49 protein-coding genes (2 of these 49 only partly in view) are annotated in these 56,789 nt (G+C 74.8%); 21 read left to right on the top strand and 28 right to left on the bottom strand.

Annotated elements, in window-relative coordinates; all coding sequences use genetic code 11:
* Nucleotides 1-704, top strand: partial view of an Rv2231c family pyridoxal phosphate-dependent protein CobC gene (gene cobC, locus ACFVVL_RS21350; protein WP_387677459.1) — the 3' portion only. The gene continues 355 nt to the left of window position 1, outside the view; only the last 704 of its 1,059 coding nucleotides appear in the window; its start codon lies beyond the left edge, outside the window; the stop codon is at nt 702-704.
* Nucleotides 705-768: 64 nt separating this feature from the next.
* Here the strand turns inward: cobC and ACFVVL_RS21345 are convergent, their stop codons facing one another.
* The 3 genes from ACFVVL_RS21345 to ACFVVL_RS21335 form a co-directional block, all read right to left on the bottom strand.
* Nucleotides 769-1,350, bottom strand: a complete 582-nt coding sequence (locus ACFVVL_RS21345) for a hypothetical protein (RefSeq protein WP_387677456.1) — start codon at nt 1,348-1,350, stop codon at nt 769-771.
* Between the two features lie 83 nt (nt 1,351-1,433).
* Nucleotides 1,434-2,243: an MOSC domain-containing protein gene (locus tag ACFVVL_RS21340; protein WP_387677454.1), complete on the bottom strand. Its 810-nt coding sequence runs from the start codon at nt 2,241-2,243 to the stop codon at nt 1,434-1,436.
* Nucleotides 2,240-2,419, bottom strand: coding sequence for a hypothetical protein (locus ACFVVL_RS21335; protein WP_387677451.1), 180 nt, complete (start codon nt 2,417-2,419; stop codon nt 2,240-2,242). The genes ACFVVL_RS21340 and ACFVVL_RS21335 overlap by 4 nt, the downstream gene beginning before the upstream one ends.
* A gap of 164 nt (nt 2,420-2,583) precedes the next feature.
* On the opposite strand from ACFVVL_RS21335, the gene ACFVVL_RS21330 reads away from it, so the two are divergent.
* Together ACFVVL_RS21330 and ACFVVL_RS21325 are read left to right on the top strand one after the other, a co-directional pair.
* A complete protein-coding gene (locus ACFVVL_RS21330) occupies nt 2,584-3,201 on the top strand; it encodes a hypothetical protein (protein ID WP_387677448.1) in 618 nt (205 codons plus the stop codon).
* A 44-nt stretch (nt 3,202-3,245) separates the two neighbouring features.
* Nucleotides 3,246-3,683, top strand: a complete 438-nt coding sequence (locus ACFVVL_RS21325) for a GNAT family N-acetyltransferase (RefSeq protein ID WP_387677445.1) — start codon at nt 3,246-3,248, stop codon at nt 3,681-3,683.
* A gap of 79 nt (nt 3,684-3,762) precedes the next feature.
* On the opposite strand, the gene ACFVVL_RS21320 is transcribed toward ACFVVL_RS21325, so the two are convergent.
* Nucleotides 3,763-4,863: an LLM class flavin-dependent oxidoreductase gene (locus ACFVVL_RS21320; protein ID WP_380292796.1), complete on the bottom strand. Its 1,101-nt coding sequence runs from the start codon at nt 4,861-4,863 to the stop codon at nt 3,763-3,765.
* Nucleotides 4,864-5,183: 320 nt separating this feature from the next.
* Here ACFVVL_RS21320 and ACFVVL_RS21315 point away from each other — a divergent pair, with 320 nt between their 5' ends.
* Together ACFVVL_RS21315 and ACFVVL_RS21310 are read left to right on the top strand one after the other, a co-directional pair.
* A complete protein-coding gene (locus ACFVVL_RS21315) occupies nt 5,184-6,608 on the top strand; it encodes an esterase/lipase family protein (RefSeq protein ID WP_387677442.1) in 1,425 nt (474 codons plus the stop codon).
* Nucleotides 6,605-11,947 (top strand): hypothetical protein, encoded by a 5,343-nt coding sequence (locus tag ACFVVL_RS21310; protein ID WP_387677439.1) that lies wholly within the window; start codon nt 6,605-6,607, stop codon nt 11,945-11,947. The genes ACFVVL_RS21315 and ACFVVL_RS21310 overlap by 4 nt, the downstream gene beginning before the upstream one ends.
* 84 nt (nt 11,948-12,031) lie before the next feature.
* Here the strand turns inward: ACFVVL_RS21310 and glnII are convergent, their stop codons facing one another.
* From glnII to ACFVVL_RS21290, 4 genes are all read right to left on the bottom strand, one after another.
* Complete coding sequence (glnII, locus tag ACFVVL_RS21305) at nt 12,032-13,054, bottom strand: glutamine synthetase (RefSeq protein WP_387677436.1); 1,023 nt, start codon at nt 13,052-13,054, stop codon at nt 12,032-12,034.
* Nucleotides 13,055-13,221: 167 nt separating this feature from the next.
* On the bottom strand, nt 13,222-14,325 hold the full coding sequence (locus tag ACFVVL_RS21300; RefSeq protein WP_387677433.1) for an SCO1860 family LAETG-anchored protein: 1,104 nt from the start codon (nt 14,323-14,325) through the stop codon (nt 13,222-13,224).
* Nucleotides 14,326-14,478: 153 nt separating this feature from the next.
* Entirely contained in the window at nt 14,479-15,156 is a 678-nt protein-coding gene (locus ACFVVL_RS21295) for a uracil-DNA glycosylase (RefSeq protein ID WP_380292786.1), read from the bottom strand.
* A 73-nt stretch (nt 15,157-15,229) separates the two neighbouring features.
* Nucleotides 15,230-16,333 (bottom strand): amidohydrolase family protein, encoded by a 1,104-nt coding sequence (locus ACFVVL_RS21290; RefSeq protein ID WP_387677429.1) that lies wholly within the window; start codon nt 16,331-16,333, stop codon nt 15,230-15,232.
* A gap of 111 nt (nt 16,334-16,444) precedes the next feature.
* Between ACFVVL_RS21290 and ACFVVL_RS21285 the strand changes: the two genes are divergently transcribed.
* Nucleotides 16,445-17,533: a pyridoxal-phosphate-dependent aminotransferase family protein gene (locus ACFVVL_RS21285; protein WP_387677426.1), complete on the top strand. Its 1,089-nt coding sequence runs from the start codon at nt 16,445-16,447 to the stop codon at nt 17,531-17,533.
* 19 nt (nt 17,534-17,552) lie between these two features.
* Here ACFVVL_RS21285 and ACFVVL_RS21280 read toward each other — a convergent pair whose 3' ends face one another.
* The gene (locus ACFVVL_RS21280; protein WP_387677423.1) at nt 17,553-19,784 is read right to left on the bottom strand and encodes a hypothetical protein; all 2,232 of its coding nucleotides are present in this window, start codon (nt 19,782-19,784) and stop codon (nt 17,553-17,555) included.
* A 139-nt stretch (nt 19,785-19,923) separates the two neighbouring features.
* Nucleotides 19,924-20,571: a DUF3800 domain-containing protein gene (locus ACFVVL_RS21275; RefSeq protein ID WP_387677420.1), complete on the bottom strand. Its 648-nt coding sequence runs from the start codon at nt 20,569-20,571 to the stop codon at nt 19,924-19,926.
* 590 nt (nt 20,572-21,161) lie between these two features.
* Here ACFVVL_RS21275 and ACFVVL_RS21270 point away from each other — a divergent pair.
* Nucleotides 21,162-22,745, top strand: a complete 1,584-nt coding sequence (locus ACFVVL_RS21270; protein ID WP_387677417.1) for a phosphonate degradation HD-domain oxygenase — start codon at nt 21,162-21,164, stop codon at nt 22,743-22,745.
* Between the two features lie 115 nt (nt 22,746-22,860).
* On the opposite strand, the gene ACFVVL_RS21265 is transcribed toward ACFVVL_RS21270, so the two are convergent.
* Nucleotides 22,861-23,679: a GntR family transcriptional regulator gene (locus ACFVVL_RS21265; protein WP_380295515.1), complete on the bottom strand. Its 819-nt coding sequence runs from the start codon at nt 23,677-23,679 to the stop codon at nt 22,861-22,863.
* A gap of 343 nt (nt 23,680-24,022) precedes the next feature.
* Between ACFVVL_RS21265 and ACFVVL_RS21260 the strand changes: the two genes are divergently transcribed.
* The 6 genes from ACFVVL_RS21260 to ACFVVL_RS21235 are packed head-to-tail and all read left to right on the top strand — an operon-like array spanning nt 24,023 to nt 29,202.
* Entirely contained in the window at nt 24,023-25,192 is a 1,170-nt protein-coding gene (locus ACFVVL_RS21260) for an ABC transporter substrate-binding protein (RefSeq protein WP_380295483.1), read from the top strand.
* Nucleotides 25,193-25,235: 43 nt separating this feature from the next.
* Nucleotides 25,236-26,213 (top strand): ABC transporter permease, encoded by a 978-nt coding sequence (locus ACFVVL_RS21255; protein ID WP_387677414.1) that lies wholly within the window; start codon nt 25,236-25,238, stop codon nt 26,211-26,213.
* Nucleotides 26,201-27,052 (top strand): ABC transporter permease, encoded by an 852-nt coding sequence (locus tag ACFVVL_RS21250; protein WP_387677411.1) that lies wholly within the window; start codon nt 26,201-26,203, stop codon nt 27,050-27,052. Before ACFVVL_RS21255 ends, ACFVVL_RS21250 begins: the two co-directional genes overlap by 13 nt.
* Before the next feature lie 20 nt (nt 27,053-27,072).
* Entirely contained in the window at nt 27,073-28,158 is a 1,086-nt protein-coding gene (locus ACFVVL_RS21245) for an ABC transporter ATP-binding protein (protein WP_387677408.1), read from the top strand.
* A gap of 42 nt (nt 28,159-28,200) precedes the next feature.
* Nucleotides 28,201-28,875, top strand: coding sequence for an HAD family hydrolase (locus tag ACFVVL_RS21240; protein WP_387677406.1), 675 nt, complete (start codon nt 28,201-28,203; stop codon nt 28,873-28,875).
* A 6-nt stretch (nt 28,876-28,881) separates the two neighbouring features.
* Nucleotides 28,882-29,202: a DMT family transporter gene (locus tag ACFVVL_RS21235; RefSeq protein WP_380295493.1), complete on the top strand. Its 321-nt coding sequence runs from the start codon at nt 28,882-28,884 to the stop codon at nt 29,200-29,202.
* A gap of 80 nt (nt 29,203-29,282) precedes the next feature.
* On the opposite strand, the gene ACFVVL_RS21230 is transcribed toward ACFVVL_RS21235, so the two are convergent.
* Nucleotides 29,283-30,032 carry an SDR family oxidoreductase gene (locus ACFVVL_RS21230; protein WP_380295494.1) on the bottom strand — a complete coding sequence of 250 codons (750 nt, stop codon included), beginning with the start codon at nt 30,030-30,032 and terminating at the stop codon, nt 29,283-29,285.
* A gap of 50 nt (nt 30,033-30,082) precedes the next feature.
* Between ACFVVL_RS21230 and ACFVVL_RS21225 the strand changes: the two genes are divergently transcribed.
* A complete protein-coding gene (locus ACFVVL_RS21225) occupies nt 30,083-30,667 on the top strand; it encodes a TetR/AcrR family transcriptional regulator (RefSeq protein WP_387677403.1) in 585 nt (194 codons plus the stop codon).
* Between the two features lie 135 nt (nt 30,668-30,802).
* Here ACFVVL_RS21225 and ACFVVL_RS21220 read toward each other — a convergent pair whose 3' ends face one another.
* From ACFVVL_RS21220 to ACFVVL_RS21175, 10 genes are all read right to left on the bottom strand, one after another.
* Nucleotides 30,803-31,801 carry a HEAT repeat domain-containing protein gene (locus tag ACFVVL_RS21220; RefSeq protein ID WP_387677400.1) on the bottom strand — a complete coding sequence of 333 codons (999 nt, stop codon included), beginning with the start codon at nt 31,799-31,801 and terminating at the stop codon, nt 30,803-30,805.
* Nucleotides 31,802-31,804: 3 nt separating this feature from the next.
* Nucleotides 31,805-32,467 (bottom strand): HEAT repeat domain-containing protein, encoded by a 663-nt coding sequence (locus ACFVVL_RS21215; protein ID WP_387677397.1) that lies wholly within the window; start codon nt 32,465-32,467, stop codon nt 31,805-31,807.
* A gap of 48 nt (nt 32,468-32,515) precedes the next feature.
* Nucleotides 32,516-33,478, bottom strand: coding sequence for a formylglycine-generating enzyme family protein (locus ACFVVL_RS21210; protein ID WP_387677394.1), 963 nt, complete (start codon nt 33,476-33,478; stop codon nt 32,516-32,518).
* 70 nt (nt 33,479-33,548) lie between these two features.
* Entirely contained in the window at nt 33,549-34,976 is a 1,428-nt protein-coding gene (locus tag ACFVVL_RS21205; protein WP_387677391.1) for a sulfatase, read from the bottom strand.
* Nucleotides 34,977-35,477: 501 nt separating this feature from the next.
* Nucleotides 35,478-36,260 (bottom strand): alpha/beta fold hydrolase, encoded by a 783-nt coding sequence (locus ACFVVL_RS21200; protein ID WP_387677388.1) that lies wholly within the window; start codon nt 36,258-36,260, stop codon nt 35,478-35,480.
* Between the two features lie 402 nt (nt 36,261-36,662).
* Entirely contained in the window at nt 36,663-37,349 is a 687-nt protein-coding gene (locus tag ACFVVL_RS21195) for a phosphonatase-like hydrolase (protein WP_387677541.1), read from the bottom strand.
* 40 nt (nt 37,350-37,389) lie between these two features.
* Nucleotides 37,390-38,511 (bottom strand): TIGR03364 family FAD-dependent oxidoreductase, encoded by a 1,122-nt coding sequence (locus tag ACFVVL_RS21190; RefSeq protein WP_387677385.1) that lies wholly within the window; start codon nt 38,509-38,511, stop codon nt 37,390-37,392.
* Nucleotides 38,512-38,661: 150 nt separating this feature from the next.
* Nucleotides 38,662-39,174, bottom strand: coding sequence for a pyridoxamine 5'-phosphate oxidase family protein (locus tag ACFVVL_RS21185; protein WP_376088525.1), 513 nt, complete (start codon nt 39,172-39,174; stop codon nt 38,662-38,664).
* A gap of 167 nt (nt 39,175-39,341) precedes the next feature.
* Nucleotides 39,342-40,016 carry a phosphatase PAP2 family protein gene (locus tag ACFVVL_RS21180; RefSeq protein ID WP_380295509.1) on the bottom strand — a complete coding sequence of 225 codons (675 nt, stop codon included), beginning with the start codon at nt 40,014-40,016 and terminating at the stop codon, nt 39,342-39,344.
* Nucleotides 40,013-40,708 (bottom strand): DedA family protein, encoded by a 696-nt coding sequence (locus ACFVVL_RS21175; protein ID WP_380295510.1) that lies wholly within the window; start codon nt 40,706-40,708, stop codon nt 40,013-40,015. Before ACFVVL_RS21175 ends, ACFVVL_RS21180 begins: the two co-directional genes overlap by 4 nt.
* 112 nt (nt 40,709-40,820) lie before the next feature.
* On the opposite strand from ACFVVL_RS21175, the gene ACFVVL_RS21170 reads away from it, so the two are divergent.
* The 3 genes from ACFVVL_RS21170 (at nt 40,821) to ACFVVL_RS21160 (ending at nt 44,000) form a co-directional block, all read left to right on the top strand.
* Complete coding sequence (locus ACFVVL_RS21170; protein ID WP_387677381.1) at nt 40,821-41,201, top strand: BlaI/MecI/CopY family transcriptional regulator; 381 nt, start codon at nt 40,821-40,823, stop codon at nt 41,199-41,201.
* Nucleotides 41,198-42,340, top strand: coding sequence for a M48 family metalloprotease (locus ACFVVL_RS21165; RefSeq protein ID WP_387677378.1), 1,143 nt, complete (start codon nt 41,198-41,200; stop codon nt 42,338-42,340). The genes ACFVVL_RS21170 and ACFVVL_RS21165 overlap by 4 nt, the downstream gene beginning before the upstream one ends.
* A gap of 154 nt (nt 42,341-42,494) precedes the next feature.
* Entirely contained in the window at nt 42,495-44,000 is a 1,506-nt protein-coding gene (locus ACFVVL_RS21160) for a GAF domain-containing protein (protein WP_387677375.1), read from the top strand.
* Nucleotides 44,001-44,043: 43 nt separating this feature from the next.
* Here ACFVVL_RS21160 and ACFVVL_RS21155 read toward each other — a convergent pair whose 3' ends face one another.
* The gene (locus ACFVVL_RS21155) at nt 44,044-44,580 is read right to left on the bottom strand and encodes an SsgA family sporulation/cell division regulator (protein WP_380298361.1); all 537 of its coding nucleotides are present in this window, start codon (nt 44,578-44,580) and stop codon (nt 44,044-44,046) included.
* A 504-nt stretch (nt 44,581-45,084) separates the two neighbouring features.
* Here ACFVVL_RS21155 and ACFVVL_RS21150 point away from each other — a divergent pair.
* Together ACFVVL_RS21150 and ACFVVL_RS21145 are read left to right on the top strand one after the other, a co-directional pair.
* Complete coding sequence (locus tag ACFVVL_RS21150; protein WP_387677372.1) at nt 45,085-46,494, top strand: hypothetical protein; 1,410 nt, start codon at nt 45,085-45,087, stop codon at nt 46,492-46,494.
* 147 nt (nt 46,495-46,641) lie between these two features.
* Nucleotides 46,642-47,931 (top strand): TerD family protein, encoded by a 1,290-nt coding sequence (locus tag ACFVVL_RS21145; RefSeq protein ID WP_387677370.1) that lies wholly within the window; start codon nt 46,642-46,644, stop codon nt 47,929-47,931.
* A gap of 58 nt (nt 47,932-47,989) precedes the next feature.
* Here ACFVVL_RS21145 and ACFVVL_RS21140 read toward each other — a convergent pair whose 3' ends face one another.
* From ACFVVL_RS21140 to pruA, 3 genes are all read right to left on the bottom strand, one after another.
* Nucleotides 47,990-48,697: an RraA family protein gene (locus ACFVVL_RS21140; protein ID WP_387677367.1), complete on the bottom strand. Its 708-nt coding sequence runs from the start codon at nt 48,695-48,697 to the stop codon at nt 47,990-47,992.
* 152 nt (nt 48,698-48,849) lie between these two features.
* Complete coding sequence (locus ACFVVL_RS21135) at nt 48,850-49,779, bottom strand: proline dehydrogenase family protein (protein WP_387677365.1); 930 nt, start codon at nt 49,777-49,779, stop codon at nt 48,850-48,852.
* A gap of 149 nt (nt 49,780-49,928) precedes the next feature.
* Nucleotides 49,929-51,557 carry an L-glutamate gamma-semialdehyde dehydrogenase gene (gene pruA, locus ACFVVL_RS21130; RefSeq protein WP_380288473.1) on the bottom strand — a complete coding sequence of 543 codons (1,629 nt, stop codon included), beginning with the start codon at nt 51,555-51,557 and terminating at the stop codon, nt 49,929-49,931.
* 188 nt (nt 51,558-51,745) lie between these two features.
* Between pruA and ACFVVL_RS21125 the strand changes: the two genes are divergently transcribed.
* Complete coding sequence (locus ACFVVL_RS21125; protein ID WP_380288475.1) at nt 51,746-53,347, top strand: PucR family transcriptional regulator; 1,602 nt, start codon at nt 51,746-51,748, stop codon at nt 53,345-53,347.
* A 46-nt stretch (nt 53,348-53,393) separates the two neighbouring features.
* On the opposite strand, the gene ACFVVL_RS21120 is transcribed toward ACFVVL_RS21125, so the two are convergent.
* Both ACFVVL_RS21120 and ACFVVL_RS21115 read right to left on the bottom strand, forming a co-directional pair.
* A complete protein-coding gene (locus tag ACFVVL_RS21120; protein ID WP_387677361.1) occupies nt 53,394-54,875 on the bottom strand; it encodes an alkaline phosphatase PhoX in 1,482 nt (493 codons plus the stop codon).
* A 285-nt stretch (nt 54,876-55,160) separates the two neighbouring features.
* The gene (locus ACFVVL_RS21115) at nt 55,161-56,324 is read right to left on the bottom strand and encodes a hypothetical protein (protein WP_380288479.1); all 1,164 of its coding nucleotides are present in this window, start codon (nt 56,322-56,324) and stop codon (nt 55,161-55,163) included.
* 244 nt (nt 56,325-56,568) lie between these two features.
* On the opposite strand from ACFVVL_RS21115, the gene ACFVVL_RS21110 reads away from it, so the two are divergent.
* A protein-coding gene (locus ACFVVL_RS21110; RefSeq protein ID WP_380288481.1) for a VOC family protein crosses the window boundary here: on the top strand, nt 56,569-56,789 show its 5' end (the start). The gene runs 226 nt beyond the window's last position; 221 of the gene's 447 nt are visible here — the first part of the coding sequence; the start codon lies at nt 56,569-56,571; the stop codon falls past the right edge of the window.

The following is a 56,789-nucleotide window of genomic DNA, read 5'->3' as shown; positions in this document are numbered from 1 at the left end:
CGGTGCGACGGGTCCTGCTCACCCCCGGGGACGGCTTCCGGCTGGCCGCGGACGCGGTGCCCGAGGAGGCCGACCTGGTGGTGCTCGGCAATCCCACCAACCCCACCTCCGTCCTCCACCCGGCGGCCGCCGTCGCCGCCCTGGCCCGCCCCGGCCGCACCCTGGTCGTCGACGAGGCGTTCATGGACACCGTGCCCGGCGAGAGCGAATCCCTGGCCCCGGCGCGGGAGCTTCCGGGCCAGGTGGTCGTGCTGCGCAGCCTCACCAAGACCTGGGGCCTGGCCGGGCTGCGGATCGGCTACGTGCTCGGCCCGGCGCCGCTGATCGCCGCCCTGGCCGCGGCCCAGCCGCTCTGGCCGGTCTCCACCCCGGCGCTGGTCGCCGCCGAGGCCTGCTCCGGCCCGGCCGCGCTCGCCGAGGCCGAGCGGGCCGCGCACGAACTCGCCCTCCGGCGCGAGCACCTGGTGAAGGGCCTGGCGGCGTTCCCGGCCGTCCGGGTGCACGGTGAGCCGGCCGCCTCCTTCGTGCTGCTCGAACTGCCGGGCGCCGACGCCGTCCGGGCCCGGCTGCGCACCCTCGGCTTCGCCGTCCGCCGGGGCGACACCTTCCCCGGCCTCGGCCCGGACTGGCTGCGCGTGGCCGTCCGGGACGAGGCCACCACGGACGGCTTCCTGACCGCCCTGGCGCGGGCGCTGGACGCCTGACGCCCCCTTCCCGGCACCCGGCCCCGGCCCCGGACCCGGCCCGGACCCGTACGCGCTCCCGGGCCTACTCGCAGATCCCCGGCTCGGCGGCCGGTTCGAGCAGCACCGGGCCGTCCAGGTAGCCGGGGGCGTCGAAGCGCAGCCGGTCGGCGGCGGTCAGGGTCGCCCAGCCGGGCAGCACGGGCGGCGCCGAGCCGGGCCCCCACGCGCCGGGCAGACCGGGCGGCAGGACCGGCGGGCGCCCGGTCCGCCAGGAGTGCCCGGCGAAGCGCAGATGGCCGGTCTCGCAGCGGGTGTTCCAGTCGAGCGCGTAGGCGACGCCCACGGCGGCGCCCTCGCCGGGGTCCGCCGGGGTCGTGCCGGGGCTCACCTCGCGGCGCGGCGGCCGGGCGGCGGCGCCCGCCGTCTCCACCGCCGTCGTCACCGCCGCCACCGGTGCCCTCACCGGCCCCGTCGTCGTCCCCCCGACCGTGACGGGGAGCGCCCGACCGCCGTCGTCCGCCGAGGTCGCCAGCACCACGGCCGACGCCGTCGCGGCCGCCACCACCACCGCCCACCGGGCCGCGAAGGCCCAGCGGCCGGCCGCCGTCCCGCTGCCCCCGCTGCTCCCGCTGTTCCCGCTGCCGAACTCCCGATCCCCGCCCATCCCGGTCGCCTCCTCGCCGCCTCGCCGCCTCACCCTGCCGACGACGATGGGACCCGCCCCGGCGGCAACCGGTTCCCCGCAGGTCAGGACAGCAGCACCACCGGGTCGCCGACCGCCACCCGGCCCGGCGTCAGCACCCGGGCGTACACACCGGCGCAGGGCAGCGCGGGCATGCCCGGCAGCGGGACGAGCCGGTTGCGCTCCGCGAGCGTGCGCAGCGCCGCCGTCGAGCGGGGCAGGCCCGGACCGTGCGCGAGAGTGGGGACGGCACAGCGCGGCGTGGCCGTGACGATGTGCAGGCGCAGCCGCGCACCGATCACCAACTCGCCCTCCACCCAGGCGTTCTCGACGAAGCCGGTGGCGGCGCCGGAGGTGCGGACCAGCACGTTCGGCCGGTACCGCTCGGCGGCGGCGCCGTCCGCGGCGGCGAGGGCGGCCGTGGTGAGCAGATGGAGCGGGGCGAAGTCGAAGAACGTCCCGGGCGGCGCGGCGCGCCCCAACTCGTTGACGGTGAACCCGACCTCGGCGTGCGGCCCCCGCGCCAGCACCTCCTCCGGAACGGACCGCTCGACGCTCGCGCCCTGCGGCGGCGCGTCCACCAGCCGGACCTCACGGCCCAGCCGCCGCGACAGCCCGCGCTCGTCCACGACCGCGCCGTCCGGGCCGGTGATCACCACCCCGCCGCCGGGCGCGGTCACGGCCGTGAACCCGAGCACGCCCGCCCAGCGGCGCGGGTGCTTGGCGCTCACCACCAGCCCGCTGCCGACGTCCAGCAGCGCGTACGCGCGGTCGCCCTCGATGCCGCGCTCCGTCACGGACGCCGCACGGAGTTCCTCGCCGAGCATCGACTTCACGGGGTGACGCCGCAGCCGCTCGACCGTCCCGACCCTCACCCCCCGTCCCCCGTCCCCCCGCACGCCCACTCCCGCGGGCCGGTTCCGGAGTCGATCCGCAGGGTGGCCGCCGGCCCGGGGTGGTGGGCGGCGATCCACGCGGTGTCCTGCGGTTCGGCGGCGTACGGGTCGAGCGGGCCGTCGACGTCGAGGAGGAGCAACGGGGGTGCGGTCATGGGGGTGATCGTCCCTCGTGGGCGGGGTGTTGGCCATCCCTTTCCGGCGCCGCGCTCTGCGACAGGATCGGGATGTTTCCCGCACCGGACCGTGAACGATCCCGTCGTACCGTCGTGGTGCGCCGGTGAACGACACCGCCGCACCACGATCCTGGGGGAACCGCATGCGCCCGCGCCGTCTCGCTCTCACCGCCGTCGCCGTCGCGGCGCTCGCCGTCGCCGCCACCGCGTGCGGGCCGGAGAACAGCGACACCGCCGCCCCCGTGTCGAGCCCGGCCGTGACCACCGCGCCGCCGGCCACCACCGCCCCGACCGCCGCCGCCCCGGCCGTCACCACCCCGGCCGCCACCGCCACGAAGCCCTCCGCCCCCGCCCAGCCCTCCGGCGCCACCTGCGGCGCCAAGGACCTCGTGCTCACCGCCAAGGCCGAGTCCCAGGCGGGCGGCTACATCCTGATCGCCGCCAAGGCCAAGCCGGGCGTCACCTGCACCCTCCCGCCCCGGCCGCCGGTCATCGCCTTCGGCTCGCGCGGCATCGAGGCGTCCAAGGCCGAGCAGGGCGTCAGCCAGCCGATCAGGCTGAGCGGCTCGGACACCGCCTACGCGGGCGTCATGGCGAAGACCACCAAGGACAACCAGGCCGTCGAGTTCACCGACGTCATCGTGGGCATCGGCAGCCCGGACCCCGACCCGGTCAGCCTGCCGATCGGCCGGACCGGCGTCGACCGGCCGATCGTCACCAACTGGCACAACCTGCCGGAGAACGCCGTGCCCGTCCACTGAGAAAACCACTGGTCGACGGCCGGATCCGCTGCTTGGATCCGGCCATGACCAGTGACCACACCCTGCCCGACGGCTACGAGATCTCCACCGACCCCGCGCGCCTCGACGCCGCGCTGATCCACCGGTGGCTGTCCCTGGACGCCTACTGGGCGATCGGCCGCAGCCGCGAGAAGCAGGACCGGGCGATCGCGGACTCGCTCAACTTCGGCCTCTACGAGCAGGCCTCGGGCGCCCAGGTCGGCTACGCCCGGGTGGTCACCGACCACGCCACCTTCGCCTGGCTGTGCGACGTCTACATCGCCCCGGCCGCCCGCGGCCGCGGCCTCGGCACCGCCCTGGCCGCCGCCGTCCGCGACGAGCTCGCCGGGGACGGCCTGCGCCGCATCCTGCTGGCCACCGCCGACGCCCACGGCGTCTACGCCAAGGTGGGCTTCGAGCCGGTGGTCAAGCCGGAGAAGTGGATGGTCCTGGGCCAGCAGTAGCCCCCGGCCGCCCGCACCGACGCCCCGCGCCGGCGCCCCACCCCGACGCTCCGCACCGACGCCCCGCTCCGGCGCCATCCTACTCCGGCCGGCGCCAGAGCCCCCGGGCGGCCAGCACCGGCAGCACCCCCTCGCCGAACCAGTACGCCTCCTCCAGGTGCGGCATCCCGCTGAGCACGAACTCGTCGATGCCCAGCTCGTGGTACTCGGTGACGAGGTCGGCCACCTCCCGGTGACTGCCCACCAGCGCCGTCCCGGCCCCGCCGCGCAGCAGGCCGACGCCCGCCCACAGCCCCGGGTACACCTCCAGCCGCTCCGCCGAGCCGCCGTGCAGCGCCAGCATCCGGCGCTGCCCCACCGACTCGCTGCGGGCCAGCGCCCGCTGGGTCTCCCGGACCCGCTGCGGGTCCATCGCCGCCAGCAGCCGCTCCGTCTCCGCCCACGCCTGCGCCGAGGTGTCCCGGGTGATCACGTGCAGCCGGATCCCGAACCGCACCACCCGCCCCTCCCGCGCGGCGAGTTCACGGATCCAGGTGATCTTCTCCCGCACCTGCCCGGGCGGCTCGCCCCAGGTGAGGTACACGTCCGCGTACCGGGCGGCGACCTCGCCCGCCACCGGGGAGGACCCGCCGAAGTACACCGGCGGCGCCGGCTCCGGCGGCCGGGTCAACTCCGCCCGCTCGGTGCGCAGGTGGACCCCTTCGTGGTCCACCGTCTCCCCCGCCCAGAGCCGCCGCACGACGGACAGGAACTCCCCGGTGCGGGCGTAGCGGGCGTCCTTGTCCAGGAAGTCCCCGTACGCCCGCTGCTCCGCCGACTCCCCGCCGGTCACCACGTTGAGCAACAGCCGCCCGCCGGACAGCCGTTGGTACGTGGACGCCATCTGCGCCGCCAGTGCCGGCGCGATCTGCCCGGGCCGGAACGCCACCAGGTACTTCAGCCGCTCGGTCACCTGGGTGAGCATCGCCGTCGTCACCCACGCGTCCTCGCACCACGCCCCGGTCGGCGTCAGCGCCCCTTCGAACCCCAACTGCTCGGCGCTGCGGGCGACCTGCCCCAGGTACCCGAGGGACGGCGGCCGGTCGCCCCCGGCCGCGCCGGGTGTCGAGCCGTGGCCTCCGCCGACGACGTGCCGGCTGTCGCCGTTGGTGGGCAGGAACCAGTGGAACGTCAGGGTCATGAACACACACTCCGTACCGGAAGAGCCGCCTGCGGGAAAGGGGGAGAGCCGTTCAACGGCGACAGGCGGCCGTCCACACCCGCGCCAGATCCACGTGCAGGCGTCGCACGGGGAACCAGGCGGCGAAGGCGGTCATGCGGGCCATTGTCCGCCGAGGTCCGGCGCCGATCAAGAGAGCCTCCGCCCCGGCCCCGTGTCTCAACTTGGCCACCACCCGGCCCGGCCCCTGTGCCGCACGACCGGTGCGCAGGATCATGGGCGCGCAAGCGCCGGTCCGGCCAGGGGGGTTGGGCAACCGGCGCCCGGCGAGCGGAGACGAAGTGGCGCGCAGACATCTGGTGTACGTCCTGCCCGGGATCGGCGGCAGCGTACTGGAGCGGCCGGGGAAGGACGGGCGGCCCGGCGAAGTCGTCTGGGACGCTGGCTTCGGCGACATCGCCGCCCTGTTCGCCGGACCGGGCCGGCTCGCCCCCGACGAGCCGCTGCGCCCCGTCGGGGTGATCCGCTCCCGCCGGCTGCTGCCCGGCTGGACGGTCGTCCCCGGCTACGAGCGGCTGCTCGACGGCCTGCGCGCACTGCCCGGCGTACGGCTCGACGAGGGCCACCCGGACCGGCGCGACCCGGCCGCCAACGTGGTCGTCCTCCCCTACGACTTCCGCCTCGGCGTCGCCCGGGCCGCCGAGCAGCTCGCCGCCGACGTCCACGAACGCCTCCAGGACTTCACCGAGACCGAACGGGCCGGGCGCGTCACCGTCGTGGCGCACTCGATGGGCGGACTGGTCGCCCGCTACTGGCTCGGCCCGCTGGAGGGCTGGCCGCTCTGCCGTGCCCTGATCACCCTCGGCACGCCGCACCGGGGGGCGCCCAAGGCCCTGGACGTCCTGGCCAACGGCGTCCGGGTGGCCGGGGTCCGGCTGAAGGGCGTCAGCGAGCTGCTGCGGAGCTGGCCGGGCGTCGCCGACCTGCTGCCCCGCTACCCCGCCGTCTGGGACGCCACCACCGGCACCGCCCGCCACCCCCACGAACTCGCCCTGCCGGGGCTCGGAGCGGCGGCCGAGGCCGGCTACGACACCCACCGGGACATCGAGGACGGCTGGCGGAGCATCCCGCGCGAGCCCGACACCCCGGTCGTCGTCCCGCGCCTCGGCTGGAGCCACGACACCCCCGGCTCCGCCCACTGGGACGGCCGCCGGCTCAGCCTGCACAAGACACCGCCCGGCTGGCTCCCGCTCGACGGCTGGGAGCACGACCACGGCGACGGCACCGTGCCCGCCTTCTCCGCCGTCCCGCTGGAGCTGAGCGCCGACCACGCCTCCGGCTGGCGCGCCCGCGACCGGCACGGCCCGCTCGGCTCGGCCGCCTGGATCCCGGGCCTGGTCGACGCCTTCGAGCGGCGGGCGCCGCTGACCGCCGTCCGCGGCGAGGAGCGGCAGACCTCGCTGGGGCTGGACCTGGACGAACTGCACCCGGCCGGCGCGACGGTGCCGCTGCGGGTGCGGCTGCGCGGCGACGCCGTCCCCGAGGGCGGGGAGGGGCTGCCCGTGTGGGCGACGCTGCGGCAGGCCGAGGAACCGGGCGCGCGGGTCGCCGAGGTGCGGCTCGACTGGGACCCGGCGGAGGGCTGCCACCGCACCGACCTGCCCGGGCAGCAGCCGGGCCTGTACGACGTCAAGGTGACCGCGCGCGCCGTCCCCGGCGTCGGCGACCTCACCGCGGGCGACGCCTTCGCGGCGGTGGCCGGATGAACGCCTGGCCGCGCTGGGACCAGGAGGGCGAGCCCGCGGCCCTCGCCCGCTACGTCCGGCCCGACGAGGCCGCCGCGTTCGTCCGCCTGCCCGGCGCGGCCGGCGGCAGCCGCCTCGACCAGGCCCGCGCCGTGTACGAGGCACTGGCGGGCGCCGGCATCACCTACGCGTACGAGGCGCCGGGCGACGACCCCGGGCGGCAGATGGTCCGCCAGCCCGCCGAGGTGCTGTGGAGCCCCCGGCACGCCACCTGCCTCGACCTCGCGCTCGTCCTCGCGGGCGCCTGCCTGCACGCGGGCCTGCGACCGTTCGTCCTGCTCCTCGACCCGCCCGAGGCCGGCGCCCCCGGCCACGCGCTGCTCGGCGTGCGGATCGGCGACCCCGACCCCGGCGAGCCGGCCCCGCCGGACGCCGAGGTGTGGCGGACCCGGCCGCCCGACTGGGCGGAACTCGCCCAGGCGGAGGTGGACGGCCCGGCCCGCCCGCTGCTGCTGCTCGACCCGGTCGGCGTGGCCCACGCCCTGCCCACCTCACCGGTCCTCGGCACCGGAGCCTCCTTCGCCGACGCCGCCCGGGCCGGCGCCCGCTACGCCGCCGAGTGGAACTGGCGCTTCGCCGTCGACGTGGGGCGCCTGTGGCGCGCCGGGGACACCCACGTCCCGGCCGTGCACCTGGCCGCCGACCCGCTGCGCCCGCCGTACCTGCCGCTCGACCCGCAGCTGCACCGGCCGCTGCAACTGCTCCGGCCGGAACACAACGTGGTGCCGTTCCAGGCCCGCGACGAACTGACCGTGCTCACCGGCTGGTGCCGCTCGGTGGCCGAGGGCCGGCACACCGGCGTCGCCGTCGTCCACGGCGTCGGCGGCGCGGGCAAGACCCGGCTCGCCCTGGAGGTCGCCCACCGGCTCGCCGAGCGGGACGGCTGGTACGCGGGCTACCTGCGCAAGGACACCCCCGGCCTGGACTGGCTCGGCGTCGTCACCTCGCCCACCCTGGTCGTCCTCGACTACGCCGACGCCCGGCCCGCCGAGGCGCGGCAGCTGCTCAGCGTGCTGCGCCGGCGCACCGAACGCGGCGGCGCACCCGCCGTCGTCCTGATGACCGCCCGCTCCACCGACGGCCAGTGGCTGGACGACCTGCGCCGGGCGTGGACCAACGACGGCCACCTCTGCCGCGAACGCCCCCCGATGCCGCTGCCGCCCGAACACCCCGACGGCGACGCGCTCGTGCGGCGCGCCGTCGAGGCGTTCCGGCTGGACGGCGAGCCGGTGGACCCCGAGACGGCGGCCGGTCCGGTCCCACGGAACTGGACCACCCTCGACCGGCTGCTCCGCACCTTCCTCGCCGCCCGCACCCGGGGCCGCGGCCGGCTGCCCACCACCCGCGCCGAGCTGTACGAGGAGGTGCTCCACCACGAGCACTCCTACTGGGCGCAGGTCTACCGCCGTGCCACCGGCACCACCGGCGACGCCCCGCTCGACGTCCTCGACCGCGCCGTCACCAGCCTCACCCTGCGCACCCCGGCCTCCCGGCCCCGGGTGGTCGACGCCCTCCGGGCCGTCGAGGAACTGGCGGACGACGCACGGTGGCGCGAGCAGGTCCGCACCACCCTCACCGACTGCCTGCGCCCGGCCCCCGGCGAGCCGCTCACCCTGCGCCCCGACCCGATCGCCGACCACCTGGTGCTGCGCACGCTGCGCGAGGACGGCGGGCTGCTGGCGGCGGCACTGGAGGGGCTCGACGACGAACGGGTGCTCGACGCCCTGCGCCAGTTCAACCGCGCCGCGGCAGCCGATCCGGGCGCCGCGACGAGCCTGCTGCTCGACTGGACGGCGGCGGGGACCGGACGATGGGCGCCCGTCCTCGGGGTGGCTTTCGAACAGGGCGGCACGGCCCTGGAGGCCCTGGACCGGCTGGTCGACGCGCCGCAGGCACCGCCCTGGCTGGGCGAGCTCGCGGACGCGATCCCCTACAGCGCCGTCGGCCTCCCGCAACTCGCCCTGCGCGCGGAGCTGCGCCTCCTGGCCGAGGTGCGTGCGGCCGGCGGGACCGAGGTGGTGCGGCTGGCTTCCCGGCTGGTCGGGGTGAGCCGGCGGCAGTCCGACACCGGCGACCGGGCGGGAGCGCTGGCGTCGATCACCGAGGCCGTCGGAATCCACCGCCTCCTCGCCGAAGCCGACCCGGGCACCTTCCTCCCCAACCTCGCCGTCGCCGTCAACAACCTCGGCGCCGAGCAGTTCGAGGGCGGGAACCGGGTGGGGGCGCTGGCGTCGATCACCGAGGCCGTCGGAATCCACCGCCTCCTCGCCGAGACCGACCCCGACACCTTCCTCCCCGGTCTCGCCATGGGCCTCACCAACCTCTCCGTCCAGCAGCTCAGGACCGGACGCCGTACGGAGGCGCTGGCCTCCGTCACCGAAGCCGTCACCCACTACCGCGATCTCACCAGGGCCGACCCCGCGGCCTTCGTCCCCGAGCTCGCCACCGCCCTCAAGAACCTCTCGGACCTGCAGTCCGACAACGGGGACCGCACGGGGGCACTGGCATCGATCACCGAAGCCGTCGGCATCCACCGCCGGCTCATCGAGGGCGAGGCCTACGCCGTCGCGCTGCTCCCCGACCTGGCCGCTGCGCTCAACAGCCTCGCCATCCATCAGGCCGACGCCGGAGACCGCATCGGGGCCCTGGCCTCCATCACCGAGGTCGTCGCGATCCGCCGCCGACTGACCACGATCAATCCGGCCGTCTTCCTCCGCGACCTCGCCGCCGCCCTCGCCAACCTCTCGATGCTGCAGGCCGGCGTCGTCGGCCGAACCGACGCCCTTGCCTCCGCCGCCGAAGCCGTCTCCTCCTTACGCTCACTCGCCGAGACCGAACCCGCCGCGGTCCTCCCCGACCTCGCCACCGCTCTCAAGAGTCTCTCCGACCTGCAGTCCGACAACGGGGACCGCACGGGGGCACTGGCATCGATCACCGAAGCCGTCGGCATCCGCCGCCCACTCGCCGAAGCCGAGCCCGCCACGTTCCTCTCCCCCCTCGCCATCGCGCTCACCGACCTCTCCAACCGGCAAGCCGACAGCGGAGATCGAACAGGCGCACTGGCCACCATCACCGAAGCCACCGGCATCAGCCGCCGGCTCGCCGAAGCCGACCCCACCGTCCACCTCCCCCACCTCGCCATCGCGCTCACCAACCTCTCCAACCGGCAAGCCGACAGCGGAGATCGAACAGGCGCACTGGCCACCATCACCGAAGCCACCGGCATCAGCCGCCGACTCGCCGAAGCCGACCCCGCCGCCCACCTCCCCCACCTCGCCGCCGCCCTCGCCAACCTCGCGATCCAACAAGCCGGCAACGGGGACCGGACAGGCGCTCTCGCCATCGCCACCGAAGCCACCGGCATCAGCCGCCGACTCGCCGAAGCCGACCCCGCCGCCCACCTTCCGCAACTCGTCAAGGCCCTCACCAACCTCTCCAACCGACAGGCCGACACCGGCGACCACGCGGGGGCACTGGCCACCATCACCGAAGCCACCGGCATCAGCCGCCGACTCGCCGAAGCCGACCCCGCCGCCCACCTTCCGCAACTCGCCAGGGCCCTCACCAACCTCTCCGCCCGACAAGCCGACAGCGGGGACCGCGCCGGCGCCCTCACCACCGCCACGGAGGCCACCGGGCACCTCCGTGAACTCGCCGAAGCCGAACCCGCCGTCTTCCTCCCCCAGCTCGCCTCCACCCTCACCAACCTCTCCAGCCGGCAGGCCGAGACCGGAGACCGACAGGGCGCCCTCGCCACCGCCACCGAGGCAATCGGCATCCTTCGCCCGCTCGGGGCGACCGACCCGGCCGCCTTCCTCCCCCAGCTCGCCTCCACCCTCACCGATCTCACCGTCCGGCAGGCCGAGACCGAGGACCACGCGGGAGCGCTGGCCTCCAGCACCGAAGCCCTCGCCCTCCACCGGCAACTCGCCGAGACCGACCCCGCCGCCTTCCTCGCCGGCCTGGCCGGAGACCTCAACAACCTGTCCAGATGCCAGTTCCTGACGGGGGACCGGACAGGCGCGCTGATCTCCATCGCCGAAGCCACCGTCCACTACCGCCGCCTCGCCGCGACCGGTCCCGCCGCGTTCCTCCCCGACCTCGCGACGGCCCTCAACAACCTCTCCGACCAGCAGTTCGAGGCCGGGGACCGGGCAGCGGCGCTGACCTCCGCCACCGAGGCACTCGACATCCGTCTCCGGCTCTGCGAATCCAACCCCGTCCTCCATGTCGCCGGTCTCTCCGCGACCCTCGCCAAGCTCTCCGACCAGCAGTCGGACGCGGTGGCCCGCCCGCTCTGGGAACGCGCGATCGCTTCCCTGCGGCATCACCCCCTGACACAGGCGGGTCTGATCGTCGACCTCGCCCTGCGCCACGCGAGGCGCGGCGAGAAGGAGCAAGCGGCCGAACTCCTGGTCGCGGCCGCTCACAACGCGGCCTCCGGCGACAGGGAACTGCTCATCGACCTCAGGTGGCAGATCAACTGGGCCGTGACGGAGTTCGCCCTGCACGACGAACGGCTGCCCGACTGGGCGTCCGACACCGTTTCGGACGGCTTCCTCCGCCTCCTGGATGCCTGGTCGCTACGATCGGGCCGGCCCGGAACGGAGGACTTCCTCCGTGACCACTCGGATCACCTGCGGTCGCCCCGGTCTCGACACCAACTGGTCCTGGCACAGGCCCTGTTCCCCGGGGATCCGGACCTCGATCTCCTCAGCCGCACGCTGGACGACATCGACCTCCGCGGCCTGGACGCCGTTCTCGCCGAGGGGCGGGCCGAAAACGATGCGCACACTCTCGCGGCGACATGGATGTCGACCCGCACCTGGTCGGAATCCCTGGCGTTCCATGCCGCGCACCGGAGCGAGTTGGAGACACCGCACATCATGTCCCTGCTCGCCCGTCAGGCCACCCCCGCCGCCCTCCAGCATTACGGGATCCTGCGACTCGCGCTGCACGGGAGCCTGGAGGACGTCTACGAGGTGGTCACCGATCCGGACGCGGCCGGCTCCGAGGCCATGGCCGCACTGGAGGCCGGTGAACTGTCCCTGCTCGCCACCATCACGATGGCCTGTCCCCTGCTGCTGGCCGGCCCGGACGGGAGGCTTTTCGCCATGGTTCACGCCATCGCCGCCGGCGATCCGGACCAGGCCCGCGCCGTCTGCTCCCGGGTCGTCGAGACGGACACTGCGCTGCGGCGCGAGGCGTTCGCCGTCCGGCTGCGCGAGCTGGCGCGGCGGCGGCCGGACCTCGCGGAGCCGGCCGGGGAGTTGGCCGAGGTGCTCCACCCCGCCGGCTGACGGCGGGAACGCCCGCAGGGCCTCCCCGGTGAGGTGGGGAGGCCCTGCGGGTGGTACGTGGAACTGCCGGGCCGGGGGCCGGGATCAGACCAGGCCGGCCTTCTCCAGGGCGGCGCAGCAGGTGTTGATCAGCAGCCGGGTGACGACGTAGGGGTCGACGTTGGCGTTCGGGCGGCGGTCCTCGATGTAGCCCTTCTGGTCGACCTCGACCTGCCACGGGATGCGGACCGAGGCGCCGCGGTCGGAGACGCCGTAGGAGTAGACGTTCCACGGGGCGGTCTCGTGCTTGCCGGTCAGGCGGGACTCGATGTCGGCGCCGTACTGGGTGACGTGCTCCAGGACCTTCTCCTGGGAGGTGCCCAGCGACTCGCAGGCGGTGATGATCGCGTCGTAGTTCTCGCGCATCGCCTTGGTGGAGAAGTTGGTGTGCGCGCCCGCGCCGTTCCAGTCGCCGCGGACCGGCTTCGGGTCGAGGGTGGCGTCGATGCCGAACTCCTCGGCGGTGCGGTAGAGCAGGTAGCGGGCGATCCACATGTCGTCGGAGACGGTCAGGGCGTCGACCGGGCCGATCTGGAACTCCCACTGGCCGGGCATGACCTCGGCGTTGATGCCGCAGATCGCCAGGCCGGCGTCGATGCAGCGGTCGAGGTGCAGCTCGACGATCTCGCGGCCGAAGACCTCCTCGGCGCCGACGCCGCAGTAGTAGCCGCCCTGCGGGGCCGGGTAGCCGCCCTCGGGGAAGCCGAGCGGGCGGGAGCCCTTGAAGAAGGTGTACTCCTGCTCGATGCCGAAGATCGACTCCTGCGCCTCGTACTGCTCGGCGACGCCGCGCAGCTGGGCGCGGGTGTTGGAGGCGTGCGGGGTGCCGTCGGTCTCGTTGACCTCGCAGAGGACCAGGATGTGGTCGCCGCCGCGGATCGGGTCCGGGACGACGCGCACCGGCTCCAGCACGCGGTCGGAGGCGTGGCCCTCGGCCTGGCTGGTGGAGGAACCGTCGAAGCCCCAGGTGGGGATCTTGTCCGCGTTCGGCAGGACACGAGTCTTGGAGCGGAGCTTGGCGGTCGGCTTGGTGCCGTCGATCCAGATGTACTCGGCCTTGATTGCCACGGCGGTGTACCTCGCAAACTGAGTGGTGGGTGCCCGCGTAGCGTTGCAAGCCGCCGTTTCCCGGTTGTTCCTCTCATGTAACGCGCATGTGAACCAACCGTCCGCATTGGCACGGTCACGGTGCGGGAGTGCCGCAGGTGGCACTCCCGCACCCGTGGGGCCGGGGGTCAGCGCCGGCGGGCGTGGGCGGGGGCCGCGGCGGCCCGGCGGCGGCGGGTGGCCCAGACCGCGCAGCCGCCTCCGGCGAGCAGCGCGGCGGCGCCGGCGGCGAGCCGGGGGGTGGCGTCGTTGCCGCCGGTGGAGGCGAGGCTGTCGGGGGCGGTGGTGGCCCGGCCGGCGGAGGGGGACGCGCTCCGGTGGGCCGTGGCGGTGGCCGCCGCCGGTGCGGCGGACGGGGTGGTGTCCGCGACGGGCTGGGCGGCCGGGGGCGTCGTCGTGACGGCGGCGGCGGGCGTGGCCGGCGTGCTCGCGGGCGTGGCCGACGGCGTCGCGGTGGACGTCGGGGCGGCCGGGACGGGCTTCTCGCAGCTCACCGACGCGACCGTGACGGTGCCGGTCACCTTGGCGACGTTGAGGTTGAGCGGGTCCACCGCGACCTTGACCTCCAGGGCGGAGGCGGCGGCCGTCGTCGAGGTGGTGGTCTTCCTGGAGAACTCCACCGTCACGCTGCCGACCAGCGGCACGTCCACCGTGGTCGGCCCGTACAGATCGACCGTGACCGGCTTGCCGAGGACGGTCAGCCGGGCGGGCGCGACCACGTCGGCGGCGGGCCTGCCGTCGACGGGGCAGGTGGCGGTGGCGCTCAGCGCCTCCAGGCCGAGCAGGGTGGTCCCGGGCAGGCCGGGGGCGTGCACCTCGGCGTCGGCGAGGGTGACGGAGGCGGTGGAGGCCTTGGCGTCCAGCTTGGTCACCGACTTGCCGACCTCCGCCTTCACCAGGGTGACCGGGCCGGTCTGGTCGACGCCGTCGACGGTCGCGGTGAGGACGGTGCCCTCGCGCTGGGCCGGGGACTCGACCTTGTTGAGCGCGACGTCGACGGGGACGGCCACGGCGTTGTTCAACAGCCGGACGTCCAGGTCGAGTTCGGCGGTGACGGCGCGCGCCTTGCCCGGGGATCCCGCGGGCGGGGCGGCGGGTGAGGCGGCGGGTGAGCCGACGGGCGAGCCGACCGGCGCGGGCTCGGCGGCCCAGGTGGCCCAGGCGGGCGGAACGGTGAGAACGGTGCAGGCCACGACGGCGGCGGCTGCGGAAACGATTCGTCGAGAAGACATGGCGGTACCCCCACGGATGAAAGGATGAGCCGCCAGTCTTCTCAAACGCTCCGTCATATGAGTCATACAGAGCGTCATTTCACCCGTTGGGGTGAAGATGACGCTCCGCGCTGACCCAGGTCTGCTAGGCCCGGGCCCGGAGGCGCCGCCGGATCACGGCAGGCGCCAGTCCACCGGCTGCGCGCCCTGCCGCACCAGCAGCTCGTTGGCCCGGCTGAACGGGCGCGAGCCGAAGAAGCCGCCGCTCGCCGAGTACGGGCTCGGGTGCGCCGACTCGATCGCCGGGATCTCGCCCAGCAGCGGCCGCAGGTTGCGCGCGTCCCGGCCCCAGAGGATCGCCACCATCGGGCCGCCGCGCGCCACCAGGGCGCGGATCGCCTGCTCGGTGACCTCCTCCCAGCCCTTGCCGCGGTGCGCGGCGGGCTTGCGCGGGGCGGTGGTCAGGGCGCGGTTCAGCAGCAGCACGCCCTGCTGCGTCCACGGGGTGAGGTCGCCGTTGGACGGCTGCGGGAGGCCGAGGTCGGCGCCGTACTCCTGGAAGATGTTGACCAGACTGGCCGGGATCGGCCGCACGTCGGCCCCCACCGAGAAGCTCAGGCCGACCGCGTGGCCGGGGGTCGGGTACGGATCCTGGCCGACGATCAGCACCCGCACCTCGGCGAACGGCTGCTGGAAGGCGCGCAGCACGTTCGGGCCGGAGGGCAGATAGGTGCGGCCGGCGGCCAGTTCGGCGCGGAGGAAGTCGCCCATCGCGGCGACCCGCCCGGCCACCGGCTCCAGCGCGGTGGCCCATCCGGGCTCGACGATCTCGTTCAGTGGACGCGGTGCCATGGGCGTAACCCTATCGGCCTACACCGACAGGCCGTTCACCCAGATGATCACACCGAAGAGGCCCCGCGGGCGCTCACGCCACCGGGCGCCCGCGCAGCACCACCAGCCGGGGATCGGCCAGCACCCGGACGTCGGCGCGCGGGTCCTGCGCGTACACCACGAAGTCCGCCGGCGCGCCCTCCTCCAGGCCGGGGCGCCCCAGCCAGGCACGCGCCCCCCAGGTGGCCGCCGACAGCGCCTCGGCGGGGGTGAGCCCGGCCTTCACCAGCTCGGCGACCTCCTCCGCGACCAGGCCGTGGGCCAGCGAGCCGCCCGCGTCCGTGCCGACGTAGACCGGGATGCCCGCGTCGTGCGCGGCGCCCACCGTGTCGTAGCGGCGCTCGTGCAGCCGGCGCATGTGGGCGGACCAGGCCGGGAACTTGGCCTCGCCGCCCGCCGCCAGCCGGGGGAAGGTGGCGATGTTGACCAGGGTCGGCACGATCGCGACCCCGCGCTCGGCGAAGACCGGGATCAGCTCCTCGGTCAGGCCGGTGGCGTGCTCGACGCAGTCGATCCCGGCGGCCAGCAGGTCCGGCAGCGAGTCGGCGGCGAAGCAGTGCGCGGTGACCCTGGCGCCCTCCTCGTGCGCGGCCGCGATCGCCTCGGCGAGCGCGTCGCCCGGCCAGCAGGCGGCGAGGTCGCCGCGGTCGCGGTCGATCCAGTCGCCGACCAGCTTGACCCAGCCGTCGCCGCGCCGGGCCTCCGCGCGCACGTAGGCGGCGAGGTCACCGGGCTCGATCTCGTGCGCGTAGTTGCGGATGTAGCGGCGGGTGCGGGCGATGTGCCGGCCGGCCCGGATGATCCTGGGCAGGTCCTCGCGGTCGTCGATCCACCGGGTGTCGGCGGCGGACCCGGCGTCGCGGATCAGCAGGGTGCCGGCGTCACGGTCGGTGAGCGCCTGCTTCTCGCTGGTGGCGGCGTCGACGGCCCCGTGCGCGTCCAGGCCGACATGGCAGTGCGCGTCCACCAGGCCGGGCAGCACCCAGCCCTCCACCGTCCGGACCTCGGCGGAGCCGGCGCCGACGGCGGTCGGACGGGAGAAGGTCACCCGGCCGTCCACCACCCAGAGTTCGTCCCGGACGTCCTCCGGACCGACCAGCACCCGACCCCTGACGTGCAGCACCGTGCCCATGCTCATGGCCGCACTCTACCGACGGCGCCGTTCCTTGTAAGCAGCGAGGATGAGGCAGACTCGTTGCCGGCCAGTACCGTCCCTCCCCCCGCCTCCCCCTCGAAAGGCCAAGAGACCGTGAGCCCCTTCCTCGACCTGCCCCCGCTCAGCGCCGCCGACTTCGCGGAGATCGAGGACAAGGTCGCCGCGCTCCTGCACACCACCGCCGACGTCATCGTCACCCAGGGCGAGGCACTGCTGCCGCTGGAGGCCGCGATCCGCGGCGCCGCGCACCCGGGCTCGACCGCGCTCAACATCGTCACCGGCCCGTACGGCCAGACCTTCGGCAACTGGCTGCGCGACTGCGGCGCGAAGGTCGTCGACCTCGCCGTGCCGTTCGACACCGCGGTGAGCGCCGAGCAGGTCGCCGAGGCGCTGGCGGCCGAGCCGGCCGTCGACTTCGTCTCGCTGGTGCACGCCGAGGCCGCCACCGGCAACACCAACCCGGTCGCCGAGATCGCCGCCGTGGTGCGCGAGCACGGCGCGCTGCTGATGGTGGACGCGGTCGCCTCGGTGGCCGCCGAGCCGCTGCTGACCGACGCCTGGGGCGTGGACCTGTGCGTGATCGGCGGGCAGAAGGCGATGGGCGGGCCGGCCGGCGTCTCGGCCGTCTCGGTCTCCGCCCGGGCCTGGGAGCGGATCACCGCCAACCCGGCCGCCCCGCGCCGCTCCTACCTCTCGCTGCTGGACTGGAAGGAGCGCTGGACGGACGCCGGGCGCACCGTCCTGCCGCACGCGCCCGCGCAGCTGGAGATGCTCGCGCTCGGCGCCTGCCTGGACCGGATCGCCGCGGACGGCCTGCCCACCGTCATCGCCCGCCACCGGGCGGCCGCGGCCGCCACCCGCGCGGGCGTGCGGGCCCTCGGCACGCTCACCCCGTTCGTCCCGGCCGACGCCCACGCCGCACCGGTGGCCACCACCCTGCGCACCCCGGCCGGCCTGGACGCCACCGCCCTCGCCGCCGAGCTGCGCCGCCTCGACCCGTCCCTCCCGGTCCAGGCCGGCGGCGGCCCGCTGGCCACCGGGATGCTGCGGGTCAACCACTACGGCCCTGCCGCCGCCCTCGACACCGTCCGCGCCACCCTCACCGCCCTGGCCACCGCCACCACCACCGACGCCACCCCGGCCCTCACCGCCGCCGAGGCCGCCTGGAACGCGACCGCCTGACCGGTTCCCAAGGCTCGGATCAGGACTCCTCGTCGTCGCTCTCGTCGTCGGCGAGCGGGTCCTGCTCCTCGCTCTCCTCGCTGTCCGGGCCTCCGGACGGGAAGTGGCCGAGAATCGCGAGCACGTTCTCACGCAGCTTCGTCCACTCCTCGGCGCCGCCGAAGAGTTCGTGTCCCGAAACCTGCTGACCGAGCTCCTCCAGCCGGTCGAGGTGATGCCGGGCATCCCGAAGCGACGCGGCGAAGGCACGCCGCTGCGCGGCCATCTGCTGCCCGACCGACAGCTCCGACGAATCGGTGGCCGGGTCCGCTCCGAACCCGGCCCCGCCGTCCGGGAACAGCGATGTCCTCGGCTCGGTCGTGAAGACCGGCGGCCTGGTCGTCTTCCGGGCCCTTTCCTCGTCGGAGGCCCAGACGACATCCCAGACGGTGAGCAGTTCCTCCTCACCACCCTCGGTCCGCGCGATCCGGTCCGGCGCGGAGAGGTCCACCCGGACGTGCCGGTAGGTGGTGGAATCAGCGGTCAGACCCAGCTCCTTCCGGACATCGGCGTTGAGCGGCATCCGATCCGTCCGGAAGCGCTGCGCCGCCAAGGCCAGCGTCCACAGACCGAGCTCGTTGCCTTCGCGGGCCAGGCCCCCGATCACGACGTTCACGTCCGCCCGGAAGGGAACCTTCCCCGGAGCGGGAGCACTCGCCACGGCCGATCCGACGTTGCGGGTGAGGAGCTTGTCCGCGATGAGTGCGATGCCGCCCGCCACGGCCAGGGTGCACCGAGCGTCCACGTCGCCCTTCAGAGCGGGCTCCACCAGAGTCGTGAAGTCGTCGACCGGCACAGGAGACCAGTCCTCGGCCAAGACGTCCTTGCAGAGCACGCCACCGTTGCTCCAGGCGTTCCGCGCCTGCTTGGTGGCCGACTTCTTGGCGATCCGCCACGGGACGTCGATCACCGGCCCCAGCAGGCCCGCGAACCCCTTGGCCGCCATGCGCCGATCCCCCTTGATCGCCTTGGCCCGGTCGTGCAGCGCCGTGTAGAGCGCGGGCCTGGTGAAGGAGTAGAGGAGGCGCACAGCGCGCCACAGCGCCGTCCCGGGGGTCCTCGGGTCGCCGTAGACCTCCGGCGTCGCCCGCTCGTCGAGAGTGCCGGCCGCGAGCGCGTAGATCTTCTTGAGCGAATCCTCCTGGCCCCACTCGATGCCCTTGGTCTGGGCGACCAGCTTCAGCGCCCGGGTGGCCACCTCAAGGTTCTGGGCGGCCTCGTCCCACGCCCTGAACTCGACGTGGACGGACGCGAGGATCGACCGCACGGCGTCGTCGAAGATGTCGGCCACCGCCAGGACACCGTTGCCGTCCGCCTCCACTCCGACCGCGACATGGGCGGGAACCAGGTACGTCTGGGCGATCTGGACGGCGCGCGGCGACGGGTGGCCGGCCGGCCACTCCGAATTGAACTCCTCGCGCAGTGCCTTGCGGTAGGCCTCCCGCCCCAGGGCCATCAACTGGGTCAGCGACTTGACGGGCTCCGCGGCAGGCTGCCGGACCGCCTTGAAGAGCGCCGTCACCGCGAGGTCCGCGACGTCGTCGGGCGAGGTCCCCGGTCCCGCCAGCACCTTCCACGCGCTGGCGAGGCGCGTGATGCCGTCCCGGGCGAGCAGGGCCGAGATCGGCTCCGTCCCGTCCTCGAACTCGAAGATCACCGGATGAACGATGAGCGCCCGGGTCACCCTGCGGGCGAGAATCGACTCCTCGTAGGAGTTGAGCCCGATGGTGGCGTGGATGGTCTGCCAGACGTGCTGCCGCAGGTGGTTCGCGTTCCGGTAGCGGTACCGCAGGATCGACTGGGGTCGGTCCCCTTCGGCCGCACCGATCACCTTGGGATCCGCGACCCCGTAGTCCTCCTGCCCCGTCCGCGGCTGGATACCGGGAAACAGCTCACTCAGCCAGATCCGCGAATGCACGGACCTCAGGGTCGCGCCGTCGACATGCTCCTCCAGCAGGAGGCTCGCGCTGGACTCCGCCGGCGGCCTGAGTTGGAGCGCCACCGCCTCTGGGGCCATGCAGGCCCTGGCGAGCGCGTGCCAGGCGTCCTCCGGGAGCGACGCCTCCGGGCTCGCCAGGCCCGCCCGCACCAGCTTCGTCCGGTCGCCGACAACGGACGGTTCCGGCAGCGAGCGGGCCACCTGGGAGACGACGATCTCTTCTTTGCCCCACTCGATCGTGATGGGGCCCTCGGACTCGGACTTTGACGTCATCACCTGTGTCCTTCGCGATGGATGTGGAAAACTGGACTCGCGGTCCTGCCCCGACTCGGTCGGGTCTCCAGGTCCTGCCGGCTGGGCCCGGGGTTCGCTCCGGGCCCAGCCCCTTCGACGGTGACCGTCGGGTCGGGTGTCAGAGTGCACGCGGTCCAGGACCGGACCGGAAGACCGGCGCCGACCAGCCCCACATGAAGCGCTTCGCCTCCGCCTTCGCGATGTCCTGGAAGGCCGCGTAGGCCACCATGTCGGCGGCCTGAAGCAGATGATGGTGCCGGGCCGGGGCGAACGAGAGGTCCCGGATACGGAGGTCCTCGCTCGGCAACCGCCTCAGGGCGTTGCGCGACGCGCCGTCCGTGCCGTTGCCGTCGACGATCACCCGGCCGTACTCACCCGCGTCCGCGAGGTCGGCGTTGAGCTGCGCGAGAAATTCGGTGAACAGCGCGGGGCGGTCCGACCGGTAGTCGTCCGTACGCCGGTAGGCCACGTGGACGCTCACAAGAGGCAGCGAGCCCAACGCCAGTAACCCGTGCCGGACCACCTGGCGGCAGCGGTCGCGGTGCGTCTCACGGTCGGAGGTGCGCGAGACGAACGCGGCACGACCGCGGGCCCCGATCAGCTCCTCGGAATGGAGCGGCGCGTCGTCCGGGATCCGCAGGCCGACATCGACCGGCAACCCCTGGCGGAACCGCGTCCAGGCGGCCGTCGCCGCGTCGAACTGCGTGTCCGGGACGCCGAGTGCGGCGAAGACGACAAGGGAGCGGCCGTCGCCCGAGTCGTCCACCCACAGGGTGCGCTCCGGCCCGGGGGAATCACTGCTGACAGCGGTCATGGGGACCACCCCTCGGACGGTGCATTCGGCCACCCGGCGCCATCGCCGGACCGTTCCCCCGTCGTCCCGAGGGCGAACAGGGGCGTGGGGCACCGCGCCCCTCAACCACGCACGCGGTCCTCGTCCCACCGAGGCGGTTGCCGTTCAACGGAAGATCGGGCCGCTACATGGGCGCACACACCACCGCCAACAACAGCCCGCGCCCATCGGACCGATGAGTCCATGAAGAAGGGAGCGGGCCTCCAGGACACGTCCTGGCCCCATACGTCTCGGCGTGACTGAAGCGCCACGCTGGGGAATGACTGTAGGGCATGAGAACTAGCTGATCAAATTTCAAACCTACTGTTCACACTGCCAGTTCGATGACTCCGGCACGCGACCTCCCGCCCGTCGACGACCCCGGGGGCCGCCGTCGCCACCACACTGTTCCCGGGCGGTTCACCCGCCTGACACCCGATGCCCACCTTGCCCCGGCAGGCTCCTGCGCGACGGAGAAGTTGGCTATACAACTTTGAGCCCCCGCGCCGCCGAGGAGAAGACCCATGACCACCGAGCTGTCGCCGTACTGGCTGCGCGACAACTGCCCCTGCGGGGAGTGCCGCGACCCGCGCAGCGGGCAGAAGCTGTTCCAGATCACCGATCTGCCGGACGACCTCGCGATCGCCGCGCAGGCCGAGCTGGACGGGCACCTGGAGGTGCTCTGGTCGGACGGGCACCGCTCGCGCTACCCCTCCGCCTGGCTGGCGCGGGACGCGGACGGCGACGGGCGGACGGAGACGGACAAGCGGCTCTGGGACGCCGCGGACTTCGCGCGCGGCATTCCGGAGGCGCCGTGGGAGGCGTACCTCGCCGACCCGGCGGAGCGGGCCGCCGTGCTGGCCGCCGTGCGCCGCGACGGCTTCGCCGTGCTGCGCGGGGTGCCGGTGCGCGAGCGCCAGGTGCTGGCCGTCGCCGGGACCTTCGGGCACGTGCGGGTCACCAACTACGGCGAGCTGTTCGACGTCCGGGTCGAACCGGACCCCAACAACCTCGCGTTCACCAGCGCCGCGATCGCCCCGCACACCGACAACCCGTACCGCGACCCGGTCCCCACCCTCCAGCTGCTGCACTGCCTGGAGAACTCGGCGACCGGCGGGGACTCCGGCCTGGTGGACGGCTTCCGGGCCGCCGCGCTGCTGCGCGCGGAGGCGCCGGAGCACTTCGCGGTGCTGACCCGCACCCCCGTGCCGTTCGTCTTCCGCGACCGCGCCGCCGAACTGCGCGCCGACCGGCCGCTGATCGGGACCGACCCGCGGGGCCGGATCCGCGAGGTGCGCTTCAACAACCGTTCGATCGCCACCCTGCGCGGTCCGGCGGCCGAGCTGGACGCCTTCTACGCCGCGTACCGGGCGTTCGCCGCGATCACCCTGCGCCCGGAGCTGCAGCTGGAGTTCCGGCTCGACCCGGGCGACTGCCTGATCTTCGACAACACCCGGCTGATGCACGCCCGCACCGCCTTCGCCCAGGACGGCCGCCGCCACCTCCAGGGCTGCTACGCGGACCTGGACTCGCTCGCCTCCACCCTGGCCGTGCTGCACCGCCGTTCGGCCGCGCTGGACGAACTCGCCGCCCTGTTCGCGGGCGAGGGCTCCGGGGAGTACCTGGGCGAGGCGGTCACCATGGCCGAGCACATGCTGCAGGCCGGCGCGCTGGCCGAGGCGGCCGGGGCCGCCCCGCACCTGGTCGCGGCGGCGCTGCTGCACGACGTCGGCCACTTCCACGGGGCCCTGCACGGACGCGACCTGATGGGGGGCCGGGACAACCGCCACAGCGACACGGGGGCGGACTGGCTGGCCCGCTGGTTCGGCCCGGAGGTCACCGAGCCGGTCCGGCTGCACGTGGCGGCGAAGCGCTACCTGTGCACGGTCGAGCCGGACTACCGGGCGAAGCTCTCCGAGGCCTCCGCGTACACCCTCCAGGTGCAGGGCGGCCCGATGTCCGCGCAGGCCGCCGCCGACTTCGCCGCCCACCCGGGCGCGGCGGACGCGGTGGCGGTGCGCCGCTGGGACGAGCAGGCCAAGGAGGCGGACGCGGTCACGCCGGACTTCGCGCACTTCCGCCCGCTGCTGGCCTCGCTGATGCGCTGACGGCGCGTCGGGCGGGCGAAACGGGGCGGTCCGCACAGCGGGCTGCCCCGTCGGACCCGCACGCCCCGTCCGACCCGCACGCCCCGTCCGCCGCCGTCCGACCCGCCCGCCGCCGTCAGTCGACGTCCCGGGCGTGCCGCGAAAGCGCCGAGGTGGCCAGCGAGTTGTGCACGCTGAACGCCACCGTCCCCGGCAGGTAGCGGTCCTGGGACCACTCCACCGGCGTGCCGGTCGGGTCCGTCGTCCGCCGCCGCTCGCGCAGCAGCGGGCCGCCGCGCCGGCAGCCCAGCAGCCGGGCGTCGTCCCCGTTGGCGGCGACGATGTCGATCGTGTGGTCCGCGTCGGTGAACAGGATCCCGTGCTCGCGCAGGACTTCGGTGTGCGAGACGACGTCCGGCGGCAGCTCGGCGACGATCTCGCCGACCCGGGGCGGGTAGACGGTCCGCTCGACCATCACCGGCGTCCCGGAGAGCGTGCGCAGCCGCACCATGACGTAGACCTCGTCCCCCGGTTCGAGGCGCAGCTGTTCGCGCTCGGCGGCGTCCGCCGGGCGGCGCACCATGGAGTCGAGGATGCCGCCCGGCTCCTCGCCCATCGAGTACGCCCAGCGGGTGAAGCTGAGCAGTTCGGAGAAGCTCTGCACCCGGGCCGTGCCGAGCACCACCCGGCGGGTGCCCCGGCGCGAGGTGACCAGGCCGTCCGAGCGCAGCACCGCGAGGGCCTGGCGGACGGTCCCGCGCGAGACGCCGTACTGCTCGGCGAGCGCGCCCTCGGCGGGCAGCCGTCCGGCCTCGCCGAACGCGCCGGTGGTGATCGCCTCGCGCAGGTCGGCGGCGACCTTGCGGTAGAGCGAACCGGCCCCGCGCTCGGTTCCGGGCGCGTCGGCCGGAGTCCCCTCCGGACCGGCGCCCGGGCGCCCCGACTCCAGTGCCACGTCAGTCAATGTCCCTCCTGGGCGGTGTCCTGCGCAGCCCCGAACGGCGCCGGACAGCCCGACCTTATCCCGCTGCGCTCCCGAAGCATCGCACCTGTCCGACGGTCCGCCGGCGACCTGATTCGACCGTTCCCGCAGCCGACCCCGGGGCTGGGCCATCCGTTCACCTTCCCGTCACCGGGCTCCGGCGTACTTACCCACGTCAGCGAAGTTGGCTAGTCAACTCGGACGACGGCGACCGGCCGCTCACCCGGCCTTCCCGCCGCCCTTCGCGAGACGCAGGCCCGCGGAACCCCCCGCGAACGCCCCCTCGCAGTACGCCCCCTTAACAGGAGACTTCCCCGTGACCGTGCACCGTGTCCGCGCCGCCGCCTTCGCGGCCGTCCTGACCGCCGCCGCGCTCTCCCTCACCGCCTGCGGCTCCGCCGGGTCGAGCGCCACGTCCGGCGACACCGCCAAGGCCGGCGCCAAGGACGCCAAGGAGGCCACCTCCGCCGCCGACTTCGGCGGCATGGACGGCCTGGTCGCCGCCGCCAAGAAGGAGGGCAAGCTGCACGTCATCACGCTGCCCCGGGACTGGGCGAACTACGGCAAGATCATCGACTCCTTCAAGGCCAAGTACGGCATCGAGGTCGAGGAGGAGAACCCGGACGGCTCCAGCCAGGACGAGATCAACGCGATCAACTCCCGCAAGGGCCAGGACCGCGCCCCCGACGTGGTCGACCTCGGCAGCGCCTTCGCCCTGCAGGCGGTCAAGGACGGCATCCTCGCCCCCTACAAGGTGTCCACCTTCGACAAGGTGCCGGACACCATGAAGGACGCGAACGGCGCCGCGGTCAACGACTACGGCGGCTACGTCTCGATCGGCTGCGACGCCAAGAAGATCGCCAACTGCCCGAAGACCTTCGCCGACCTGCTCAAGCCCGAGTACAAGGGCCAGGTCGCCCTCAACGGCAACCCGACCAAGTCCGGCTCGGCGTTCGGCGGCGTCTACGCGGCCGCGCTCGCCAACGGCGGTTCGCTGGACAACATCCAGCCCGGCATCGACTTCTTCGGCAAGCTGAAGCAGTCCGGCAACTTCAACCCGGTCGAGTCCACCCCGGCCACCATCGAGAAGGGCGAGACCCCGATCTCGATCGACTGGTCCTACCTGAACGCCGGCTACACCGACGAGTTCAAGGACAAGGGCATCGACTGGAAGGTCTCGATCCCCACCGACGGCTCCTACGCCCAGTTCTACAACCAGGGCATCAACAAGTGGGCCCCGCACCCGGCGGCCGCCCGCCTGTGGCAGGAGTACCTGTTCAGCGCCGAGGGCCAGAACCTCTTCCTCGGCGGCTACGCCACCCCGTCCACCTTCGAGGCGCTGAAGAAGGACGGCACCCTGGACACCGCCGCCGCCGCCAAGCTGCCGACCGTCGAGAAGCCGTTCACCACCTTCCCGACCGTCGATCAGATCAACGCGGCCAAGAAGGTCGTCACCGAGAACTGGACCAAGGCCATCGCGGGCTGACACCCAGGCCGCGCACCGCACTCCGGGCTCAGAAAAGGCACTCATGACCACGGCTCCCACCCCGGTGCCGACCACCCCCGCCGCCACCGTCACCGGTGGCGGCGCGGGGGCGTCCGCCACCGCCACGACCACCCCCACCACCACCGCCCCCACCCCCCGGCGACGGCCGCTCGCCCGCCTCGGCGGCGCCTCCTGGCTCGCGACCGTCCCGCTGCTGCTGTTCTTCCTGATCGGCTTCGGACTGCCCACCGTCGCCATCGTCATCGGCGCGTTCACCACCTCCAGCGACGCGGAGAGCGGCGCCGGGCAGTTCACCTTCGACAACATGGCGGACTCGGTCCAGGGCGGCTACCTGACCGCCATGCTGAGCAGCCTCAAGCTGTCCGCGCTGACCGCGCTGCTCGCCACCCTGATCGGCCTGCCGCTCGCCCAGGCGGTCGTCACCTCCCGGCGCACCTGGCTGCGCCAGGCGGTGCTCACCGCCTCCGGCGTGCTCGCCAACTTCGGCGGCCTGCCGCTCGCCTTCGCCTTCGTCGCCACCCTCGGCAACGCCGGCGAGATCACCAAGCTGCTGCACCTCACCGACCACGGCTGGTCGCTGTACTCCTTCACCGGCCTGACCGTCGTCTACCTGTACTTCCTCGTCCCGCTGATGGTGCTCACCATCACCCCGGCCCTGGACGGCCTGCGCACCCAGTGGCGCGAGGCGGCGCAGAACAACCGCGCCACCGGCGTCCAGTACTGGCGCCACGTGGCCCTGCCGATCCTGGCGCCCTCGCTGCTCGGCGGCTTCGTGCTGCTGTTCGGCAGCGCCTTCGCCGCCTACGCCACCGCCGCCGCCATGGTCGGCGCGACCGTCCCGCTGGTCAGCCGCTCGATCGCGGACGCGCTCTCCGGCAACGTGCTGGTCGGCCAGGGCAACCTCGCCCTCGCCCTCAGCCTCAACATGATCATCGTGGCCGTCCTGGTGATGGCCGTGTACCTCCCCCTCCAGCGCCGGAGCGCCCGATGGCTCAGCTGACCACCCCCGCCCCCACGGTGTCCCGCCGGCCGAAGGTGCGCTGGTGGCGCGGCGTCGTGCTGCTGCTCGCAGGCCTGTACTTCGTCGTCCCGCTCGCGGCCTCCTTCTGGTTCTCGATCGACGACCCGCAGGGCATCTCCTTCGAGGCCTACACCGGGCTGCTCTCCGCCCCCGGCTTCCTGGACAGCCTCTGGCTGACCCTCGGCCTCGCCGTCGTCACCGTCCTGGTGCTGCTGGTCCTGCTCGTCCCGGCGCTGATCGCCGTCCGGCTCGGCTCGCCCCGGCTGCGCCCGGTCATCGACGTGCTCTGCACCCTGCCGCTGGTCGTCCCGCCGGTCGCCCTGACCGCCGGCCTGATCGGTGTCCTCCGCTGGGGCCCGGACTACCTGATGGACACCCCGTTCTTCCAGACCTTCGTGTTCGTCCAGGACCCCGACTTCCCGCTGGTGCTGGTCATCGCCTACGTGCTGATGGCCCTGCCGCTCGCCTACCGCGCCCTGGACGCCGGCCTGCGCTCGGTGGACGTCCGCACCCTGGTCGAGGCCGCCCGCAACTGCGGCGCGAGCTGGCCGCGCGCGGTGTTCACCGTCGTCCTGCCCAACCTGCGCGGGGCCCTGCTGAACGCCTCCTTCCTCACCCTGGCCCTGGTGCTCGGCGAGTTCACCGCCGCCTCGATCCTCGGCTTCCAGCCCTTCCCGGTCTGGATCTACTCGGTCGGCAACAGCCAGGCCCACATGTCGGTCGCGGTCTCCATCCTGAGCCTGCTGCTCACCTGGCTGCTGCTGCTCCTGCTGGCCACCGTCGGCCGTGAGCGCCGCACCGAGACCGCCACCTCCTGAACCCCCCGGAGTCACCCATCATGACCACGGCCACCGCCCCCGTCACCGGCGTCCCCCTCGCCCCCGGCAGCGCCACCGTCGAATTCCGCTCCCTGCGCCGCGCGTTCGGCGCCACCACCGCGCTCGACGGCCTCGACCTCACCGTCCACCCCGGCGAGCTGCTCGCCCTGCTCGGCCCCTCCGGCTGCGGCAAGACCACCGCGCTGCGCATCCTGGCCGGCTTCGAGCAGCACGACTCCGGCCAGGTCCTGGTCGACGGCCGGGACATCACCGCGATCCCCGCCCACAAGCGCGACGCGGGCATGGTGTTCCAGTCCTACAGCCTCTTCCCGCACCTGACCGCCGCCGACAACGTCGCCTTCGGCCTGCGGATGCGCGGCACCGGCAAGGCCGAGCGCCTCAAGCGCGCCCAGGAGCTGCTGGAGCTCGTCGGCCTGCCCCAGCACGCCGGCCGCTACCCGCACCAGATGTCCGGCGGCCAGCAGCAGCGCATCGCGCTCGCCCGCGCGCTCGCCCTCCAGCCCCGGGTGCTGCTGCTCGACGAGCCGCTGTCCGCGCTGGACGCCAAGGTGCGGCTCTCGCTGCGCGAGGAGATCCGCCGCCTCCAGCAGGAGCTGGGGATCACCACCCTGTTCGTCACCCACGACCAGGAGGAGGCGCTGTCGATGGCCGACCGGGTCGCCGTGCTGCGCGCCGGCCGCCTGGAGCAGTGCGCCACCCCCTCCGAGCTGTACGCCCGCCCGGCCACCGCGTTCGTCGCCGAGTTCGTCGGCACCATGAGCCGCATCCCCTGCGAGCGCACCGGCGACGGCGTCGAGGTCCTCGGCCGCCGCCACGCCGTGGACGGCGCGCTGCCCGCCGACGGCGAGCTGCACGTCCTGGTCCGCCCGGAGAACGTCCGGCTGACGCCCGACGAGCAGGGCACGGCCCTGGTGGTCTCCGCGTCCTTCCTGGGCGCCGTCACCCGCCTCACCGTCCGCCTGGGCGACGGCACCGAGGTCAAGGCCGACCTTCCCACCGAGTCCGCCGCCGCCCTGCCGATCGGCTCGCGCGCCGCGCTCACCCTCCCGGAGCGGCCGGTCCTGGTCGACCGTCGTACGGTCTGAACCGACCGCCCCCTGCTTCTCCGAACCGCCGAAGGTACCGCCATGCCCGGAACTCCCCCACCCGCCGCCGTCCTCTTCGACATGGACGGCACCCTCGTCGACACCGAGCAGCTCTGGTGGCAGGCCGCCGCCGAACTCGCCGACGAACTGCACCACCCCCTCACCGAGGCGGACGCCCCCGAGGTGCTGGGCCGGGCGATCGAGCACACGGCCGCCCACCTCCACCGGGTCAGCGGCACGGCGTTGACCGAGGCCGAACTCGCCACCCGCCTCGGCGACTCCTTCGCCGGCAAGGTGGCCGCCGAGACCGTCCCCCGCCCCGGCGCCCTCACCCTGCTCGCCTCCCTGCGCGACGCCCGGGTGCCCACCGCGCTGGTCTCCGCCTCCCCCCGCCGGGTCGTCGACATGGTGCTGGGCACCATCGGCCGGGACTGGTTCGCCGTCACCCTGGCCGCCGAGGACACCCCGCGCACCAAGCCCGCCCCGGACCCCTACCTCGCCGCCGCCGCCCGCCTCGGCCTGGACCCGGCCAACTGCGTCGCCGTCGAGGACACCCCCACCGGCGTCGCCTCCGCCACCGCCGCCGGCTGCGCCGTCCTCGCCGTCCCCTCCAGCGACGTCCCCATCCCGGGCGACGCCCGGGTCACCCTGCTGGACAGCCTGGAGCACGCGGACCTGGCCCTGCTCGGGAAGCTCACCGCCGCTCCCGGGGTTTGACCCCCCGTGCCCTACCTCCTCCTCGCCCTGGCGATCATCAGCGAAGTCTGCGCCACCAGCTGCCTCAAGCTGACCGAGGGCTTCAGCAGACTCTGGCCGAGCGTGGGCGTGGCCATCGGCTACGTCCTCTCCTTCGTGCTGCTGGGCCGCGCCCTCAAGCACATCCCGGTCTCCGTGGCCTACGCCGTCTGGTCCGGCGCCGGCACGGCGGCCGTGGCGGGCATAGGCGTCGTCGCCTTCGGCGAGTCCCTGGGCCGTCTCCAGTGGCTCGGCATAGCCCTGGTGATCGTCGGAGTCGTCGTCCTCAACCTCAGGAGCGGCCACTGACCCGGGAGCGGCCACTGACCCGGGCCGCCGGACGGCGGGGCCGCGTGCCGGACGGCGGGGCCTCGTGCCGGACGGCTCCGTCAGGCGCGGGGGCCGAGGAAGAGGCCGCCGCTCGCGTCGACGGTCTGGCCGGTGATCCAGCGGGCGGCGTCGGAGGCGAGGAAGGCGACGATGTCGGCGACGTCCTCCGGCCCTCCCAGGCGGCCGAGGGCGGTGGAGCGGGTGATGGAGTCGGCGAGGCCCGGGGCTTCGAAGACGGGGGCGTTGGCCGGGGTGCGGGTGGCGCCCGGGGCCACGGCGTTGACGGTGATGCCGCGGGTGCCGAGGTCGTTGGCCAGGGTCAGGGTCATCGTCTCGACCGCCCCCTTGGTCATCGCGAAGGAGGTCTGGGCCGGGTTGGCCATCCGGGTGGCCACGGAGGAGATCGTGATGACGCGGCCGCCGTCGGGGAGCAGCGGCAGGGCGCGCTGGACGGTGAAGTACGGCGCGCGGACGTTCACCGCGAACAGGTGGTCGAACTCCGCCCGGGTCGTGACGCCGAGCGGGCCCGCCGGTGCGGCGGCGGCGTTGTTGACCAGGATGTCGAGCGGGCGGCCGCCGAGCACCGCCTCGACGCCCGCGAAGAGCGTGTCGACGTCGTCGTCCGTGCCCAGCTCCGCCCGTACGGCGGACGCGCTGCCGCCGGCCCGCTCGATCGCCTCGACGGTCGCGGCCGCGCCGGCCTCGTCGGTGCCGTAGTGCACGATGACCGCCGCGCCGTCGGCGGCCAGGCGTTCCGCGATGGCGCGGCCGATGCCGCGCGACGCCCCGGTGACCAGAGCCGTCTTCATCCCCGCACCCCATAGGTGGTAGTGACTACCATTCAGATAGGGTCTACCACATGCCAGAGCAGCCCTCAACACTCCGCGCCCGGCGCCGGGCCGAGACGCAACGCCTCATCCAGACCCACGCGGTGCGGCTGTTCACCGAGCGCGGCTACGACGCGACGGCGGTGACCGATGTCGCGCAGGCGGCCGGGGTGTCGCCGATGACCGTCTACCGGCACTTCCCGACCAAGGAGGACCTCGTCCTGACCGGTCAGGACGCCGAGCTCGTCGCCGAGCGGATCGCCGCCGCCCCCGCCGGCCGGCCCCTGGTCCGCCGGATCGGCACGGCCCTCGTCGGGGCCGCCACGGAGCTGACGGAGACCGGCGACGCCCGCTTCCTGCTCGCCCGGCTCCGGCTGATGATCACCACACCGGCCCTGCGGGCCAGGCACCTCGACAACCAGTACGCCCTCCAGCAGACGATCGTCGCCGCCCTCGGGGACGCCGAGGACACCTTCCGCGCCCAGGCCGCCACCGGCGCCTGCCTGGCCGCCCTGCACACGGCGCTGGTGCGCTGGGCCGAGGACGACGGCCGGACGGCACTCCCCGAGCTGATCACCGAGGCGTTCGCGGCCGCCTTCGGCGACCGGCTCCGCTGAGGCGCCCGCGCAGCCGCAGGCCCGTCACGACGCGGCGCGGCGGCGGTCCGGGCGGCCGCGGAGCCCGGGGCGGCGGCTCCACGACGGCCACGGGGCCGGGCGGCCGACGGACGCGGCGACCACCGGGGCCCCGGATCACCCCCGCAGCCGGAGGCCGTAGGCGGCGGTGAGGGCGACGGCGCGGTCCTCGTCGCGGGACAGCGTGGTGAGGGCGGCGGTGGCCGCGGGGCCCGGGATGTCCACCAGGGCCTGGGTCAGCCGGCGGCGGGCGGCCGGCTGCCCGGCGGCCGAGGTCAGGCGGTCGACGAGGGCGGCCGCGATCCGGTCCGCCGACGCGGGCTCGGCCGCCAGCGCACCCAGGGAGTCGGCCGCGTCCGCGTCGTTCGCCCCCTCGACGATCAGCTCGACGAGCGACGGGACCGCGTCGCCCGCTCCGCGCGCGCCGAGCGCCAGCGCCGCATGGCGGCGGACCACCGGGTCGGCGTGGTCGAGGGCGTCGCGCAGCAGGGCGGTGGCGGCGGGCTCCGGCAGTTCGGCGAGCGAGCGGACGGCGCGCTCGCGCACCCGCGCCGAGGGCGCGTCGAGCCCCTTCGCCAGCGGCGCCGCCGCCTCCTCCCCGGCCTGCGCCAGCGCCCAGCGCAGGGCCCCGGCGACGACCGCGTCCCGCTCCGCCAGCACCGCCTCGACCAGCGCCTCCACCGGCACCGGGGCGTCCTCGCCGGCCGCCAGGGCGGCGCGCTGGCGCGTCCTGGGGCTCGTCGACCCCAGCGCCTGGAGCAGCGCGACGGCCTGGAGGACGTCCTCCCAGCCGGCCGGTCCGGCGGCGTCGATCCGGCGCAGGCGGGTGAGCAGTTCCGTCTCCGCCGCGATCCGCCGCCGGGTCTCGCGGATGAGGTCGTCGACGAGTGCGCCGGGCGCGAAGCCGGGGTCGTCGAGCGCCCGTCCGACGTCGCGCAGCGACAGCCCCAGCGAGCGCAGGCTCTCCACGTGGAAGATCCGCCGGACGTCCTCGTCCGCGTACTCCCGGTAGCCGCCGTCGGTGCGCCCCGTCGGCCGCACCAGGCCGAGCGCCTCGTAGTGCCGGAGCATGCGGGCGCTGACCCCGGACCGTCGCGCGACCTCACCGATCAGCACCGGCTACCGTCCTTCCCCGCCGAGGGCCACGACGCGCTTCGCCTCCTCGATCGCGAGCTCGAAGCCGGCCTCCGGGTCCTGCCACAGCTGTTCGGTGGCCAGCGCGTGCGTGCGCACCCGGGGGTCGGGAGCCGTCGTGGCGGCCTCCAGGGCCGGCCGCACCGCCTCCCCGAGCGCGATCAGCGCCCGGCTGAGGCTCAGCTGCGTCGCCCGGTCGCCGCGACCGAGGTGTTTCGCCAACTCTACGGCCAGCCGCGGCCTCTCACACGCGGGCGCGAGGACGACCGCGGTCCGCCAGGCGGTCCGGGCCACCTCGTCGTCGGCGTCGGCGAGCAGGGCCGGGGTGATCGCGGGCCAGGCGCGCCGGTCCCCGATCTTGGACAGCGTGTGCAGGGCCTGGCCGCGCGCCCGGGCCCGGTCCGAGCGCAGTTCCCCGACCAGCCGCGGGACCGTCACCGACGGCGCGTGGCGGGTGAGCGCCCAGGTCAGCATCTCCCGCACGGAGAACTCGGGTTCCACCGCGCACCGCTCGACGAGCCCGCCGACGAACGCCGGGTCCGGCGCGGTGCCGACCGCCAGCGCGGCCTGCAGCCGGACCGAGGCATCGGCGTGCGCCAGCGCACCGAACGCCCGCATCGTGGTCGTCTTCTCCTGCGGCACGGTCATCGGGACCACCTCCTGGGCCCCAGCCAAGACCTTCTCACCGTGTCAAGGTCAAGCGACGGCGTCGGCCGCCACCCGGAAGCCGATGTTCCCGGCCGAGCTGTCCGGCGTGTTGGAGCTGCGCGCCGCCACCCGGTAGCGGTTGCAGTAGGAGGCGTGGCACATGTGCGAGCCGCCGCGCATCGCCCGCGCCGTGCCGTCGGGCGGACCGGACGGGTCGTGGCGCGGGCCGGTGCGGTGGAAGTCCGGGCTGAACCAGTCCGCGCACCACTCCCACACGTTGCCGACGGTGTTGTACAGCCCGAAGCCGTTGGGCCGGAAGGCGGTCACCGGGGCCGTCCCCCGGTGACCGTCCGCCGCCGTGTTCACGGTGGGGAAGACGCCCCGCCAGATGTTGCACGCGTACCGCCCGCCCGGCGCGAGTTCGTCGCCCCACGGGTAGCGCGCCTGCTCCAGGCCGCCCCGGGCCGCGTACTCCCACTCGGCCTCGGTGGGCAGCCGGGTGCCCGACCAGGCGCAGTACGCCTGCGCGTCGTTCCAGGAGACGTGCACCACGGGGTGGTTCTGGCGGGTGGTGACCGAGGAGCCCGGCCCCTCGGGCGCCCGCCAGCTCGCCCCGGCGACCGCCCGCCACCACGGCACGGCGGCCACCTGCGGGGAGGCGGCCGCCAGCCGGTCCGGCAGGAAGCCGTCGAACACGTAGGAGAAGCCGAAGGTCTCGGCCTCGGTGCGGTGGCCGGTGGCCTTGACGAAGGTCGCGAAGGCGGCGTTGGTCACCGTGGTCGGCGCGATCCGGAACGGGCTCAACTCGACGGCGCGCACCGGCCCTTCGCCATCCTCGGGGTAGCCCTGCCGGTCGTCGGTGCCCATCAGGAAGCGCCCGCCGGGCAGACCGGTGAGCTGCCGGGCCACCCGGGAGGCGGGGGCGGCGACGGCGACGGGGGCCGCGATCGTGTGCGCGGCGGACCCGCCGGGCTCACGGCCGGGGGTGCAGCAGGGCTTGGTGCTGGACACGGGGGTTCCTCGCTGGTCGGGGTCCTGGGGGTGGCGGCCGGCCGCCACCCCCAGGGCCACGGGGGAAGGGTCAGGCGGCCCGGTCGGCGGCCAGTTGCGCCGCCAGCGCCGGGATGCCGAGCGCCTGTTCCTGCTGCGGCGTGGCCTGGTACAGCAGGTTGCTCAGCTGGTAGGGGTCGGCCGCCAGGTCGTAGTACTCGCGGAACTTCACCTCGCCCGTGCCGGACACCGTGCCGTTGGCGTCGGTGTGCAGCGCGTAGTACTCGGTGTACTGCTTGCCGGCGGCCACGTACGAGGACCAGGTGGGCGGGCCGCCCGCCGCCGTGCCCTGCTTCCACCACTCCACCAGCAGGTGGTTCCTGGTGGCGGTGGTGAGCAGCGAGTGGCCGTCCTGCGGGGTGTCGGGGGTGATGCCGACGGCGTCGAGGATGGTCGGGGCGACGTCGATGTTGGCGACGATCCGGTGGTCGGTGGTGCCCGCGCCGAGGCCGCCGGCCGGCCAGGACAGGTAGAACGGCACCTCGTGCGCCGGGGAGTAGGGCACGGACTTCTTGAGCCAGCCGTGGTCGGCCCAGGTGTAGCCGTTGTCGCCGAGGTAGATGACCAGGGTGTTCTCCAACTGGCCCAGCGCCACCAGCTTGTCGTGGATCGCCTGCACGGCGTCGTCGACGGAGAGCAGGGTGCGCAGCTGGCGGGTGCGCACGTCCTGGGCGTCGGCGAGGGTGGCGGTGGCGTTCTGGATGTAGCCGGGCTTGTCGCTGCGGTCGGCCTCGGGCACCGAGGGGCGCCCGTTCCACGGCGGGACGACGGTGTCCGCGTACTTGGGGGCCGGCACGTTGGGCTCGTGCGAGGCGTACGGGGTGACGTAGGCGAACCAGGGGCGGGTGTCGGTGGCGGCCTTGTCGAGGAAGGCCAGGGTGCGGTTGCGGATGATGTTGGTGGTGTAGCCGGTGAGGGTCTGGACGTCGCCGTCGATGTTCCAGGTGGCGTTGTTGTAGGCGGGCTGGAGCAGCGCCCACTCCTCGAAGTGCGGCGGGTTGTCGGCCACCGCCCAGGAGTTGAGGTACTTGCCGAACAGCCCGGTGCGGTAGCCGGCCTGCTTGAGGTAGCGCTGGACGGTGGTGTGCTGGTCCAGGCTGTGCGAGGCGCCGTTGTTGCGCACGCCGTGGTTGTGGGCGTAGCGGCCGGAGAACACCGAGGACCGCGAGGGCGCGCAGAGCGGCGTGGTGACGTGGCCGTTGGTGAAGCGGACGCCGTGGCCGGCGATCCAGTCCACGATCTGCGGGGTGGCCCACTCGGTGTGCTTGGGCTGGTCGTCGGTGACGATCAGCAGGATGTTGGGGCGGGCGGCACCGGCCGCCTCGGCCCGGCCCGCGGACGCCAGGGTGAAGGCCACCGGGGCGGCGGCGGTGGCGGCCGCGGCCGCGGCGCCGGCGAGGAAGCCGCGCCGGCCGACCCGGGGCGAACCGTTCGTTTCCGAATCGCCGATCTCGCTCATGAATTCCCTCCATGCTTTTCGGTGATTCCGGGTGCGGCCCTGCGGGAAAAGTCCCGCGCGGGCGCGCCGGAATCATTCACGGGGAAGCGGCCCACCGGTCCGTACGACGGCCGCGCCCGCACCCCGGACAGCATTCACGGGCACGGCGGCTCACCGGGGATCCGCGGCGAAGGAACCGGGGCACGTCACCGACCTGCACCAACGGTGCGGGGGCGAGCCACCCCGGAGAGGTCCGGCGGTGCTGCGGCGGCCCCCGTCCACCCGTCCGGGGGCCGCCGCCGACTCACGCCGGAGCGGCGGTACAGAGGGCGCTCGCGAGCCGTCCGAAATCGACGTGCCGGCGAGCAGCCAGGAACTCTCCAGCTGCCATGCGTGCGACTGTAGGAGTTCCCGGTGAACGCTGGCAATACCCGGACGCTTTTGTTTCCGGGTCATGTCGGATATCCGGCCGCAGGTTTCCGCTCGTCGACGACCGGGCGTCGCGCCGGGCCGACGCGCCCCTCACGTCACGGTGTCGTACAGCTCCTCGATCAGCCGGGCGACGGCCTCCGGTTCACGCAGCGTCGGGTAGTGGTCGGAGGCGGCGAGCCGCACCAGCCGGCAACCGGGGATCCGGGCCGCCGTCCGCTCGTTGAACTCCACGACCACCGGCCGGTCCAGCTCCCCCAGGGCCAGCACGGTGGGCGCGGTGATCCCGCCCAGCCGGTCGAAGGCGGCGGGTTCGCTCCGCAGGTACCCGATGTTGGCGAACCAGGCCGGCAGCACGGCCCTCAGGTGCGCGGCGCCGACCGGGTCGGCCTCGGGGGTGCCGCCGCCGGCCTTCCCCCACAGGCCCAGTCCGAGCCGGACGATGCCCTCCAGGTCGCCGGCCTCGGCCAGCCGGCCCATCTGCCGGTACAGCTCGGCGCCGGTGAGGTCGTAGCCGCTCACGGCGGGGACGAGCAGGGCCAGGCCCGCCACCCGCTCCGGGGCCGTCAGGGCCAGGTCGATCGAGGTGGCCCCGCCGTTGCTGTTGCCCACCAGCACGGCCCGCTCCAGCCGGAAGTGGTCGAGGACGGCCACGAGGTCCCCGAGCTGGGAGTACGGGACGGCGGGCGCGGGCGAACGGCCGTAGCCGCGGCAGTCGTAGCGGAGCACCCGGTGCCGCGCGGCGAGTGCGGGCAGGACCGGGTCCCAGAGGGTGGAGTCCCCGACGCCCGGATGGAGCAGGACCAGCGGCAGCCCCTCCCCGCCCGAGTCCTCGGCCCAGAGCTCGCCGCCGGCGACGGCCACCATCGTCTCCATGCCCCCAGTCTGACGACCCCGGGGGCGGGCACAAGCGCACGAACCCGCCGGTTCCGCCGTTCCCGTGAGGCGCCCGCCCGCGCCGCGTGCGGGGCCCGGACGGCCGGCGGGCGCTCCGGCTCCAGGACGCAGCACCCGTTCGCGGGAACACCGGCCCCGGCCGGGTGTGCTCGTCCGCGCCGGCCACCGCCTCGGCGGCGTTCTCCGGCAGCATGCTCCGGCCGGGCGCCGCCGCCCGGAGGCGGGCCGGCGCGGCCCGGGTCGTGGGCGCGGCGGCGATCCGGTCCACGCGAAGGCTCCTGGGCGGAGCCTGCGCACGAGGCGGACGGACGGCCGGGCGGGCGCGCCTCCCGCCGCGCCCGCCCGGTGCCCCCCGATGTGCCCCCCCGGTGTGCCCCCGGGTCAGCCCGCCAGCAGCGCGGGCAGCTCGGCGACGGACGCCAGGACGTGCGTCGCCCCGTCCGTCCGCAGGCGCTCCTCGCCGTGGGCGCCGGTGAGGACGCCGGCCACCACGGAGGCCCCGGCGCGCGAGCCGGTCAGCATGTCGTAGCCGGTGTCGCCGGCCACGGCGATCTGGCGCACCGCGTCGGTCCCGGTGCGCAGCAGCGCGGTGAGCGCGAGGTCCGGGTACGGGCGGCCGCGGCCGGCCTCGGCCGGGCACAGGGTGAGGTCGGCGATCGACTCCCAGCCGAGGGCGGTCAGGATGCGGTCCTGGGTCGCCCGGGAGAAGCCGGTGGTGAGGACCACCTTGCGGCCCTGGCCGCGGAGTTCGGCGATGGCCTCGGCCGCGCCGGGCAGCGCCTCGCAGTGGCCGGCGTCGACGAGGTCGTGGTAGGCGGCCTCGAAGGCGGTGTTGGCCCGCTGGGCCTTCTCCTCCTCGCCGAACAGGTGGCGGAAGACGGAGATCTTGGACTCGCCCATGGTGGCGCGGACGTGGTCCAGCATCTTGGCGTGCTCGGGGCTGCCGGCCTCGACGCCGAGCGAGCCGGCGGCGGCCTGGAAGGCGCGCTCGACCAGGCCGTCGTCGGCCACGGTGGTGCCGGCCATGTCCAGGACGACCAGGCGGATGTCGTACGACACGATGTTCAGTTCCTTCGACGGGCTTACGGGACTATCGGGGCTGACGGGCTTACAGGTTGGCGAGGTTCGCCGTGGTCTCGGCGATGGCGGGCGAGCAGGTCATGCCGCGGCCGCCGGGGCCGGTGACCAGCCAGACGCCGTCGCGCACCCGCTCGCGGTGGACGACCCGGGTGGTGTCGACGCACTGCGCGTACACGCCGGCCCAGCGGCGGCGGACCCGGGGCAGCGGGCGGCCGAGCAGGTCCTCGACCACGCCCACCAGGTGGTCGTACGGGTCCTCGACCACGTCGAAGCCGAACGGCTGGTCGTACTCGTGGGTGTCACCGATGGTGAGGCCGCCGTCCAGGCGCTGGACCATCAGCAACTGCATCTTGTGCTCGGCCGCGACCGGCGGCTGCGGCTGCACCTCGCGCAGGCGGTCCAGGGCGGTGCCGGCGAAGGCCGGGTAGTAGCGGAAGGAGTCGCCGTCGGCGACCGAGGTGGTCAGCGTCTCGCCCAGCGGGTCGGTCTGCATCATCTGCAACCGCACCTTGCGCACCGGCAGCTCGGGCGCCAGCTCGCGGACCAGGCCGCCCAGCCAGGCGCCGGTGCACAGGACGACGAGGTCGCCGGTGTGGACGTCACCGTGGTCGTCGCGGACGGCGTTCTCGCCGATGACGTCGCGGACCTCGCGGCCGGGCAGGAAGGTGTAGCGGCCGGTGGCGGTCAGCGCGGCGCGCAGCGCGGGCTGGGCGACGCGCGGCTCGACGGCGGCGTCCCGCTCGCAGTGCAGGGCGCCGAGCAGCGTGCCGCGCAGGGCCGGGTTGAGGGCCCGGGTCTGCTCCGGGTCGAGCAGCCGGTAGCCGCGCAGCTCGGCGTCGGGCAGGGTCAGCGCCTGTTCGGCGACCGCGAGTTCGGCCTCGGTGCGGATCGCGGTGAGCGATCCGTTGGCCCGGAAGCCGAGGCCGGGCACCTGCCCGCCGATCCGCTCCCACAGCTCGCGGGCCCGCACCGCGGTCTCCAGCTCCTCGCCCTGGGCCCGGCCGCTGACCCAGACCAGGCCGAAGTTGCGCACCGAGGCGCCGCGCGCCTCCGCCTCGCGCTCCAGGTGGACGACCTCGTGACCGCGCTCGACGGCCTGCCAGGCGTGCATGGTGCCCAGCACGCCCGCTCCTACGACGATGACTCTCATGCGGCCAGACTGGTGCCGCCGGGTGACCGAGGGGCGTCCGAGCGGCGGCCCGCAGATGAACCGACCGATAAGTTGTACAGACAACCTGACGGTAACCTCGACCGGATCCCCGGGCCGCGGCCCCCGGGCCGCCGGACCGCCCTGCCCGGTTCAGCGCCGCACGGCCGCCCGCAGGTAGTGCCGCCGGCCGAACTTCGGCTCGTCGACCGCCGTCAGCTCCTCCACCTGGAACCGGTACAGCGCCGCCGCCCCACCGCCGGTCAGGAACTGCCGCCGGACCTCGTCGTCCTGCGCGAAGGCGGGGTAGCGCCCCTGGTAGGCGGCCAGCGCCGCCTCCGCCTGGCGCCCCCAGGCCTCGCCCGCGCTGCCGGTCAGCTGCAGGCCGCGCAACTGCTCGCCGAAGACCGGCGGCGGCAGGAACACCGTGGCCGCCGCCCGGGCCTCCTCGGCCAGGTGGTGGCTGTGCCGGGTGGCGCGCTCGCTGACGAAGTAGAGGACGAGGTCGTCGTCGTACGCGAAGAAGGCGAGGTTGGCGTGCGGGCCGTGCTCGTGGCCCGCGGTCGCGAGGGTGAGCACCATCGCCTCGGCCAGCAACCCCTCGACGCCCTTGCCGAGCTCCTCGGCCGGCCAGTCCCCCTGGGTGATGTCGAGTCGGTACGGCATGGGCAGCACTTCCCTCCACTGGCACGCCCGGCGCGCGCGGCGCCCTGGCACGACTGAGCCGGGCGGGTGCGCCCCTCGGGGGCGGCCGCGCCCGGCTCACATGCTCTCCCCGCCACCCCGGGCACACAAGGCCCGGGACGGCGCCCGGCCCGGAACCGGCGCCCCGGTCAGTCCCGCCGCGCGCCGACCGGCCGGCCCGCCCGGTCCGCCACCGCCCCCGGACCCGCGCCGAGCAGCGGCCGCAGCGGCCCGGACCGGTTCCGCTCCACCAGTGGTCCGGCCGCGCCCGCCGCCAGCGCGAGCGGGACGGCCACCACGAGGCCGACCAGCGCGCCGGCCAGCACGTCGTGCGGGTAGTGCACCCCGACCCAGACCCGGGAGGCGCCCATCAGCACGGCGGCCACCGCGGCCACCGCGCCGATCCTGCGGTCGGCGAACCAGAGCGCGGCGGCGGCCGCGACGGCGATCACCGTGTGGTTGCTCGGGAAGGACCAGTCACCCGGGCCCGGGCAGGCCTCCAGGGTGTCGCGCACCCGCAGCTGGGCACACGGGCGGACCTCCTCCACCAGCCCCTTGAACCCGGAGTTCACCGCGTAGGCGGCGAGCACGACCAGCGGCGAGGCCAGCACCCGCGCCATCACCGCCGGAGCGGCGCCGCGCGCCCGCCACCAGGCGGCGAGCATCAGCAGCGCGAACAGGCCGAGGCCGAGCAGTGACCACAGCTCGGCCAGCCGGTTGAACCAGTGCGGCGCGGCGTCCGCCCAGCCGACCACCCGGCGGTACAGGCCGCCGTCGATGCCGCTGCCGTCGTACACGGCGAGCAGCTCGCGGGCCGCCGTCACCGGGCGTCACCGCCGTGACGGCGGGCCCGCCGGGCGCGGAACAATTCCAGAACAATCGGGAGCATGGAGACAACTACTACCAGACCGATGACAGGTAGCAGATAACGGTCGATACTGGGCACGGACGACCCGAGCGCGTACCCGGCGAGCACCACCCCGACGGTCCACAGCGCGCCGCCCGCCACCTGCCAGAAGGTGAACGAGCGGACCGGCACGTCGAGCACGCCGCAGAGCGGATTCAGCACCGTCCGGACCACCGGGACGAACCGCGCCAGCACGATCGCCCTGCCGTGCCCGTAGCGCGCGAGCAGTTCCTCGGCCCGCACCACCCCCTCCCGCAGGCTGCGCCGCCGTGACCGGCGCAGCAGCGCGCGCCCGCCGCGCCGTCCGAGCAGATAGCCGGCCTGGGCGCCGGCCAGCGCCCCGACCAGGGCGGCGGGCAGCACCTGGACGAGCTCCAGCTGCGGCCCCTTCGTCGCCCCGGGGACGCAGAGCAGGCCGGCCGTGAAGAGCAGCGAGTCGCCGGGCAGGAAGAAGCCGACCAGCAGCCCGGTCTCGGCGAACAGGACGACCGCGATGCCGAGCGCGCCGAAGGCGGCGAGCAGCGACGAGGCGTCCAGCGGATTGACCGCGAGGGCGTTCCCGCTGGCCAGCGGGGTGACGAGCGCCGAGGCGGCGGACGGATCGAGCAAGGCCGACGGACCTCCCGTACGTTGGTGGGCGGCACCGCAGGGCGCGCCCGACTGTCTACAATCACGTAGACGGTCTACATGACTGTAGACGATAACTGGAGGAACCCCCGCCATGTCCGACGTACCGTCCGCCCGCCGGCCCGCCGGGGAGCTGGAGGCCGAGGTGCTCGCCGCCCTCTGGGCCGCGGACCGGCCGCTGACGCCGCAGGACATCCAGGGCGCCCTCGGCGACGGCCTGGCCCGCACCACCGTCGCCACGATCCTCGCCCGGCTGCACGACAAGGGGACGGTGCACCGCACCCGGGCCGGCCGCGGCTACGCCTACACCCCGGCCGTCGCCGACCCGGCCGGGCTGGCCGCCCGCCGGATGCACGCCGAACTGGGCCGGGAGAGCGACCGCTCGACCGTGCTCGCCCGGTTCGTCTCCGACCTCTCGGCGGAGGACGAGCGCCTGCTGCGCGACCTGCTCGGCGACGAGGACGCCCCCCGGTGACCGTCGCGGTCTGGGCCCCGCTGCTGCTGCCCTTCCTCGCCGTCCTGCCCGCCCGCCGGCTCGCCGAGGCGCTGCCGCCGCGCGCCGCCGCGTGGACGCTGGCCGCCACGGCCGCCGTGCTCGCGGGCGGCACGCTCTGCTCGCTCGGCCTGCTCACCGCGGCCGGGCTGCTCCGGCTGCCGCCGGTCGCCGCCCTCGGCCACCTCTCCCCCCGCTGGCTCGCCGCCGGGACGCCGGGCACCCCGGCCGCGGCGGCCCTGCCGGCCGCCCTGGCACTCGCCGTCCTCGCCGCCCTCGCGCTGCGCACCGCCCGGCACCACCGGCGCGACCTGGACGCCGCCCGCAGCGCCGTCGACGCCGCCACCGGAAGCGACGCCGGAGCCGGCTCCGAGACCGCCGCGACCCGCGCCACCACCGGCGCCACCGTCCGGACAACCGGCCCGCACGACCGGCATCCGGACACGCGCCCCTCGCGCGCATCCATGCGCCGGGCGCGCACCCCGTGGACCCAGCGCGCCAGGCGACGGCTCACCACCCCGCCCGCCACCGAGCTCACCGTCCTGCCCGACGAACGCGCCGACGCCTTCGCCCTGCCCGGCCGCCCCCGCCGCCCGGGCCGCCCCGCCGAACCCGGCCGGATCGTGGTCACCACCGGCATGCTCCGGGCCCTGGACGCCCGCGAACGCGCGGCGCTGCTCGCCCACGAGCGCACCCACCTGACCGCCCGCCACCACCTCTTCCTCGCCCTCGCCGCCCACGCGGCCACCGCCCACCCGGCCCTGCGGGCGCTGCGCGCACCGCTCGGCTACCACCTGGAGCGCTGGGCCGACGAGGCCGCCGCCGCCCGGGTCGGCGACCGCGCGGTGACCGCCCGCGCGGTCGGCCGGGCCGCCCTCGCCGCCGGGCGCTCCCCCCGGCCGGGCCGCCCCCGGCACGCCCCGGCGGCCCACGGCGGACCGGTCCCCCGCCGGGTCGCCGCCCTGCTCCACCCGCGCCCCGCGGGGTCCGCCGCCGCCCGCCGGATCGCCGCCGCGGCCCTGGCCGGCTGCCTCGCCCTCACCGCCGCGACCAGCCTCGATGCCACCACCGACCTCCACCACAGCGTCGAGTCCGCCCAGCGGCAACCCCCGGTCCGCTAGGGCGGAAGCATCGGAATTCCTTGGCATGACCACTCTTGTACCGTCTGGTATTCCGAGTTGGCAGACACCATCCCCAGGAACCGGTGGCGCCCGTACTCTTTCGTCAGCGCGTCGGCCCCGGCGCGCCCTCGAACGGCGGCGAGGAGCGACACGAGTGCGGCAGCCCGGACGGCAGACCCGACGGCCCGAACGTCGAACCCCGCAGAGCGCGGCCGAACTGGCCAGGATCCACGAGCGGGCCCTCGCCGAGGCGGCCGCCCGCAGCGCCAACCGGGACACCGCCGCCCCCGAGGACCCGCCCTTCCTCCAGCCCCGCCCCGAGATCGGCGACTCCTGGGAGCGCCTGCGCCGCCTCGGCCTCGACCCGGACTCCGGCGCCGACGCCGTCCACCTCGGCCCCGCCGAGATCGAGCACCTCCGCCGGAGCAGCGGCCTCGACCCGGTGCTGCCGATCCTCCGCGACACCCTGGTCGAACAGGCCGACCAGCCCCCGCTGATCCTCGCGATCACCGACGCCGACGGCCACATCCTCTGGCAGGAGGGCGAGCGCGGACTGCGCCGCAGCGCCGAACGGATCGGCTTCCTCACCGGCGCCCGCTGGGTGGAGGAGCGCGTCGGCACCAACGGCATAGCCGCCGCCCTGCGCGCCCGGCGCCCGATGCACGTCCACTCCGCCGAGCACTACCTGCGCAGCCACCAGTCCTGGACCTGCGTCGCCGCCCCCGTGTGCGATCCCGGCACCGGACGGCTGATCGGCGCGATCAACCTCAGCGGCCCGGCCCACTCGGTGCGCCCCTACCTGCTCCAGCTGACCGCCACCGCCGCCAAGCTCGCCGAGACCGAACTGCGCGCCCGCCGCCTGGAGTCCCTGCACCACCTGCGCACCCTGGCCGCCCCGATGCTGGCCCGGGTGAACGGCCCCGCCCTGGTCGTGGACGCGGCGGGCTGGACGGCCGCCGCGGCGGGACTGCCGCCACCGCCCCGGCTGCGGCTGCCCACCGAGGGCTGGGACTCAGCGGCCGTGCACTGGCTGCCCAGCCTGGGCGAGTGCGTGATCGAGCCGCTCGCCGACGGCTGGCTGGTCCGGCCGGTCCGGCCGCAGGACGGCGCCCCGGCCGCGCCGGGCGGCGCCGACGGTCCGGAGGCGAACACCGCCGGCCTGCTCGCCGAACAGGCCGAGGGGGCCAGGCTCCGGCTCGACCTGCGCCGCCCGGGCAGCCCCGAACTGTCGGTGCGCGGCGCGGCCGGCAGCTGGTCGCACGCGCTCAGCCCGCGCCACGCCGAGCTCCTGCTCCTGCTGGCCACCGACCGCGACGGCCTGAGCGCGGCCCAGCTGGCCGGCGCACTGTTCGGGGACCCGGGCCGCACGGTGACGGTGCGGGCCGAACTGTCCCGGCTCCGCCGCTACCTGGGCGGCCTGCTGGCCCACCGGCCGTATCGTTTCGCCGAATCGGTGCTGGTCAGCGTGGCCGGCCCGGAGGATCCGTACGACCTGCTGCCGTCCTCCTCGGCGCCCGCCGTGCGCAGGCTCCGCACCGGTCTGGCCGACGGGACGGTCCGGCTGCCCGGCACTCCGCCGTTACCGGGGCCGCGCCCTGCGGCCGACGCCTCCGCACCGGCCCGTCCCCGTTCCGCACCCCTCCCCGTGCCGCCCGCGTAACGCGTAGGGCCCGGCCGCCCCGGCCCGGCGGCGGCGGCCCCGGTCAGCGGCCGCCGGCGAGCAGTTCGGACAACTGGGCGTCGGTCGGCCCGCAGGACCGCTCGGCCTCCTCCGAGACCAGCGCGTACGTCCGGTCCAGCCAGGCCTGGACCGTCGGCCTGGAGGCCTCCAGCAGTGCGCTGCCGTGCGGCGAGTCGAGCGCCAGGTGCAACGTCGAGCCGTGGCACGGGCAGTACGCCGGCCACAGCTTGACGTCGCCCTGGCCGCTCAACGAGCGCAGGCCGTCGCGCAGCAGTTCGCGCGAGAACACCCAGTCGGCCTCGTCCGGCCGCCCCAGGTGGAACGTCAGCAGCACCTCGTACGGGCGCTCGGTGTCGAACCGGAACCGCGTACGGACCTCTCCGACCACCTCCTCGCCCAGCGAGATCCGCAGCGTCAGCACCTCCTCCACCGCCGCCGGAGCGGCGGTGGAGCCTGCCTCATCGCCGCCCGTGGGGGTAGCGGCGAGGGGGGCACTGGAGGGTGCTGGCAGCGGGTCGGGCGGCATGACGGTCTCTCCGGGACGGCGTGGGATGTCCACCAGCGTGCTCCACCGCGCGAGGGGCGGGCAAGGGTTGCAAAGGGGTTGCAATAATCCCCGCACCGACCGGTGGTCCCTTACCGGCCTTGTCAGACGGACCGTCAACTTCCGCTGGTCAAAGGGTTGTCCACGGATTGGATCAATTCCGTCCGGCCACTGGCCACCGCCCGGGGCCCCGCTGCTACGCTCGTCCCCCTGCCGGCGCACGCCCGCGCGCGCATCCGGCCGGACTCCGCACGCGCGCCCCCGCGACGACCTGGGCGGACCGCGCCCGGACGACCCCCGAACCACGCTCCCGAGCGGACCGGACCAGCCGGTACCGCACCGGAGCGGACGGGACCGGCTCCGACCGGCCCGGCGGGGATCCGACGGGCCCGGCCCGAACGCGCCGGCCGCGCCGGGGTCCGGCGGGCCGTCCGCCCGGGCCGGCGCCAGCGGCACCGCCGTCGGTACGTGGGAGAATGCGACGACCGCAACGGCGACTTCAGGGGAGGGAGGGGGCAGGTGAAGCTGTCCGACGACACCGGGCCGGACGCACCGTACGCGCACGACCGGGACCGCACGCGCCACGGCCGGCACGGCCGCCCCGGCCCGTTCGGCGGCCGCCTGCGGCTGCCCACCCTGCGGTTCTCCGGCGCCGCGATGGCGATGTCCACCGTGGTGGGCATCAGCATCGCCACCACCTTCCTGCTGAACGAGCAGCAGGGCGTCGGCCGCCGGGCCGGGGTCGCCCGGGTCGGTTCCAGCGCCCCGCCGCCCAGCTCCGGCACCTCCCCCGACGCCGCCTCGGGCCCCGGCGGCAGCACCGCCTCCGGCACCGGGACCCTCGCCGGCCAGGACTCCGCCGGCCCCGGCCCGTCGGCCGGCCGCCGCCCGGCCGCCCCGGCCACGCCCGCCCCCGGAGCGTCCGGCACCCCGGCGCCGGGCACCCGCGCCCCCGGCACCGTGCCCGGTCCGCGCGCCTCCACCCCGCCCGCGCCCCACCCCGGCGGCGGCCCCTCCACCGCCCCGCTCGCCGACGGCCGGGCGCCCCGACACGGCGTCACCGCCGGGCCCCAGGAGGACGGGACCGGCCCCGGCGGCAGTCAGGGGAGCCTGGCCGACGAGCTGACGGACGGTTCGCAGTCCGCCGACGAGCCGTTCGCGACCGACGGCACCGGCGCGCAGACCGCCCGCCGGCCCGGCGAGGACCCGGCGCCGTCCGGAGCGTCCCCGTCGCCCTCGCCGTCCCCCTCCAAGCCCGTGCCCTCCCCGTCGCCGAGCGCGCCCCGGCCGTTCGTCCCCTCCCCCTCCTCGCGCGAGTGGACCGGCGGGATCCTCGGCACGGCCGACGGCGCCACCGTCGGCAGCGACGGCACCGACGGCACCGGGGCGGGCCGCCCGGCCGGCGCCCCGGAAGAGGGCGACGACCAGGCGCTCGCCGGTACGGCCGCGGTCCAGTCGCTGGGCCGCGACGGCACCCGGCACGTCCTCGCCCTGACCGTCACCGAGCCGCTCACCGCGCTGCAGGCCGAGATCCGCCTCGCCCCCGGCACGGCGGCCCCCGGGACCGGCGCCGCCTGGACCGACCTCGCCGGGGCCGTGGTCACCAGCCATCAGGACCACGGCGCGGTGGTCTACCGCTTCACCACCCCGCCCGGCACCGACGTCCGCGCCGGCCGCTACACCTTCACCGTGCGCGGCACCCGGCCCGCCGGGCACGCCGCCCGCCCGGCCACCGCCGCCCCGCCCCGGAGCACCGACCGGCGGACCGCCGAGCGGCACGCCACCGCACGGCGCAGCCCCGAGTCCTGGAGCGCCAGCGCCTTCGGCATCGGCCGGCCGCGCGCCGTCGCCGCCCTGGGCGCCTTCGCCGCGCCGGCTCCGGTACCGGTGCCCGCACCGGCGCCGCACGCCGCCGCCCCGGCCGGCTGAGCCGCTCCGGCCGGGCCCGGCAACCCGACAGGTCAGCGCCCCGTTCGGGCTCATCCGGCCGGGCTCGTTCGTTACTGTGGTCGCCAGCCGGCACAGCCGCCCCACCGCCGGGGCCGGCGCCGTACCACCCCATCCCAGGAGGAGTTCGTGTCCACGGTCCTGACCCAAGGCGGCAACGCCCCGCTGACCGCCGCGCGGGTGACCGTCGAGGTCACCGCGCCCAAGGCGCTGGACGTTTCGGGCCTGCTGCTGACCGACGCCGGAAAGGTCCGCTCGGACGACGACTTCGTCTTCTACAACGCCCCGAACGGGCCGGGGGTGACCCACCGCCCGGCCTCCGCCGGGGTTCCGGACGCGATCATCGTCGACACCACGGCCGTCCCGGCCGGGATCACCAAGATCGTGGTCACCGCCAGCCCCGACGAGGCCGGCGCCACCTTCGCGGGCATCGAGCCGACCGCGACCGTCCGGGACGCCGCCACCGGCGCGGTGCTGGTCACCTTCACCCCGCCGCCGCTCAGCCGGGAGACCGCGCTGATCGTGGTCGAGGTCTACCAGCGCAACGGCGCCTGGAAGGTCCGCGCGGTCGGCCAGGGCTACGCCAACGGCCTGGCCGGCATCGCCACCGACTTCGGCGTCACCGTCGACGACCAGCCGGCCGCCGCCCCGGCCCCCGGGGCGGCGCCGCTCGCCCCGCCGGCGCCCCCCGCTCCGGCGCCGGCCCCGGTCACCCCTCCGCCGGCGCCCCCGGCCCCGATCGACCCCCGGCTCGCCATGGCCTCCGCCCCGCCGATGCCGCAGTCCGCGCCCCCGATGCCCCCCGCTCCCCCGGCCCCGCCCGCCGCGGCGCCGTCCTTCACGAAGGTCACCCTGGACAAGGGCCGGGTCAGCCTCACCAAGGGCGGCTCGGTCTCGCTGGAGAAGAACGGCAAGCCGTTCCTCTCCGCCGTCCGGATGGGTCTCGGCTGGGAGCCGGCCGGCCGCGGCCGCAACATCGACCTCGACGCCTCCTGCCTCGCCTTCGACGCCAAGCGCGAGAAGCTGGACACCGCCTGGTTCATGAAGCTGGGCATCTTCAACGGCGCGATCGCCCACTCCGGCGACAACCTGACCGGCGAGGGCGGCGGCGACGACGAGTCGATCACCGTCCACCTCGACGGCCTGCCGGCGGAGGTCTGCGGGCTGGTCTTCGTCGTGAACTCCTTCTCCGGCCAGAAGTTCACCGAGGTCAAGAACGCCTACTGCCGCCTGGTGGACGCCGCCACCAACCAGGAGCTGGTCCGCTTCGACCTCACCCACTCCGAGGCGCGCACCGGTGTGGTGATGTGCAAGCTGGTCCGCCAGTTCTCGGGCGAGTGGGTGATGACCGCGATCGGCGAGTACGTCGACGCCAAGACCGCCCGCGCCATGGTCAAGCCCGCCGCCGCGATGCTCTGACCCGGCCCGCACGACGGCCCGCGCCCCCGGTTCTCCACCGGGGGCGCGGGCCGTCCGCTCACTCCTCGATCGCCCCGCCGACCCGCCGCAGGTGCTGCCGGAAGCTGTACGCGGGATCGACCGCGCGGCGCTCCAGGTACGCGTCGAAGTCGGTCTGCCGGCGCAGCGTGTCGCCCGCGCGGATCCGCTCCGCCTGCGCCCGCTCGGTGCGGGCGATGCCGTCCGCCGCCTCCAGCACCTCCTCCGACCGGTCGCCGGGCACGAACAGCACGCCGTCGGCGTCCGCGAACACCACGTCCTCGACGCCCACCAGGTGCGGCCCGAACCTGGCGCTGGACAGCGCCTCCGGCTCCCGCCCGTCCAGCCGCAGCGGCCCGAGCGGCAGGGCGCCGTAGCTGAACACCGGCAGCCCGATCTCCACCAGCTCCGGGGTGTCCCGGTGCAGCCCCCACACCACCACCCCGGCGGCCCCGGCGGCCCGCGCCTCCAGCACGGCGAGGTCCCCGATGCAGGCCTCGTCGGTCCGTCCGCCGTTGTCGATCACCACCACGTCCCCGGGCCCGGCCGCGCCGTACGCCTCCAGGAACACGTCCACGCTCCCGTAGTGCCGCACCGGCAGCACCCGGCCCGCCACCCGGCTCCCCGGCACCACCGCCCGCACCCCCGCCGGTGCCACCCGCACCGGCACACCCAGCCGCACGCACGCGTCCGCCACCAACGGCGTCGACAACTCCGCGAACCGCTTCACCACCACGTCAACTCCCATCGCCGACAGCTCGGTTCACCGCCGACAGGATCCCACGGCGCGGCCCGTCCGCGGTGGACTCCGCCGCGACACCGCGACACCGCGACGCCCTGAACGCGGCACGGCCCGCGCCCTCCGGGGGGAGGGCGCGGGCCGTTCGGTCTGCGGGTGCGTCAGCCGCGGGTGGCCATCGCGCGCAGGAAGAAGGTGAGGTTGGCCGGGCGCTCGGCGAGGCGGCGCATGAAGTAGCCGTACCACTCCTGGCCGTACGGGAGGTACACCCGCATGGTGTTGCCCTCACCGGCGAGGCGCAGCTGCTCCTCGGGGCGGATGCCGTAGAGCATCTGGTACTCGAAGGAGTCGCGCTTGCGGCCGTTCCACTGGGCCAGCTGGCCGGCGATCTTGATCATGTTGGGGTCGTGCGAGGCGATCATCGGGTAGCCCTCGCCGGCCATCAGGACCTTGAGCGCGCGGACGTACGCGAGGTCGACCTCGTGCTTGCCCTGGAAGGCGACCGACTCGGGCTCCTTGTAGGCGCCCTTGCACAGGCGCACGCGCGAACCGGCGCCGGAGAACTCGCGGCAGTCGTCCTCGGTGCGGCGCAGGTAGGCCTGGAGGACGACGCCCAGCCAGGGGAAGTCCTCGCGCAGCTCGCGGGCGATCGCGAGGGTGGAGTCGGTGGTGGTGTGGTCCTCCATGTCGAGGGTCACCGTGGTGCCGGCGTCGGCGGCCGCCTCGCAGATCCGGCGGGCGTTCTCCAGCGCGATCTTCTCGCCGTCCGCCGGGAGGAACTGGCCGACGGCCGAGAGCTTGACCGAGACCTCGGCGCCGGCGGCCAGGCCGGTCTCCTTGAGCGCCTTGAGCAGGTACTCGTAGGCCTCGGCGGTGCCGGCGGCCTGGGCGGCGTCGCGGGTGTCCTCGCCGAGGTGGTCCAGGGTGACCTTGCGGCCGGTGGCGACCAGGTCGTCGCAGGCGGTGACGGCGTCGTCGAGGGCCTCGCCGGCGACGAACCGCTCGACTATCGCGTGGGTCGGCGGGAACTTCTCGACGACGGTGCGGACCTGCGAGGAACGGGAGGCCGCGAGGAGGGCGGAACGGAGCATCGTGACTCCTGGAGCTGGTGCTTCTGAAAAGGGTGGCAGAAAGGGACGGGCGGCGGACCGGTGGGGTGGTCAGTCCGCCGCCCGTGCGAGACGCGCCCGGCTGCGGGACCGGGGCGTCAGGGGACCGCGAAGGGGTCCCGGTGGGGCACTCAGCCCATGTGCGGGTAGCGGTAGTCCGTCGGCGGGACGAAGGTCTCCTTGACCGAGCGGGTCGAGGTCCAGCGCGCGAGGTTCTGCTTCGCGCCGGCCTTGTCGTTGGTGCCCGAGGCCCGGCCGCCGCCGAAGGGCTGCTGGCCGACGACCGCGCCGGTCGGCTTGTCGTTGATGTAGAAGTTGCCGGCGGCGAAGCGCAGCTTGTGCATCGCGTGCTGCACGGCCTCGCGGTCCTGGGAGATGATCGAACCGGTCAGGCCGTAGGCCGACACCGACTCCATCTGCGCCAGCATCTCGTCGTACTTGTCGTCCTCGTAGACGTACACGGCCAGGATCGGGCCGAAGTACTCGTCCTTGAAGTACTCGCTCGCCGGGTCCTTGCAGACCAGGACGGTCGGACGGACGAAGTAGCCGACCGAGTCGTCGTAGGTGCCGCCGGCCAGGACCTCGACCTCCGGGTCGGCCTGGGCGCGGTCGATCGCGGCCTTGTTCTTGGCGAAGGAGCGGTCGTCGATGACGGCCGACATGAAGTTGGACAGGTCGGTGACGTCGCCCATGGTGAGGCCGTCGACCTCGTCGCGGAGCTCGTCCTTCAGCTCGGCCCAGATCGAGGCCGGGACGTAGGCGCGCGACAGGGCGGAACACTTCTGGCCCTGGAACTCGAAGGCGCCGCGGGTCATCGCGGTCTTCAGCACGGCCCGGTCGGCGGACGGGTGGGCGACCAGGAAGTCCTTGCCGCCGGTCTCGCCGACGATCCGCGGGTAGGTGCGGTAGCCGGAGATGTTGGTGCCGACCTCGCGCCACAGGTGCTGGAAGGTGGCGGTGGAGCCGGTGAAGTGGATGCCGGCCAGCGCCGGGTGCTTCAGCGCGACGGCGGAGACGTCCAGGCCGTCACCGGTCACCATGTTGATGACGCCCTTGGGCAGACCGGCCTCCTCCAGCAGCTGCATCAGCAGGTGCGCGGCGAACTGCTGGGTCGGCGAGGGCTTCCAGAGCACCACGTTGCCCATCAGCGCCGGGGCGGTCGGCAGGTTGCCGGCGATGGCGGTGAAGTTGAACGGGGTGATCGCGTAGACGAAGCCCTCCAGCGGGCGGTGGTCGCTGCGGTTCCACACGCCGTCCGAGGAGAGCGGCTGCTCGGCCATGATCTGGCGGGCGAAGTGCACGTTGAAGCGCAGGAAGTCGACCAGCTCGCAGGGGGTGTCGATCTCGGCCTGCTGCGCGGTCTTGGACTGGCCGAGCATGGTGGCGGCGGCCAGGGTCTCGCGCCAGGGGCCGGCCAGCAGGTCGGCGGCGCGCAGGAAGATCGCGGCGCGGGAGTCGAAGGAGAGCGCCTGCCAGGCCGGGGCCGCGGCCAGGGCAGAGTCGATGGCCTCCTGCGCGTCCGCCTGGGTGGCGTTGCGCAGGGTGCCGAGCCGAGCCGCGTGGTTGTGCGGCTGGACGACGTGGAACTCGGTGCCGCCGCCCATCCGGCGCTCACCGTTGATCGTCATGGTCAGCTGGACCGGCTCCTGGCCGCCCAGCTCCTTCAGCTTGGCCTCCAGACGGGCCCGTTCCGGGCTGCCCGGGGCGTAGCTGTGGACCGGCTCGTTCACCGGCGCGGGGACCTGGGTCACAGCGTCCATGAGCGCACGCTCTCCTTCGTTTCTTGCGGGGGGATGCCGGCGCGGGTCGCACGCCGGCCACATGACGAACGCTATTCCTGCACCGGCCCCCGCTTGATTGGCCGGACGGCTAAAATCATCCGGACGGCGTTGTCCGCCCGGATGAAGGATCGGGGTGCGAGCGCCCCGGCCGCCCCGAGGAGGCCCGTATGACCACCCCCGGCCTCCCGCTCCGGCAGCTGCTGATGTCGCTGGGCGAGCCGCTCGTCGAGCTCCAGGCCGCACCGAACGGGCTGGACGTCCCGGTGCGCGACGTCGCCATCCTCGACCCCGAGGACCCTCCGACCGCCGCCGCCGGCGAGCTGGTGCTCGCCATCGGCGCCCGCGGCCGGGCCGCGCTCCCGGCGCTGCGCGCCGCCGGGCGGGCCGGGGCCGCCGCGGTGGCCGTCAAGCTGGACGCCCCCGGGCAGGCCGACGCGCTGCGCGAGGCCGCCACCGAGGCGGGCGTGGCCCTGCTCTCGGTGCGCCGGGAGACCCGCTGGGAGCACCTCGACTCGCTCGCCCGGGCGATCATCGCCGGGCCGGACGCCCCGGACGCGCCCGGCAGCGGCGAGCACAACGCCGGCGACCTCTTCTCGCTCGCCCAGACCGTCGCCGTCCTCACCAACGGCATCGTCTCGATCGAGGACACCTCCAGCCGGGTGCTCGCCTACTCCCGTTCCTCCGACTCCGACGAGGTCGACGACCTGCGCCGGCTCTCCATCCTCGGCTGGCAGGGCCCCGAGCCGTACCTCTCCAAGCTCCGCGAATGGGGCGTCTTCCAGCACCTGCGCACCTCGGACACCGCCCTCGCGGTCGACCCGCACCCGGAGCTGGGCCTGCGCCGCCGGCTGGCGATCGGCATCCGGGCCGGCGCCCAGCCGCTGGGCACCATCTGGGTCCAGGAGGGCTCCCAGCCGCTCGCACCGCTCGCCGAGCAGGCGCTGGTCGGCGCGGCCCGGGTCGCCGCGGCCCAGCTGGTGCGCCGGCGCCGGGAGCTGTCCGCGGACGTCCGGCTGACCCAGACCCTGCTCACCGGCCTGCTGGAGGGCTCCACCGGCCCGCAGTCGCTCGCCACCCACCTCGGCCTCGACCTGCGCCGCCCGGCGACCGTGCTGGCGTACAGCGCGGGCACCACCGAGCAGCTGACCCGGGCCGAGGTGACCGGCCTGATCTCGGTGCACACCGCGGCCCGGCACCGCGCCGCGCTGCTCGCGCCGATCGAGTCCCGGGTCTACGTGCTGCTGCCCGAGCTGCCCGCCAACCTGCCGATGACCACCGTGCGCGACTGGGCGCAGGAGGTGGTCGAGGCGGCCCGCGACCACCTGGGCGTCCCGCTGCGCGCGGCGATCGGCTCGACGGTGGAGGGCCTCGCCCTGGTGCCCGAGTCGCGCGCCCAGGCGGACCGGATCCTGGACGCGATGGGCCGCGGCGGGGTGGACCTGGAGGTCGCGGCGCTGATCGACGTCCAGGCGGAGGTGCTGGTCAGCGAGATGCTGGCGCTGCTCCAGGAGCGCGGCGGCCTGCGCGACCCGCGGCTGACCGCGCTCGCCGAGTACGACCGGCGGCACGGCACCCGGCTCGCCGAGTCGGTGCTGGCCTGGCTGGACGCGCTCGGCGAGGTCCGGGTCGCGGCGGACGCCCTGCACATCCACCCGAACACCCTGCGCTACCGGGTCCGCCGCGCTGAGCAGCTGACCGGCATCGACCTGGCCCAGCCGCAGCAGCGGCTGCTCGCCATGCTCCAGCTGCGGCTGCCCGCGGACACGTGAGAGGGGCCCGTTCCGGGGAACGGGCCCCTCTGCTCGGCGATCGGGATCAGGCGCCGTAGCCCTGGCCGCGCTTGTGCTCGTTCAGGCGGTGCCACGGGCCGGTGATGGCCAGCTGGATGCCCGGGGTCTGGATGTTGGCGAAGAGGGTCTTGCCGTCGTCCGAGAAGGTGACGCCGGTGAACTCGCTGAACTCGGGCTTCTCGGCGGTGCCGATGTTCAGCTCGTTGCGGGCGATGGCGTAGGTCAGGCCGTCCTCGGTGGCGCCGAACAGGTGCGAGACGCCCTCGCCGTCCTCGGCGATCACGATGCCGCCGTAGGGCGAGACGGTGATGTTGTCCGGGCCGTCGAAGTTGTCGTGGTCGCCCCAGACGTCGGTGTTGACGCCCAGCAGGACCTTCAGGGTGATGGTGCGGCGGGCCGGGTTGTAGAACCAGACCTGGCCGTCGTGCTGCACCGGGCTCTCGGAGCGGGCGAAGCTGGAGACGAAGTAGAAGCCGCCGTCACCCCACCACATGCCCTCCAGCTTGCGGGCGCGGGTGACCTCGCCGTCCTTGAACTGCTTGCGGATGGAGACGGTCTTGGCGTCGCGGTCCCCGACCTTGACCCAGTCCACGCCGTAGGTGGTGCCGACCTTGGTGGCGCGGGACAGGTCGTCGATGAACTTGCCCTGGGCGTCGAAGACCTTGAAGGCCTCCAGCACACCGGCGTCGGCGGCCAGCTTGCGCAGCTGGTAGCGGCCGTGCTTGAAGCCGGCCGGCGGGGTCCAGCGGAACAGCAGGCCGTTGGGGTTGCCCGCGTCCTCGGTCAGGTAGACGTGGCCGCGCTTCGGGTCGACGACGACGGCCTCGTGGGCGAAGCGGCCGAACGCCTTGACCGGCTGCGGGTCGCGGTTGTAGTCGTCGTCGAACGGGTCGACCTCGAAGATGTAGCCGTGGTCCTTGGTGAAGCCGTTCTTGCCGGCCTTGTCCTCGGTCTCCTCGCCGGACAGCCAGGTGCCCCACGGGGTGACGCCACCGGCGCAGTTGGTGGCGGTGCCGGCGATGCCGACCCACTGCTCGACCTTGCCGTTGGCCTTGGCGTGCACGATGGTGCAGCCGCCGGCCGCGCCCGGGTCGTAGACGTGGCCCTCGGTCAGCGGGACCGGGTTCGGCCAGTTGGCGCGGGCGCCGCCCAGCTCGTGGTTGACGACCAGCAGGTTGCCGCCGCGCTCGTCCTCGAACGCCGAGGTGCCGTCGTGGTTGCTCGGGGTGAACTCACCGGTGCGCAGCTTGCTGACGCCGGCGCGGTTCAGGACCTTGTACTTGAAGCCCTTGGGCAGCGCGAGCAGGCCCTCCGGGTCGGCGACCAGCTGGCCGTAGCCGACGGCGACGCGCTCGGCGGCGGCGGCCTCGGCGACCGGCACCTCGCCACCGGCCGGAGCGGCGATCGCGCCCGGCGCGCTGGCCAGGGCCTCGGCGCTGCCGGCGATCAGAACGCCGGCCCCGACGATGGTGGAACGGTTCACGAAGTCCCGGCGGGACAGCGACATGGCAGTCACTCCTGAGGGGTGGGCCGCCGACCGGGGAGCTCCCCGGTGCGAGGCCGTGCGAGGTGTCGAGGTGGTCGTCGACGCCCAGCAGACTCGGCCCGCCCGGTGAACGGCCGGTGAAGCGGACGCCTCGTCGGAGTGGTCATTTGCCGACCTTATGCGAACCCATGACCCACCCTTTGCCCCGTCACCACTGGTCACACCGCGGGTCGGCCCGCCGTCACCCGCCGTTCGGCCTCCGACCGCCCGCCGGCCCGGCGCCCGCCGGCCCGTCAGCCCGTCGGCTCAGCGTCCGCCGGTCCGCGCCGTCCGCCACTGCTCCCAGGCCGCCAGCCACAGCCGCTCGCCCATCCCGTGCTCCCCGCGCTCCCCGGCCCGGACCTGCTGCCAGGCGCGCTGCGCCGGCACGCTCGCCACCTCGCTGGCGAACACCGTGTACCGGATCGACTCCTCGACCGCCGCGTCGCCCTCCGGCGTGCCCACCACCCAGTGCGTCAACTGGGAGAGCCGGCCGAGCTGTTCGACCATCGCGGCGACCGCCTCGGCCGCCTCCGTCCGGCTCTCCGAGGCCAGCCGCATCTGCTGGCGCACCGCCGCCTCCCAGCGCACCGCGCCCGCCTCGGCGCGCGCCCCCCGGGGCGGGCGGGGCGGGCGTCCGGAGCGCAGCCGCGCCTCCACGGCGGCGGCCTCGGCTATGCCGTGGGAGATCACCGCCCGGTGCGCCTCCAGCCCGGTGACCGGGGTGAGCTCGCGCCGCTCCACCGGCAGGTGCCGGCCGCGGCGCACGGCCAGTTCGCGCAGCAGCGCGGTGCGGCCGCTCAGACAGTGCTCGTGGTCGCGGAGCCGCGCCAGATCGACGCCGCCCGGCGGCACGCCGCGCCCGCAGACCGTGACGGTCAGCCCGTCCACCCGGAACCGGCCCGCCCAGACCGGCTCGGCCCCGGCGATCGGGCAGCAGCCGGGCAGCGCCGCGCCGGACCACGGGCCGCGCCGGTCCTCGTGCACCTCCAGCGCGCAGGCCACGCCGTCCACGGTGATCCACTCGCGCAGCGCCCGGACCCGGCCGGGGGTGTCGCCCTCGTCGACGCCGAGCTGCTCGTAGACCCGGTCGCGCTCGTCCTCGACGACGTCCTCCAGCTCCGGCAGCGGCTCGTACCGGTCGGCGCCCGGCCGGTGGGTGCGCACGGTGATGTACGGGCCCTGCGGCGAGGTCCAGTCGCCGAAGCCGACCTCGACCCAGCCGGGCGCGCCGCCGTCCGCGCCGTAGGCGACCAGCGCCGCGCCGCCGAGGTCCGGCACGGACACGACGCCGTACACCGGGAAGTCGGCCGCGACGAGGGTGCGGCGGGCGAGCTCCTCCTGGACGGCGAGGAACTCCTCCAGGTCGCCGGTCCCGGATCCGTCCGGACGCCCGTCCAGGGGCTCCCCCGGGTGGTCGTACGGGTCCACCGTCCCCGCACCGTCCCCGTACCGGCCGTCCCGGCCCCCTCCGCTCGCCCGCGTCACCCGCGTCGCACCCCCTGTCCTCGCCGTCCCGCCGCGCCGTCGGCACCGCGCCGTCGACACCCGGGCAACGATACGTGCCCCGAACTGCCGGGTCATCAGGCCCTTTGCCCGCCGGGCCGATCGGGTGCCCCACCGGACGGCCCCGTCCGGGGCGCCGCTGTCGGTCCCCCTCCCTAGGCTGGCGGGCATGACAGCGACCACGTCCTTCCCGGCCCGGCTCAGCATCGTCACCCTCGGTGTGACCGACCTCGACCGCAGCGCCCGCTTCTACGAGGCGCTCGGCTGGCGCCGTTCCGCCGCCTCCAGTCCCTCGATCGTCTGGTTCCGCACCGCCGACTCGGTGCTCGGCCTCTTCCCGCACGACGAGCTGGCCGCCGACGCGGGCGTGCCGTCCGCCGGCGAACCGGC

The organism is Kitasatospora sp. NPDC058115 (assembly GCF_042884635.1).
Classification (GTDB): domain Bacteria; phylum Actinomycetota; class Actinomycetes; order Streptomycetales; family Streptomycetaceae; genus Kitasatospora.
Note: the sequence above shows the minus strand (reverse complement) of the source record. Positions and strands in the feature narration are given on the sequence as shown.

Excerpts from the sequence above, each read along its gene's own strand:
- ACFVVL_RS21240 (WP_387677406.1), top strand. The coding sequence starts at position 28,201 with ATGCCCGGAACTCCCCCACCCGCCGCCGTCCTCTTCGACATGGACGGC.
- ACFVVL_RS21120 (WP_387677361.1), bottom strand. The coding sequence starts at position 54,875 with ATGTCGCTGTCCCGCCGGGACTTCGTGAACCGTTCCACCATCGTCGGG.
- ACFVVL_RS21345 (WP_387677456.1), bottom strand. The coding sequence starts at position 1,350 with ATGGGCGGGGATCGGGAGTTCGGCAGCGGGAACAGCGGGAGCAGCGGG.
- ACFVVL_RS21280 (WP_387677423.1), bottom strand. The coding sequence starts at position 19,784 with ATGACGTCAAAGTCCGAGTCCGAGGGCCCCATCACGATCGAGTGGGGC.
- ACFVVL_RS21325 (WP_387677445.1), top strand. The coding sequence starts at position 3,246 with ATGACCAGTGACCACACCCTGCCCGACGGCTACGAGATCTCCACCGAC.
- ACFVVL_RS21125 (WP_380288475.1), top strand. The coding sequence starts at position 51,746 with ATGACCACCCCCGGCCTCCCGCTCCGGCAGCTGCTGATGTCGCTGGGC.
- ACFVVL_RS21140 (WP_387677367.1), bottom strand. The coding sequence starts at position 48,697 with ATGGGAGTTGACGTGGTGGTGAAGCGGTTCGCGGAGTTGTCGACGCCG.
- pruA (WP_380288473.1), bottom strand. The coding sequence starts at position 51,557 with ATGGACGCTGTGACCCAGGTCCCCGCGCCGGTGAACGAGCCGGTCCAC.
- ACFVVL_RS21230 (WP_380295494.1), bottom strand. The coding sequence starts at position 30,032 with ATGAAGACGGCTCTGGTCACCGGGGCGTCGCGCGGCATCGGCCGCGCC.
- ACFVVL_RS21190 (WP_387677385.1), bottom strand. The coding sequence starts at position 38,511 with ATGAGAGTCATCGTCGTAGGAGCGGGCGTGCTGGGCACCATGCACGCC.
- ACFVVL_RS21290 (WP_387677429.1), bottom strand. The coding sequence starts at position 16,333 with ATGAGCATGGGCACGGTGCTGCACGTCAGGGGTCGGGTGCTGGTCGGT.
- ACFVVL_RS21215 (WP_387677397.1), bottom strand. The coding sequence starts at position 32,467 with ATGACCGTGCCGCAGGAGAAGACGACCACGATGCGGGCGTTCGGTGCG.
- ACFVVL_RS21270 (WP_387677417.1), top strand. The coding sequence starts at position 21,162 with ATGACCACCGAGCTGTCGCCGTACTGGCTGCGCGACAACTGCCCCTGC.
- ACFVVL_RS21205 (WP_387677391.1), bottom strand. The coding sequence starts at position 34,976 with ATGAGCGAGATCGGCGATTCGGAAACGAACGGTTCGCCCCGGGTCGGC.
- ACFVVL_RS21135 (WP_387677365.1), bottom strand. The coding sequence starts at position 49,779 with ATGCTCCGTTCCGCCCTCCTCGCGGCCTCCCGTTCCTCGCAGGTCCGC.
- ACFVVL_RS21245 (WP_387677408.1), top strand. The coding sequence starts at position 27,073 with ATGACCACGGCCACCGCCCCCGTCACCGGCGTCCCCCTCGCCCCCGGC.
- ACFVVL_RS21250 (WP_387677411.1), top strand. The coding sequence starts at position 26,201 with ATGGCTCAGCTGACCACCCCCGCCCCCACGGTGTCCCGCCGGCCGAAG.
- ACFVVL_RS21170 (WP_387677381.1), top strand. The coding sequence starts at position 40,821 with ATGTCCGACGTACCGTCCGCCCGCCGGCCCGCCGGGGAGCTGGAGGCC.
- ACFVVL_RS21295 (WP_380292786.1), bottom strand. The coding sequence starts at position 15,156 with ATGGCACCGCGTCCACTGAACGAGATCGTCGAGCCCGGATGGGCCACC.
- ACFVVL_RS21320 (WP_380292796.1), bottom strand. The coding sequence starts at position 4,863 with ATGACCCTGACGTTCCACTGGTTCCTGCCCACCAACGGCGACAGCCGG.
- ACFVVL_RS21200 (WP_387677388.1), bottom strand. The coding sequence starts at position 36,260 with ATGGAGACGATGGTGGCCGTCGCCGGCGGCGAGCTCTGGGCCGAGGAC.
- ACFVVL_RS21330 (WP_387677448.1), top strand. The coding sequence starts at position 2,584 with ATGCGCCCGCGCCGTCTCGCTCTCACCGCCGTCGCCGTCGCGGCGCTC.
- ACFVVL_RS21310 (WP_387677439.1), top strand. The coding sequence starts at position 6,605 with ATGAACGCCTGGCCGCGCTGGGACCAGGAGGGCGAGCCCGCGGCCCTC.
- ACFVVL_RS21300 (WP_387677433.1), bottom strand. The coding sequence starts at position 14,325 with ATGTCTTCTCGACGAATCGTTTCCGCAGCCGCCGCCGTCGTGGCCTGC.
- ACFVVL_RS21185 (WP_376088525.1), bottom strand. The coding sequence starts at position 39,174 with ATGCCGTACCGACTCGACATCACCCAGGGGGACTGGCCGGCCGAGGAG.
- ACFVVL_RS21335 (WP_387677451.1), bottom strand. The coding sequence starts at position 2,419 with ATGACCGCACCCCCGTTGCTCCTCCTCGACGTCGACGGCCCGCTCGAC.
- ACFVVL_RS21225 (WP_387677403.1), top strand. The coding sequence starts at position 30,083 with ATGCCAGAGCAGCCCTCAACACTCCGCGCCCGGCGCCGGGCCGAGACG.
- ACFVVL_RS21255 (WP_387677414.1), top strand. The coding sequence starts at position 25,236 with ATGACCACGGCTCCCACCCCGGTGCCGACCACCCCCGCCGCCACCGTC.